The sequence below is a fragment of the Conexibacter stalactiti genome (assembly GCF_033542075.1).
GTDB lineage: Bacteria > Actinomycetota > Thermoleophilia > Solirubrobacterales > Solirubrobacteraceae > Conexibacter > Conexibacter stalactiti.
The window spans coordinates 56323-97400 of the sequence record NZ_JAWSTH010000010.1 but is presented as its reverse complement, the minus strand read 5'-3'; the positions used below and the strand labels follow the sequence as shown (position 1 = coordinate 97400).

Below are 41078 nucleotides of genomic sequence, written 5' to 3'. Positions count from 1 at the left end.
CGGGCGGCGCGGAGCCGCCCGGCAGCGGCGCGGCCGGGGCGGCCGGCGGCGCAAGCGGGGCGGCGACCTGCGCCGGTCCTTGCGCGAGTCCGCCGAGCGCGGCGCCGCAGTGGGCGCAGAAGCGGTCGCTGCTGCCGTAGATCGAGAAGCAGCGCGGACAGCTGCCGCCGATGCCGGGAAGGCGCACGTCGCGCACGTCGCGGCGCTCCTCCAGCGCCGTCTCCAGCGCGTGCAGCTCGTCGTCGCACGCGCGGATCTGGTCGACCTTCTGCGCGACCAGGTCGTCGCGCTTGCGCTCGAAGCGGCGCAGGTCGAAGGCGAGGCCGCCGAGGTCGCGCACCTGCAGCTCGCGCAGCCTGCGCAGGTAGCGCAGGCGACGGCGCATGCGGCCGCGCTCGCGGAAGCCCGGTCTGCGCTCGACCGGCTGTTCGGGCGCGCTCTCCGCGGTGGCGGGCGTGGCGCCCTCGGCCCCAGCGTCACCGGCTCTCGCGGCGTCGCCCGCGGCGCCGGCGGGCTGCTCGCTCGTCGTCGCGACGTCGGTGCCGGGCAGCTGCTGCTGGCCGGGGATCACGGCAACGCTCTGCGGCTCGGAGCCGGCCTCGGCGGCGCTCAGCGGCGTGGCGGCGTCGGGCGCCAGCGCCGGCTGGGCCTCGGTCGGCTGCTCGGCGAGTGGGAAGAGCGCGGTCGGCTGCTCGACGGGCGTGAAGGCGGTCGTCTCACCCGCGGTGGCCGCGGACGCGGCAGCGTCACCGGGCGCGGGCGCCGCGGCCGTCTCACCGGCCGCGGGCGCAGCGTCGACCGGCGGCAGCCCCGCCTGCTCGGCCGTCGCGCCGATGAAGCGCTTCGTCGGCGCGGTCGCCTCGGACGCGCCCGGCCCCTCGGCCGGGGTCGCGGCGCTCTCGCCGCCGGGCACGGCGGGTGCGGTCACGTCGGAGTCGCCGCCACGGCGGCGTGCGATGCGTTGGAACAGTCCACTCATCGGTCGGAGGGCGCCGCGTTCAGTACCTCAGCAGCGCCGCGGCGGCGAGTATACCCACGGCCCCGGGTCGCTCCCGCCGCCTCCTCCGCCAACGCCCGCCAGGCGACCGCGACGCGGCGCGCCATGCGGTCGGCGGAGAACAGCTCCGCCCGCGCCCGCCCGGCGATGCGCGGGGCGGCGGCGGCGAGGTGCGGTGCCAGCGCGGCGCGCCAGACGGCGGCGTCGTACGGCCCGCAGTGGGCGCCGTCGACCCCGTCGAGCGCCTGCGGCGCGATCCCGACGTCGGTCGCGAGGACCGGCACGTCGCAGGCGAGCGCCTCCAGCACGGCCAGCCCGAGCCCCTCCCGCTCGGAGGGGATCACGACGGCGTCGGCGGCGTTGACCCACAACGGCACCTCGTCGGGCGGCACGTCGACGAGCGTCAGCAGCGTCGCCTCGCCGGCAATCTCGCGGGCGCGGTCGACGCGCTTCTCCGGGCGCGCCGGGTCGGCGGGGAAGAGCAGGTAGCGGCCGTCCGGTTCGAGCCCCAGCGTCGCGCGCGCCTCGGCGCGCGGGAGCGGCCGGAAGCGGCCGGTGTCGACGCCGCACGGCAGCACGGCGACGCGCCGCCGCGCGCCGGCGCCGGGGATCAGCTCGGCGAGCGAGGCGGAGACGGTCGCGGCAAGCGTCACCAGCGGTACGACGGCGCGGCTGAGACGGCCGGAGCGCGGATGGGCGAGGTCGGTGCCGTGGAACGTGACGACGTGCGGGGCGCCGCGCAGCGCCAGCGCCGGCCAGGCGGTCAGGCCGAAATGGGCGTGGATGACGTCGAAGCGCTCGCCGCGGAAGCGGCGTCGCAGCTCCCGCGCCGCGCGCGGATAGGAGCGCAGCCCGGGCGGGAAGGCGAACAGCTCGACCTCGATCCCGTCGATCCGCCGCAGCGCCTCGACCTGGTCCTGCACGAAGCGGCCCAGCGCAGGGCGACCCGGCGACGGATACATGTTCGTCACGACAAGCGCACGCATTGGCTACGGCAGCGTAGAGGTGCGCGTCTTTTGTCGCAGACGCGTCTCGATCCTCCACAGCTCGGTCCGCAGACTCGACGGGCATCGTCGAGCGAACGGGAGGACACGGTGATCTACCGGCTGATGGGGCTGTTGCACGTGCGGGTGACGGTGGCGCTGCGGAGTGAGCGGCTGCTGCTCCTGCGCCGCGGCGAACAGGGGCAGGGGACGGTCGAGTACGTCGCGCTGATCCTGCTCGTCGCGGCGTTGCTGGCGGGTGTGGTGGCGGCGACGAAGGGGTCGAGATTCGGGGACGGCGGGATAGCGAGAGCGATCGTCGAGAAGATCAGAGGCGCGGTCAGCGGACTCAAATGAGCCGGCCGGGCGGCGGGCGCGCGGCGCGGCCGCCGCCGGGTGGTGTGGGTTGGGACGCCGCCCGCCTGCCGTCGGCAGCGCGGGCGCCGGCCGCCGCCTCTGGCACCATGGATCGATGGCTTCCGAACGCAGCTACGGGCGCGCGCCGGCGCAGCTGCGTCCCGTCACGATCGAACCGGACTTCGTCCGCAGCGCCACCGGCTCGGCGCTGATCTCGGCCGGCGAGACGCGCGTGATCTGCACCGCCTCGGTCGAGGAGAGCGTGCCGCGCTGGATGGTCGGCCGCGGTACCGGCTGGCTGACCGCCGAGTACGCGATGCTGCCCGCCTCGACCGGCCGGCGCAAGGCGCGCGACGTGACACAGGGGAAGGTCGATGGGCGCAGCGTCGAGATCCAGCGCCTGATCGGCCGCTCGCTGCGCGGTGTCGTCGACTTCGCAGGTCTCGGCGAGCGCACCGTGTATATCGACTGCGACGTCCTGCAGGCCGACGGTGGCACTCGCTGCGCGGCGATCACGGGCGGTTTCGTCGCGCTGCGGCGGGCGCTCGACCGGCTCGTCGCCGAGGGCGCGCTGGAGCGGCTGCCGCTGACCGGCTCGGTCGCCGCCGTCTCCGCCGGTGTCGTCGGCGGCGTGCCGCTGCTCGACCTCGACTATCCCGAGGACGCGGCGGCCGAGGTCGACGCCAACGTCGTGATGACCGGTGACGGCGGCCTCGTCGAGGTGCAGGCGACGGCGGAGCGGATGCCGCTCTCGCGCGCCCACCTGGACGAGCTGCTGGCGCTCGCGGAGCAGGGGATCGAACAGCTGCGCGCGGCGCAGCAGGAGGCGGTGGAGGCATGAGCGCAGACGAGCCCGAGCGCGTGGCGGCCGGCGAGCCGGCGGCAGCGGCCGGCGGCGCGCCGCTGCGGCTGATCCTCTCGACGCGCAACGACCACAAGCTGCGCGAGTTCGCACGGCTGACCGGCGGCCGCCTCGCGGTCGATCCGCTGCCCGACGAGGTCGTGCTGCCGCCCGAGGACGGCTCGACCTTCGCCGAGAACGCGCTCGGCAAGGCGCGCGCCGCCGCGGAGGCGACCGGGCGCGCCGCGATCGCCGACGACTCCGGGATCGAGGCCGAGGCGCTCGGCGGCCGGCCCGGGATCTACTCCGCGCGCTACGCCGGCCCCGATGCGAGCGACGGCGAGAACCTCGCGAAGCTGCTGCGCGAGGCGCCGGCCGGCAGTGCGCTCGCGTACGTCTGCGCGATCGCCTACGTCGATCCGGTCGGCGGGGGAGAGCACGTCGTCGAGGGGCGCTGCACCGGCACGCTCGCCGCGCAGCCCAGCGGCGCCGGCGGCTTCGGCTACGACCCCGCCTTCGTGCCCGACGACGAGCTGCCCGGCGGCGCGCCAGGGCGGACCATGGCGGAGCTGGGCGACGCCGAGAAGGACTCGATCAGCCACCGCGGCCGCGCGCTGCGGGCGCTGGTGGAGTGGCTCGACCGCTGAGGCGCTCGCGCGCGGCGCCGCGGCCGCGTGATGGCCGTCAGCGCAGGTTGATCGCGGCCGAGCAGGCGATCGCGAAGACGACCGCGGCGTAGCCGACGTAGCCGCTCAGCAATGTGATCAGCGCCGTCACGAGGCAGACCGCGACCGTGACGATCCACGCGATCCGCTCGAGCGGGACTGCCGTATCCTCGGGCTCTGGCATGCCCGCCATTCTGACGCCTGCGCTCGCGCTCCGCCACCTGCGCCAGCTTTCGACCGACGTGCGCGCCGCGGCGGTGCTTGCCGCGGACGGCCGCGTGCTCGCCGTCGACGGCGCTGCCGAGGCCGCGCTCGGCGAGCATGCGCGGGCGCTTGCCGGACTGGTCGAGCCCGGCGGCGAGCTGCTCGTCCGTCTCGATCGCAACGGCGACCACGCCGGCAGCGCGCTCGCCATCCGCGCGCCTGCGCCCGGCGACGACGCCGCGCCGGGCACGCTCGCCGTCTCGACGCTCGTCCTCGCTGTCGGCCCGCATGCACTCCTGGCGCTGCTGCGCCACGACGCTGCGGTCCTGCTGGGCGACCTCGGCGCGGAGCACGTGCACGACCTCTCGGAGCACCCGGAGGCGGCCCCGCCGGCCTCGCTCAGCAGCGCCGAACCACTCGCGCTGTGGGACGCGTCCAGGCGCGTCCAGCTGCTCGGCCGCACCGATTCCGCCGCCGCGACGGCGATTTTCGCGGGATTGGGGTTGCTCGGCGCGGGGAAGTCCTGAGGGAACGCCCCGCCGGGGAGAGAATTCCCGCAAACACGTGATTTTCAGGAATACGGTAAATCGACCCGAAGTCCCCTCGAAACGGGACGGATACGGTCAGATTTCCCGTTATCACGGGCGATTCGCGTTGTTCCCGTCCGCGAGGGTTGTTAGCTTCGGCCCTCCCCACGACCTCGAAGGAGGATCACTGTGACGAAATCAGAGTTCGTCGACCAGGTTGCCGCGAACAGCGGACTGAGCAAGAAGGACGCCGGAGACGCTGTCGATGCCGTCCTCACGACGATCGAGGACGCCCTCAAGCGTGGTAGCGAGGTGACGTTCTCCGGCTTCGGCAAGTTCCACGTCGCCGAGCGTGGCGCCCGCGAGGGTCGCAACCCCAGCACCGGCGAGAAGATCCAGATCGCCGCCTCCCGCGTCCCGCGCTTCACGCCGGGCTCGGGTCTCAAGAGAGCCGTCAAGGGCTGAATCACCCCGTCACAGGTCCGGCTCGACCGGACCTGACGGGCCACCACGGCCGAGACCCACTCGAATCCAGCGCCCGCTCCGTCCGCTGACTGCGGCGGGCGCTCTTCGGATCCGGCACGGCTTCGGCTGCAGAGAGGTACGACTGCGGCAGGGAGCCGTGCCGGTCGTCGGCCGCGCGAAAACGCACACTCGTTTGCGGATTCGCGCACTGCCGCCCGATCGCACGGGTATCATCGCCGCCGATGGGTCACCGGAATCCCGTGCGCTTCATTGCGCCAATCGCGCTGATCGCGGCCGTCGTAGGAATCTTCGCCGTCGTTCAGATCTCCCAGAGACAGACGTCTGACGCGGCCAGAACAACCGCGACCGTCAAGACGACGAGAGACAGACGCGCGGAGCGAAGAAGAGCCAGAGCGAAGACGTACGTCGTGAAGGCGGGCGACAACCTGACGATCATCGCCGAGCGCACCGGCGTGCCGCTCGAGACGATCCAGGAGCTGAACCCGACCGTCAACGCGCAGTCGCTCAGCGTCGGACAGAAGCTGAGACTGACACGGTGACGAGCCGTTCTGACCGCCGGACGCCGAGCGGGGGGCCGTTCGCGTCCGCACGGATCGCGCGCGCGATCGCGATCGCAATCGCGCTGGCGACGTTCGCGCTCGCCCCCGCGCAGGCCGCCGCGAAGCTGCCGGCGCCGCCGAAGCTGTCGGGCGCCTCGGGCGCCGTCTTCGAGGCTTCGACCGGCACGCCCCTCTACGGTGTCGACGCCGGCGAGCGGCGCCTGATCGCGAGCACGACGAAGATCATGACCGCGCTCGTCGCCGTCGACGAGCTGTCGCTCAGAGAGGTCTGCGCCGCCAGCGGCTACCGGCCGTCGCCGATCGAGACGCAGATCGGCCTGCAGCCCGGTGAGCGGATGCGCGTCTCCGACTTGCTGCGGGCGCTGCTGCTGCCGAGCGCCAACGACGCCGCCGAGGCGCTCGCCGTCTGCGCCTCCGGCTCGCGCGGCGCCTTCATCGACGCGATGAACGCGAAGGCGCGCGCGCTCGGGCTCACCGACACCCACTTCGCCACGCCGGTCGGGCTCGACTCGGCCGGCAACTACTCGACCGCGGCCGACCTCGCGCGCATGGGCATCGCGCTGCGCAGAAACAGGTTCCTCGCGCGCACGGTCGACCTCAGAGCGTTCAGCTTGACCAGCGGCGCGGTCCCGCGCACGGTCGTCAACCGCAACGGCCTCGTGCAGAGCGTCAGCTGGGTCGACGGCGTCAAGACCGGACACACCAACGCCGCCGGCTATCTGCTCGTCGCCTCCGCGACCAGACGGGGCGTGACCTACGTCGCAGCGGTCACCGGCACGCCGAGCGAGAGCGCGCGCGATGCCGACGCGCTCGCGCTGCTCAGATGGGCCTTCGCGACGCACGCCTTCGAGACGCCGGTCAGAAGCCAGCAGGTCTTCGCGCGCGCGAGACTCAAGTACCGCCCCGAGGACGAGATAGACCTGATCGCGACGAGAACGGTCAGAGAGCTCACGCGCCGCGACGCCAGAGTCGCCGTCGCCGTCAGAGCGCCCGAGGAGCTGCAGGGCCCGCTGCCGCAGAACGCCGTCGTCGGCACCTTGACGGTGCGGATCGCCGGCAGAGTCGTCGCGACCGTGCCATTGGTGACGGCCACGGCCGTGCCCGAGGTCGGTCTGTTCGAGCGGGCCGGAGACGCGATTGCCAGACCGGGTAGCCTGATAGCGATCGTGGTGGTGATCGGGGGTGCGGCTGCGCTGCTGCTCCTGCGGCGGCGCCACGGGACCCGGCGCAGTCGTCGCCGTGCGGACATGGAGGCAGCATGATCATCACCGTGACGCTCAACACCGCGATCGACAAGACGCTCGAGGTGCCGAACTTCCGTATCGGCCGGCGTCACCGGTCCGTCGACCAGACGACGATGCCGGGCGGCAAGGGCGTCAACGTCGCGCGCGCGATCAAGCGGCTCGGCCGTCCCGTGATCGCGACCGGCTTCGCCGGCGGCGCGACCGGAACGCGCATCGTCGAGGCGCTGACCGCCGAGTCGGTCCTGACCGACTTCATCCGCATCGGCGAGGAGTCGCGCACGAACACCGCCGTGCTCGATCCGACGACCGGCATCCAGACCGAGATCAACGAGCGCGGCCCGGCCGTCACCGACCGCGAGATGGAGCTGTTCCGCGACAAGCTGCTCTACCTCGCGCAGGGCGCTGACATCTGCGTCTTCGCCGGTTCGCTCCCGCGCCAGGTCGACACCGACATCTACGGCTCGATGATCAAGGAGCTGCGCAAGCTCGGCGTCACGACGATCGTCGACACCGACGGCGAGCCGCTGCGCCACGCCGTGCGCGCCGAGCCCGACGTCGTCTCGCCGAACGTGATCGAGGCCGAGGAGCTGGTCGGTCACGAGTTCAACGACGACGAGGACCGCATGCTGGCCGTCGCCGAGATCGTCGAGCAGGGCCCGCGCGAGGCGATCATGACCGTTCCCGACGGCGTCTTCGCGAAGGTCACGACCGACAACGGCCCGCAGCTCTATCGCGTCCGCGTCGAGCAGCAGGAGGCGCGTGCGGCGGTCGGCTCCGGCGACGCCTTCCTCGCCGGCTACGTCGCCGCCCGCTACACCGGCGGCACCCCTGAGGAGTGCCTGCGCTTCGGCGTCGCCTGCGGCGCCGAGTCGACCCAGCACTTCGGCGCGGGCGTGATCGATCCGCACAGCGTCGAGCGGCTGCTCGGCGACGTCGAGGCGATCCCCGTCTCGCTGCCGGCGGAAGTGCGCTGAAGCGTGCGGATCCCGGCGCGCGAGCGCGGGGCGGGATCCGAAACCGCGTTGCTACGATGGAACGTGTCGCTGGTTGCCGCCACGACGACGATTCGCTCCCCCTCCGGCCCCGCCATGCGCGGGGCTGTTTCGTCCGCCTCGACCCGTACGGTGCTTCCATGGAAATAGAGATCGGCCGCGGTAAGAAAGCACGTCGCGCCTACGGGTTCGACGATGTGGCCATCGTCCCCTCGCGGCGCACGCGGGACCCCGACGACGTCGACATCTCATGGACGCTGGGTCCCTACCGCTTCGAGCTCCCGCTGCTCGGCGCCGCGCTCGACGGCGTCGTCTCGCCGGAGACGGCCGGCATCATCGGCAGACTCGGTGGTCTCGCCGTCCTCAACCTCGAGGGCATCTTCTGTCGCTACGAAGACGTCGACTCCCAGCTGGAGCGCATCGCCGGGCTCTCGCAGGAGGAGGCGACCCGTGAGATGCAGGAGATCTACCGCGAGCCGGTCAAGCCTGAGCTGATCGCGCAGCGGATCCGCGAGATCAAGGAGCAGGGCGTCGTCGTCGCCGCCTCGCTGACGCCCCAGCGCGTGCGCTCGCACTACGAGCTGGCGCTCGAGGCCGGCCTCGACATCCTCGTGATCCAGGGCACGGTCGTCTCGGCCGAGCACGTCTCGACCGTCACCGAGCCGCTCAACCTGAAGGAGTTCATCGGCGAGGTGCCGGTGCCCGTCGTCGTCGGCGGCTGCGCCAGCTACCACACCGGCCTCCACCTGATGCGCACCGGCGCGGCCGGCGTGCTCGTCGGCGTCGGCCCCGGCGCGATCTGCACGACGCGCGGCGTGCTCGGCATCGGCGTCCCGCAGGCGACGGCGATCGCCGACGTCGCGGCCGCCCGCTCCCAGCACATGCTCGAGACCGGCGACTACGTCCGCGTGATCGCTGACGGCGGCATGAAGAACGGCGGCGACGTCTCGAAGGCGATCGCCTGCGGTGCCGACGCGGTCATGCTCGGCTCCGCGCTCGCGAAGGCCTATGAGGCGCCCGGCCGCGGCTACAACTGGGGCATGGCGACCTTCCACCCGACGCTGCCGCGCGGCACGCGCGTCAAGACGGCGCAGAACGGCTCGCTGGAGGAGATCCTCACCGGCCCCGCGCGCGAGAACGACGGCATGTTCAACCTGATGGGCGCGCTGCGCACGTCGATGGCGACCTGCGGCTACCGCGACATCGCGGAGTTCAACCGCGCGGAGCTGATGGTCGCTCCGTCGCTGCAGACCGAGGGCAAGTCGCTCCAGCGCGACCAGCAGGTCGGCATGGGTTCCAACGGCCGCGCTGTCGCCCTTGTCAACGACTGACGGGCTCACCACCCACCTCCCGACCGGCGCCACGGCGTCGGTCGCGGCAGGCGAGGTCGTCAGCGACCCGCATGTCGACGCCGAGCAGGTCGTCGTCCTCGACTACGGCGGCCAGTACTCCCAGCTGATCGCGCGCCGCGTGCGCGAGTGCGGCGTCTTCTCCGAGCTGCTGCCGCACCACGTCGGCGCCGCCGAGGTCGCGCGCCGCAGACCGAAGGGCCTGATCCTCTCCGGCGGCCCCGCCTCCGTCTACGCGCCGGACGCGCCGAGACTGGAGAAGGAGCTGCTGGAGCTCGGCATCCCCGTGCTCGGCATCTGTTACGGCATGCAGCTGCTGACGACGGAGCTTGGCGGTGAGGTGCAGGGCGCCGAGGTCGGCGAGTTCGGCCGCTCGAGGCTGACGGTCACCGAGCCGGGCCGCCTGCTGGCCGGGCTGCCGGCCGAGCAGACCTGCTGGATGTCGCATCGCGACACGGTCTTCGCGCCGCCGCCGGGCTTCACCGCGCTCGCCTCCTCGACCGAGTCGCCGGTCGCGGCGCTGGAGTCGACCGAGCAGCAGATCTACGGGATCCAGTTCCATCCCGAGGTCGTCCACACGCCGTACGGCCAGGACATCATCACGCGCTTCCTGGAAGAGATCTGCGGCTGCGCGCGCACATGGTCGGCCAGCTCGGTGATCGACGACCAGCTGGAGAAGATCCGCACCCAGGTCGGCGACGGCCGCGTCATCTGCGCCCTCTCGGGCGGGGTCGACTCGTCGGTCGCCGCGCTGCTCGTGCACCGCGCGATCGGCGACCAGCTGACGTGCGTCTTCGTCGACCACGGCCTGATGCGCAAGAACGAGGGCGAGCAGGTCATCTCGGCCTTCCGCGACCACTACAAGGTCCCGCTCGTCGCCGTCGACGCCGAGGAGCGCTTCCTCGGCCGCCTCAGAGGGGTCACCGACCCGGAGGCGAAGCGCAAGGCGATCGGCGAGGAGTTCATCCGCGTCTTCGAGGAGGAGTCGGCCAAGCTCGCTGAGGGCGGCGCCAGATTCCTCGTCCAGGGCACGCTCTACTCGGACGTGATCGAGTCGGGCGGCGGTACCGGCGCGGCGACGATCAAGTCGCACCACAACGTCGGCGGCCTCCCGGACGACCTCCAGTTCGAGCTGGTCGAGCCGCTGCGCGCGCTGTTCAAGGACGAGGTCCGCGCCGTCGGCGCCGAGCTCGGCCTGCCGGAGCGGCTTGTCTGGCGTCAGCCGTTCCCCGGCCCGGGTCTCGCGATCCGCGTCGTCGGCGGCGAGGCGACGAGAGCGCGTCTGGACACGCTCCGCGACGCTGACGCGATCCTCCAGGACGAGATCCGCAGAGCGGGCCTCTACCGCGAGCTGTGGCAGTCGTTCTGCGTCCTGCCCGACGTCAGAACCGTCGGCGTCCAGGGCGACGAGCGCACCTACGGCTACGTCGTCGTGATCCGCGCGGTCACCAGCGACGACGCGATGACGGCCGACTGGGCGCGGCTGCCGTACGACCTGCTGGAGCAGATCGCCTCGCGCATGATCAACGAGATCCGCGAGGTCAACCGGGTCGTGCTCGACATCACGAGCAAGCCGCCCGGCACCATCGAATGGGAGTAGCGCGCCCCGCGAGGGGCGCGCTGCGCGCTATCTGTTGAGGGGCTTGCCGCGCTCGTCGCGCGGCACGTCCTCGGGCTGCGGCGACTCGCCGTCGAGGTAGCCGCCCGGCCGCTTGCGACCTTCCGGGTGGAAGGTCGAGATCAGCAGCACGATCACGGCGAGCGCAACGACGGCCAGCCCCACCCAAGCGAGGATGCCCGTCGCGGTTCCGTCGAGGTCGGTCACAGGACCAGAGTAGAGCGTCCGGCGAACATCAGCCGGCTGCCGCCCACGTCTTCAGCGTCGCGAGCGGGTCGCTGGGGCTGCCGCCCGAGTACCAGCCCGGCGCGCTCCAGATCTCGAAGTGCAGGTGACACGCGGAGGCGCTGCCGGTGTCGCCGGCGTAGCCGAGCAGCTGGCCGGTCGCGACGCGCTGGCCTCTGCTGACGACCGCGGGCGCGCGGAAGTGGGCGTACATGTGGTCGTCGCCGGAGGCGGTCGAGCCGATCACGACGTAGTTGCCGGCGTTGCCGTGGTACGCCTTCTGCTTGATCACGCCGCCCTGCGCGGCGACGATCGGCGTGCCGCACTTGGCCATCACGTCCTGGCCCTCGTGCGAGTGGCCGCTGCGGCCGGCGCCGAAGCGCGCGGCGCTCTGGCCGAAGTTGTACGTCCCCTGCACGGGGAAGACGGCGCCGACGAAGGTGAAGCCGCCGATCCGCTGCGAGCCGGTGGGGGCGGGGGAGCCGCCCTGCGGCGCCGCGCCGCCGGCGACCGCGCCGCTGTCGGCGGAGAAGACGGTGCGGGCGCTGGCGTCGGTGCTGACCGAGACGCGCACGTCATATCTGCCGTCGAGCGCGAGCGCGCCGGCGCTGTTGCCGCGGCCCTCCCACGTCAGCGTCTGCTGCTGCTCGGGCGCGGCGGTGCGCGTGTCGCTGAAGACGGAGAGGCCGTCGTCGCTGCGCACCACGTCGATTCGGACGGCGACGGGCGCGCCCGCGTGCGAGATGTAGGCGACCTGCGCGGCGGAGACGCCCTTGCCGGCTCTGCTGGTCGAGATGCCCGCGTCGAGCTGAGCGATCCCGGCGACTGGCGCGAGCACCGGGGCGGGCAGCGTTGCCGAGACGCTGGAGGCGGCCTTGACGACGCGGATCGAGACGGTCTTCGACTGCGAGGCGACGCCGGCTGCGGTCGCGACGACGACCTGGCCGCTCTTGGCGGTGCTGGGGACCTTCACGTCCAGCTGCGTCGCGCTCTTCCCGCTGACGCGCACGCGCGCGTCGTCCTTGGAGCCGCGGCCGCCGAGGAAGACGACGGCGCTGGCGCCGTCGAGCTGCTGGCCGGAGAGCGAGACCGTCCCGCCGCGCTCGACGGTGCCGGGCGCGGGACAGCCGGCTCTGCACGCGATCGCGGCGATCGACGGCTGCGCGGCGGTGGCCGGCGCGCTCTCGGAGAGGGGAGCCGCGGCGGGCGCGGAGGGGACGGTGGCGGCGCCGCCGGCCTGCGCGAAGGCGGCGGGTGCGGCGGCGGTGGCGACGACGGCGGCCCCGAGGAGGGCGGCGGCGAAGGTCGTCTTCACGACAGGACGGGGTGTAGACGACCCCATTCCGGGCAGCATCGGGACGCGATGCCCCTTTCTTGACGGCCTACGGGGTTAGCTGACGGGCTCGCGCTGAAAGGGCCGCGCTACCGAGCGCCTGTGCTCGGATTCGCCCCAGCGGCGACGTCGGACGACGCCACCGCCATGGATCCCCCGCTCCCTCCGGCAAGAGGGATTCGGCAGGCTTATGGAACGCCGGCCAGTATACGGACGCCTCCGACGGACGCGACCCCGACCGAGCGCGCGTGCGCCCTCGGCAGACTCGCCCGACACGATCGCGTCGCGTTCTCTATAGTGCTCACCCCGCCGCGCCACGGTGCGCGGCCCTTTTCTTGCCATGAGAACTTACGTCGCCAATCCCACTGACCGCGAGCGCAATTGGCTCGTCGTGGACGCGAACGGGCAAACGCTCGGCCGCCTCGCGACGCAGATCGCCGATGCCCTCCGCGGCAAGCGCAAGCCCACCTACACCCCGCACGTCGACACTGGCGACTTCGTCGTCGTGATCAACGCCGAGAAGATCTCGGTGTCGGGCAACAAGCGGGCCGACAAGCGCTACTACCGGCACACCGGCTACCCCGGCGGCCTTCGCTCCCGCACGCTCGAGGAGATGCTCGAGCGGCGGCCGGAGGAAGTCATCCGCATCGCGGTCAAGGGCATGCTGCCTCGCAACCGCCTCGCGCGCAAGCAGCTGACGAAGCTGAAGGTGTACGCCGGTCCGGAGCACCCGCACGCAGCCCAGCAGCCGCAACCGATGGAGATCGAAGCCTAGTGTCCGACGTCGAGCAGCCTGAAGACGAGCAGCGCAACCCCGCGGGCGAGACGCCCGAGGAGCCCGTCGAGGCCGCCAGCGAGGCGCCTGAGCCCGCCGCCGAGGGCGAGCAGCCCGCTGCTGAGCAGCCCGCTGCTGAGCAGCCTGCTGCTGAGGAGCCCGCTGCCGACGAGGCTGCCGAGCAGCCCGTCGCCGAGTCCGGCGACGACGAGGCGGCCGAAGAGGAGATCCCGGAGACCCCGCGCGTCAAGCCGGAGATCCCCGGTGCCGACCTCGTGCCGGACATCGTGCTCGACGGCGAGGCGCGTGAGGAGGACGAGGACGAGGACGGCGAGACGACCGCTTCGGCCGATTCCGACTCTGACGAGGAGCAGGAGGCGCAGCCGATCGCCGACGCGGCGATCAGCCTCGCGTCCGGTGCTCGCTACACCGCCACCGGCAAGCGCAAGACGGCTGTCGCGCGCGTGATCCTGAAGCCGGGCACGGGCGAGTACACGATCAACGGCAAGCCGCTGAACGACTTCTTCCCGCGTCCGACGCTCCAGCGCAACATCCGCCAGCCGCTCGAAGCGGTCGGTTACGAGGAGCGCATGGACGTCATCGCCAAGATGCACGGCGGCGGTGTCTCGGCGCAGGCCGGCGCGCTGCGTCACGGCATCTCGCGCGCTCTGCTTCAGGCCGACCCGAACCTTCGTGGCGAACTGAAGAAGCGCGGCTTCCTCACGCGTGACCCGCGCGTGAAGGAGCGCAAGAAGGCTGGCCTCAAGAAGGCCCGCAAGCGCCCGCAGTTCTCGAAGCGCTAGTTTTCGCTTCATGGCTCGCCGGTTGTTCGGCACGGACGGTGTCCGGGGCGTCGCCGGCGAGTTCCTGTCGGCGGAGCTGACGTTGGGCCTCGCGCGCGCCGCCACGGCGCGCGCCGCCACGTCAGCTGCCGACGGTCGCCCGCGCGTGCTCGTGATCCGCGACACGCGCGAATCGGGCGAGATGCTCGAAGCGGCGGTCGCCGCGGGCGTCGCTGCCGCCGGCGGCGTCGCGCTGCTCGGCGGCGTGCTGCCGACGCCGGCCGCACCGCTGCTGATCGCCCGCTACGGCTTCGACCTCGGCGTCGTGCTGTCGGCGTCGCACAACCCCTTCGCCGACAACGGCGTGAAGTTCTTCGGCGCCGACGGCGACAAGCTCTCTGACGCCGTCGAGGAGGAGATCGAGGCGCTGCTCGACGGCGAGCCGGTGCAGCCCGATGAGCTCGGCGGCGTGCGCCAGCTGCACGGCACGCTCGACGATTACCTGCGCGAGCTGCACGTCCGCTTCGGCGGGCTTGACCTCGCCGGCAGACGGATCCTGCTCGACTGCGCCAACGGCGCCACGTACAAGGCCGCGCCGGAGATCTTCCGTCGCCTCGGCGCCCACGTCGACGTCCTCGCCGACACGCCTGACGGCCGCAACATCAACGCCGGCTGCGGCTCGACGCACCTCGACCAGCTCGCCGCGGCGATGCGCGCCGGCGACCACGACGCCGGCTTCGCCTTCGACGGCGACGGTGACCGCGTGCTGGCGGTCGACGGCGACGGCGCGGTCGTCGACGGAGACGAGCTGATCGCGCTCGCGGCGCTGCACCTGCGCGCGCAGGGGAGACTGCGCGGCGACGGCGTCGCCGTGACGGTGATGACCAACTACGGCTTCCACGCCGCGATGGAATCGGCTGGGATCGAAGTCGCGATCACCAACGTCGGCGACCGCTACGTGCTGGAGGCGCTGCGAGCACGCGGCTGGGCCTTCGGCGGCGAGCAGTCGGGCCACATCGTCGAGCTGGGCTTCGCACCCTCCGGCGACGGCATCGCGAGCGCCTTGCTGACGCTCGAGGCGCTCGCCGGCAGACCGCTGACCGAGCGCCGCGGCATGGACAAGCTGCCGCAGCGGCTCGTCAACGTGCGGCTGCCCGACCGTCCCTCGCTCGAGCGCGCCGCCAGCGATCCGCAGATGCTCGCCGCGATCGAGCGCGAGTCGGCCGGCCTGGAAGGGCGCGGGCGCGTGCTCGTGCGCGCCTCCGGCACCGAGCCGCTGCTGCGTGTGATGGTCGAGGCGCCCGCCGACGACGAGGCCGACGCCGTCTGCGGCCGGCTCGTCGAGCAGGCGGAGGCGGCAGCGTCTCAGCCCGCGGGCTGAGCGGGAAGCGGGCCGTCGCGCGGCCCGCGGAACCGAGCGACCGCCTGATCGCCAGCTAGAATCGGGCGACGCGCAGTTTCCGCAGCGCCGTCCCAGCCGCCGCACGCGCGGCTCTCGTCGTTCCACACGGAGGTTCCCCCATGTGCGGCATCGTCGGTTATGTCGGCGCCCGTCCCGTCCAGGCTCTGCTGCTCGCAGGCCTCGAGAAGCTCGAATACCGCGGCTATGACAGCGCCGGCATCTCGGTGCTCAACGGCGATCACGTCGATTCCGTGCGCGCGGTCGGCAACCTCCAGGCGCTGCGCGACGCCGTCGCCTCCCTGCCGGCCGGCGCGAGCGCCGGCGGCGGTGCGCCGGTCGCGGTCGCCGAGCCGACGACCGGGATCGGCCATACGCGCTGGGCGACCCATGGCCGCGTCAGCGAGCAGAACGCCCATCCGCACGAGGATGAGGCCGGCCGCATCCACATCGTGGTCAACGGCATCGTCGAGAACTACATGGCGCTCAAGCGCCAGCTCGCCGAGCAGGGGGTCTCGTTCACCTCGGAGACCGACGCCGAGGTCATCGCGCACGTGATCTCCCGCCACTACGACGGCGATCTGCCGGCGGCCGTGCAGGCCGCCTACGGCGAGCTTGTCGGCCACTTCGCCTTCGTCGCGATGGCGGCCGACGAGCCGGGCGTGCTCGTCGGCGTGCGGCGCGAGTGCCCGCTCGTCGTCGGCCGCGGCGACGGCGAGCAGTTCCTCGCCTCGGCCGTGCCGGCGTTCCTGGAGCACACCAGCGAGGTCCAGTTCATCGAGGACGGAGAGCTGGTCGTGCTGCGCCCCGGCGGCGTCGAGTTCATGTCGCCGGACGGCAGCGCGATCGAGCGCGAGGTGACGACGATCGACTGGGACGCGGAGACCGCCGAGAAGGGCGGCTACGAGACGTTCATGCTGAAGGAGATCCACGAGCAGGCTGACGCGGTCGCCGAGACGGTCGCCGACCGCACGGCGCGGGGCGACGGCGTCGACCTCGGGGACCTCGGCACGATCGACGACGCCTTCCTCACGAACGTCAGACGGATCGTGATCGTCGCCTGCGGCACCTCGTACCACGCCGGCCTGATCGGTCGCTACGCGATCGAGGGCTGGGCACGCGTCCCGGTCGAGATGGACGTCGCCTCCGAGTACCGCTACCGCGACCCGGTCGTCGGCCCCGGTGATCTCGTGATCGGGATCTCGCAGTCGGGCGAGACGGCCGACACGCTCGCCGCGATGCGGCTGGCAAGAGGCAAGGGCGCGACCGTGCTGGCGATCACGAACGTGATGGGCTCGCAGGCGACGCGCGACTCCGACGGCGTCCTCTTCACGCGCGCGGGCCTGGAGATCGGCGTCGCGGCGACGAAGACCTTCGTCAGCCAGGTGGCGGCGATGTACCTGCTCGCGTTGCGGCTGGGCGAGCTGCGCGGCACGCTGGAGCCGGCGCGCCTGACCGAGCTGGTCGGCGAGCTGAAGCACCTGCCGCACCACATCGCCGAGATGCTGGAGGCCGGCGACGCCGAGATCCGCGCGATCGCCGAGCGCCACTACCAGGCCGAGTTCTTCCTCTACCTCGGGCGCCACATCGGCCTGCCGGTGGCGCTGGAAGGCGCGCTGAAGCTGAAGGAGATCTCCTACATCGCGACCGACGCCTACGCCGCCGGCGAGATGAAGCACGGCCCGATCGCGCTGCTCGACGAGGCGACCCCGGTCGTCTGCGTCGCGACCGACTCGCCGGTGCTCGACAAGGTCGTCTCCAACATCCAGGAGGTGCGCGTGCGCGGCGCGCACGTGATCGCCGTCGCGACCGCCGGCAACGACGAGATCCTGCCGCACGCGGAAGAGGTGCTGACGGTCCCGCAGACCGACTGGATGCTCGCGCCGCTGCTGGCCGTCGTGCCGCTGCAGCTGCTCTCGTACCACGTCGCGCGCCTGCGCGGCCTCAACGTCGACCAGCCGCGCAACCTCGCAAAGACCGTCACGGTCGAGTAGCGCGACCACGGGCGGGGGTACGATGACGCCCGTGCACGGCGTCGGCATCGACCAGCTCGAGATCGAGCGCCTCGAACGGGCGCTGGAGCGGCGGCCGCGCCTGGCCGAGCGGCTCTTCACCGCCGCTGAGCGCGCCTACGCCGCCGAGCGCGCCCGCCCCGGCCAGCACCTCGCCGCGCGCTTCTGCGCCAAGGAGGCGGTCGCGAAGGCGCTCGGGCTGGAGGCGTGGTCGTTCACCGACGTCGAGGTCGTGCGCGGCGACGGGGCGCCGTCGATCGTCCTGCACGGCGACGCGGCGGCGACCGCGGCCGCGCTCGGCGTGACCGAGGTGAAGATCTCGCTGACGCACACCCGCACCGACGCCTCCGCGGTGGCGATCGCGACATGAGCGCGGGCGCGCAGCCGGCCGTGCCGGGGGAGAACGGCCCGCCCGCCCTGCCGGACTGGCTCGACCCGCTGCCGGAGGCCGCTGCCCAGCGCGCGCTCGACCGCTGGGCGATCGAGCAGCGCGGCATCGCCGGAATCGAGCTGATGGAGCGGGCCGGCCGCGGCCTCTTCGAGCTGACGCAGCGGACGATCCCCGGGGGCACGATCGCGGTCGTCTGCGGCAAGGGCAACAACGGCGGCGACGGGCTCGTCGTCGCGCGCCTGCTGCGCGAGGCGGGGCGCGAGGTCGACCTGCAGCTGCTGCCCGATCCGCACGAGCTGCACGGCGACGCGCTGCTGGCGCTCGGACGGCTGTGCGGCGCGCCGCCGCGGATCTTCAACCCGGGTGCGCTCGTCGAGGTCGCCGGGATCGTCGACGCGATCCTCGGCACGGGCGCGACCGGCGCCCCGCACGGCCTCGTCTGCGACGCGATCGAGGCGATCGCGCTCGCCGCCGAGCGCGGCGTCAAGGTCGTCGCCTGCGACGTGCCCAGCGGCGTCGACGGCTCGACCGGAGAGGTCGCCGGCGCGGCGGTGCGCGCCGACGCGACCGCGACCTTCCATGCCGCCAAGCCAGGCCTCTGGATCGCGCCCGGCAAGCAGCATGCCGGCACCGTCGAGGTCGTCGACATCGGGATCCCGGGCGGCGAGCGGCCGCCGGAGACGGTCGCCTCGATCGGGCTGATCGGCAACGTGCTCGACGCGCTCCCGCGCCGCGGCGCCGCCGCGACCAAGTTCGACGGCGGCAACGTCTTCGTCTGCGGCGGCTCGACCGGCCTGACCGGCGCGCCGTCGCTCGCCAGCGCCGCGGCCGCGCGCGCCGGGGCCGGCTACGTCACCGTCGCGGTGCCGGCCGCGCTCAACCTCGTCTTCGAGCTGCGCCAGGCGGAGGTGATGTCGGTGCCGCTGCCCGACGCCGACGGCGCGCTCGTGCCCGACGCGCTGGCGCCGCTGCTGAGCCGGCTGGAGCGGGCTGACGCGCTCGTGCTCGGCCCAGGTCTCGGCCGTGCCCCCGCGACGGGCGAGTTCGCGCGCGCGCTCGCCGCGCAGGCGCCGCTGCCGCTGCTGCTCGACGCCGACGGGCTCAACGCCCACGACGAGCGGCTGGAGCTGCTCGCGGAGCGCAACGCGCCGACGGTGCTGACGCCACACGGCGGCGAGCTGGCGCGGCTGCTCGGCGTCGACTCCGACGCCGTCCGCGCGCAGCGGCTGGCGCTGGCGCGCGAGGCCGCGAAGCGCTCCGGCGCGATCGTCGTGCTGAAGGGCGACGACACGCTCGTCGTCGAGCCGGAGGGTCGCGTCGCGGTCAGCCGCGGCGACGCGCCGGCGCTCGCGACCGCGGGCACCGGCGACGTGCTGAGCGGCACGATCGGCGCGCTGCTGGCGCGCGGGGTCGAGCCGTTCGCGGCGGCCTGCGCCGGCGTCGAGCTGCACCGCCGCGCCGGCCGCATCGTCGGCGCCGAGATCGGCGTCGAGGGCGCGATCGCGGGCGACGTCGTGGCGGCGCTGCCCACGGCCCGTCGCGACGGTGCCGTCGGATAGTCTGCCGCGCATGCCGAAGGTCGCGGAGATCATGGAGCGAGACCCCGTCACGGTCACGCCGGAGGACTCGGTCGAGACGGTGCTGCGGGCACTGCGCGACCACGAGCTGCCGGGGGTCCCGGTCGTGAACGAGGGCGGACGCCCGGTCGGGATCGTGACCGAGGCCGACCTCGTGATGGTCGACGAGGAGGAGGACCTGCGCCTCCCGCTGCACATCGATCTGTTCGGCGCCCAGATCTTCCTCGGCCCCGTCAAGCGCTTCGAGGAGCGCTTCCGCAAGGCGATCGCGGCGACCGCGGAGGAGATCATGACCGCGAACCCGATCACCGTTGACGCCGACGCGGACGTGCGCGAGGCGGCGCGACTGATCGCCGAGCGCAGACACAACCGCCTGCCGGTCGTCGAACACGGTCGCCTCGTCGGTGTCGTCACGCGGCTCGACGTGCTGGAAGCGCTCGTCTCCGAGGAGTGACTCCCTCGCGCGCACTGGCTCGGGTCAATCTCGCCGCGATCGAGCGCAACTGCGCGCTGCTGCGATCGCGGATCGGCGACTCGACCGAACTCTGCGCGGTCGTGAAGGCCAACGGCTACGGCCACGGCGCGGTGCAGACGGCGCGCGCGGCGCAGGCCGGCGGCGCCGGCTGGCTGGCGGTCGCCGCGGCGCGCGAGGCGGCTGAGCTGCGCGCGGCCGGGATCGGCGGCCCGCTGCTGGTGCTCGGAGCGCTCAGCGGCGGCGAGCTGGAGGTCGCGCTCGACGCCGACGCCGACGTCGTCGTTTGGAGCGCCGAGCTCGCCGAGCGCGCCAGCGCCGGCGCGCGAGCGCGCGGGATCGAGGTCGGCGTCCACCTGAAGCTCGACGTCGGCATGGGCCGGCTCGGCACGCGCGATCCCGACGAGCTGCTCGCCGTCGGCCGGCGGGTGCTGGAGCTGCCGGGGCTGCGGCTGGCCGGCGCGATGACGCACTTTCCCTGCGCCGACGAGGACCTCGCGCTGACGCGGCAGCAACTGGCCGCCTTCACCGCGTTCGGTGCGCGCCTGCGCGAGCTGGCACCCGACCTGCTGCTGCACGCCGCCAACAGCCCGGCGGCGCTGGGGCTGGCGGAGAGCCGGCTCGACATGGTCCGCTGCGGGATCGCGATCTACGGGCTCGACCCGTGGGGGCGCGACCCCGCCGAGCACGGGTTGGAGGCGGCGCTGGAGCTGCGCTCCCACGTCGCCGCGCTGAAGCCGATCGCGCCGGGCCAGACGGTCGGCTACGGCGCGACCTTCACCGCGACCGAGCCGGGCTGGATCGCGACGCTGCCGATCGGCTATGGGGACGGCTTCCGCCGCGCCTTCTCCAACAACGGCGTGGCGCTGCTCGGCGGCCGTCGGCGTCCGCTCGTCGGCCGCGTCAGCATGGACAACGTCTGCGTCGACGTCGGCCCCGACCCCGGCGCGCTGCGCGTCGGCGATCCTGTCGTGCTGATCGGCGCGATGGGGGAGGAGCGGATCACGGCCGAGGAGCTGGCGGCGCTGATCGGCACGATCAACTACGAGATCACGACGGCGCTGAGCGAGCGGGTCGTGTGGGAGTACCACGTCGATGGGGACCCGGTCGATGGCTGACCCGCTCCAGATCGCCCGGGACGCGCTCTCAGACGCGCAGGCGTGGCTCGTCGGCGGCGCCGTCCGCGACCGGCTGCTGGGCCGCACGACGAAGGACCTCGACCTCGCCGTCGGCGGCGACGTGGAGGCAGCGGCGCGGGCGCTCGGCCGTGCCGCCCGGGCGGCCGTCTTCCCGCTCTCGGAGGCGTTCGGCGCCTGGCGCGTGATCGGCCGCGACGGCGGCTGGCAGGCAGATTTGGCGCCGTTGGCCGGCACGACGATCGAGGACGACCTCGCGCAGCGCGACTTCACGCTCAACGCGATCGCCGAACCGCTCGCCGGCGGTGACCCGATCGACCCGACCGGCGGCCGCGCCGACCTCGCCGAGCGGCGGCTGCGAATGGTCTCGCCGCGCTCCTTCCGCGACGATCCGCTGCGCGTGATGCGGCTGGCGCGCTTCGCCTGCGAGCTGGAGCTGGAGGTCGACGCCGACACGCTGGCGGCGGCCGCGCTGCAGTCGCAGCGGCTGGCCGACGTGGCGCAGGAGCGCGTCTTCGCCGAGCTGCGCCGCGTCGTCGCCGCGCCCGATCCGCTCGCCGGCCTCGCGCTGATGGACGACGTCGGCGCGACGGCCGCCGTGCTGCCGGAGCTGGCGGCGCTGCGCGGCGTCGAGCAGAGCGCCTACCACCACCTCGACGTGCACGGTCACACGCTTGCGGTGCTCGCGGAGACGGTCGCGCTGCAGCGCGACCCCGCCGCCGTCTTCGGCGCGGAGCCGGGCGCGCGGCTCGCCGAGCTGCTGGAGCAGCCGTTCGCCGACGAGCTGACGCGCGGCACGGCGCTGCGCTTCGGCGCGCTGCTGCACGACATCGCCAAGCCGCAGACGCGCGGCGAGCTGGACAACGGCCGCGTCACCTTCTACGACCACGACCGGCAGGGCGCCGAGCTGTCGCGCGCGATCCTGACGCGGCTGCGGACGAGCGAGCGGCTGAAGGCGCACGTCGCCGCGCTCGCCCGCCACCACCTGCGGCTCGGCTTCCTCGTGCACGAGCGGCCGCTGCCGGCGCGGCGGGTGCACTGGTACGTGACGCGCTGCGCGCCGGTCGAGGTCGACGTCTCGCTGCTGTCGGTCGCGGACCGGCTGGCGACGCGCGGCCGCAAGGCCGATGAGGCGATCGCGAAGCACCTGGAGCTGGCGCGCGAGCTGATCGGTCCCGCGCTGGCGTGGGAGGCCGGCGAGCGGCCCGTGCCGCTGATCCGCGGCGACGAGCTTGCCGCCGCGCTGCAGATCAGACCGGGCCCGCGGCTCGGCGAGCTGCTGGCGGAGCTGGAGGCGGCGCAGTACGCCGGCGAGGTCGCCACGCGCGACGAAGCCGTCGCCCACGCGCGCGCCGTGCTCGCAGCCGGCGAGTGAACCGCTAGGCCGACGCCGCGCTCGGCGCGGCGTGCGGGTCGATCGTCGCCGCCAGCCGGCGCACGATCGCGGTGCAGAGCGTGACGGCGTCGTCGACGGTGCCGTGGTCGACGTTCTCCGCCGTGTCCGTCGGCCAGTGGTAGTTCGACGGCACCTTGTTCGGCGTCACCGACCCGATCATCGCGGTCGGGTAGCCGGCCTTCAGCGCGATCAAGCCGTCGGTCGCGTTGCGGAAGCGCAGGCCGCGGCGCAGGTGCACGCCGCTGTCGACGGCCGCCTCTGAGACGAGCTGCTTGAACGGCTCCGGGTACTCGCGCATCCGCAGCATCCCCTCGCCCTCGATCAGCGTCAGCTCGGGCGAGCCGACGGTGTCGACGCAGACGACGTGGGTGCGCTCCTGCGGCAGCGACGGGAAGTGGCGGCGGGCGAAGGCGTGCATGCCCTCCATGAAGCCCTCCTCCGAGCCGGTCGAGACGAGCAGCACGCGCAGCCCGTCGACCTGTCGCTCGCCCAGCTCGGTCGCGATTCCGAGCAGCGTCGCGACGCCGGTGAGGTTGTCGTTGGCGCCCGGGACGGCGTCGCGCGAGCCGATCTCGGCGAAGGTCGCGGCGGAGCCGAGCGACAGCGTCGTGCCGGCCGCCAGCAGCCGCCTGCTGCCGGTCAGCGCGCCGAGCGCGACGAGCGCCGGGCCGGCGAAGACGGGCGCCATCAGCGGTGGCGAGGTGTCGCTGCGCTCCAGCAGCCCGGGCGCGTATCTGGCGACGAGCGGCAGCACGCCAGGGTGGAAGAGCATGCCCCAGTGGGCGGCGTCGTGGTGGGCGACGAAGACGAGCGTGTGCTCGGCCTCGACGTCGCCGGTCTCCGCGACGACGTTCCAGGTCGGTCTGCTTGGCAGGAAGCGGCGCCGGAACCAGAGGCTGCCGCCGCTGACGTCGTCGTAGATCGCGGCGGCGGCAGCGGCGCCGACGGCACCGGCGGCGATGCGGCTGGCGCGGCCCGGGAACTGCTTCGCGGCGAGGCCGGCGACGCCCGCGAGCGCGGCGGGAACGCCGAGCGGGTACCAGTAACCGCCGTGCGCGCGCTCCTCCTCGACGCGCGCGCTGCAGCCGAACTCGCCCAGGCGCGCCGCGATCCACTGCGCCGCCTCGCGCTCGCCGGGCGAGGCGGAGGGGCGGTCGATCGCGGAGAGGTGGGCGATCGCGTCGCGGAGATGGCGGCGGTCAGGCACTGGATGCCCAGGCTACCGATATGCTCGGCGCGTGCCCACCACCTCGGACGATTGCATCTTCTGCAAGATCGTCGCCGGCGAGCTGCCGGCGCGGATCGTGCGCCAGGACGAGCGCACGATCGCCTTCATGGACATCGCACCGGCGACCTACGGTCACACGCTCGTGATCCCGCGCAACCACACGCGCGACCTGCTGGAGATCGAGCCGGAGGACCTGCAGGCCGTGGCCGTCGCCGCGCAGCAGGTCGCGGCGCGCGCGAGCGAGCGCTTCGGCGCCGCCGGGATCAACCTGATCAACTCGTGCGGCAGCGCGGCGTGGCAGACGGTCTTCCACTTTCACATGCACGTGATCCCGCGCTACAACGACGATCCGCTGAGATTGCCGTGGGTCCCGGCGCAGGGCGATCCGGACGAGATCGCCACCGCCGCGGCGCAGTTGATCGGCTGATCGGCTGGCGCCGATCAGCTTGCGGAAATCGCCTGGGGGCGATTTCCGCGGCCTAACCGACCGGCGAGTCGGAGCGGTCGCGACGAATGCCACTTGCAGTGCACCCCTTTGGTGCGGTTGACTTCTTCCCGACAGATCGGGCACCGGCTCGATGGAAACCCGCCGGCTTGTCCGGCATGCAGTCCTCGGGGGACGCAATGGCAACGGGTACGGTCAAGTGGTTCAGCGACGACAAGGGCTTCGGCTTCATCACGCCGGATGACGGCGGTCGCGACCTCTTCGTCCACTATTCGGGTATCACGGGCGACGGCTACCGCTCGCTCCCTGAGGGCTCGAAGGTGTCCTACGAGGAGGAGCAGGGCGACAAGGGGCCGAAGGCCGTCAACGTCGCGAGAATCTGACGCACGAGACGCCACAGGGGCCTCGCGCCGAGCGCGCGAGGTCATGTGGCGCGCTCGCGCGCGGGTGAAATGCCCGCTGCAAACGGAACTTTCGCGGCCTTTTCGTGTTGAATGGGCACATGAAGCGCATCCTCCTCGGCCTCGCCGCGTCCGCGTGTGCGCTCGGCGTCGCCGCTCCCATCGCCTCCGCGAAGATCTATGAGATCGGCGAGAGCACCGTCCCGGCGACGACAAGCTGCCCGGACGACTGCTTCGTGGTCACGCGCACGACCGCCCTGCAGGTCGCCACGGCCGGCAGAAACTACCCCACGACCGTGCCGGCAGACGGTCGCGTCGTGGGCCTCACGCTGCAGCTCGGGTCGCTCACCACCAAGCAGATAAGATTCTTCAATCGCACCTACGGCGGCACGCCGCGGGTGCAGCTGACCGTCTTGAGCCAGGACGCCAGACAGAAGCCGAAGCGCTTCTTCACGGCGAAGGCGCAGAGCGAGATCTTCCGCATCACGGACTATCTCGGCACGACGGCCCAGTTCCCGCTCGAGACGAGCCTCGAAGTCAGAAAGGGCGACTTCATCGCCCTGACGGTGCCGACGTGGGCGCCGGTGCTCGCCGTCAACCTCGACAGAGACAACGGCTGGCGTGCCTCGCGCGCCGGCGGCAGAAACGTCTGCGACGACCTGCTGACGCAGACCGCGCAGCAGATCCTCGACAGAGAGGCGCAGTACAAGTGCCTCTACCAGACCGCGAAGCTGACCTACACGGCGACGATGATCTCGACGCCGAGAACGAACAGAACCACCGAAGACAGCAGAAGAACGACCGACGACACGAGAAGAACGACGACGAGAAGAACCACGACGGAGGATTGACCGTCGTGGGGCGCGCGGTCGGATGGCCGACCGCGCTCCTCGTCGCATCAGCGAACGCGAGTTAGCATCGGTTCGTGAGCACCGCAGGCTGGATCTTCCTCGTCGGGATGCGTGTGTTCGACCTCGGCGGCCTGATCGTCTGGCTCGTCTGGTTCTTTCGCCAGAGAGAGGACGACGACTGGCAGGGCTGGGACGACCCCGGCGACGATCCGCCGCCCGACCAGCCGCCCTCGCCCGATCCGGGCGGCTCGGGCCTGAGACTGCCGCTGCCGGACGCCGACCCGTGGCCGTCGCGGGTGCGAGACCACACCGCCGCCCGCCCGCGGCGCGCTGAGCGCCGCCGTGATCCGGTCGCGGTGCCACACGAGCAGCCCGTGCGCGAACGGCTGTGACGCCATGGCGGCAGCGGCGCGAGCCGCTTGCGGGCGGACTCGTCAACGCGGGCGCGGTCGTGCGGACCGGCGACCTGGTCGAGCGGCCCGCAGGCCCGTACACCGACAGCGTCCATGCGCTGCTGCGGGGATTGCGCGCGGCCGGCTTCGATGGCGCGCCGCTGCCGGTCGGCCGCGGCCCTGGACCGTCGGAGACGCTCTCCTTCATCCGCGGCGATGTCCCGCTCCCGCCGTTGCCGCGGTGGGCGCGCGGGGAGGCGGCGCTGCGCTCGGTCGCGGCGTTGCTGCGCCGCTGCCATGAGGCCGCCGCCGGGTTCCGGCCGCCACTTGGCGCAAGCTGGTCGACGGAGCTGGCCGATCCCCACGGCGGGCCGCTGACCTGCCACGGCGACGTCTGCCCGCAGAACGTCGTCTTCCGCGATGGCCGCGCGGTCGCGCTGCTCGACTTCGACCACGCCGCGCCGGGGCGGGCCGTCTTCGACCTTGCTCAGACGGCGAAACTGTGGCTGGCGCTCGGGATGCCCGACGATAGGACGCGTGCAGCGGTCGAGCCGCTCGACGGGCTGCGGGTGCTGGCAGAGGGCTACGGACTGCCGGCGGAGGAGCGTTTGCAGCTCGTGGCGGCGCTCGGCGACGCGATCGCGGTCGGCGACCGCTTCGTCACCCGGCGCGTCGAACGTGAGGAGCCCGCGTTCGTGGCGATGTGGCGCGACGGCGGGCGCGAGCGGATGCTCCGCCGTCGCGAGTGGTTCGAGCGCGAGCGCAGGGCGCTAGAAGACGCGCTGGGCTCAGCTCCGCGTTAGCCGGCGAGACGACGCTCCCCGAACGCGCTGAGGCGGAAGAATCGTCGTGCGTGCCGCGCAGGGAGCGACGTGTGCGTCCAGCACACGAGCGAGCGAGGACAAAGGCCAGGGGCGGCGAGACGACGGCTAGCAGGCGCCGGGGTTCTGCTCGCAGAACGCATCCGTCCCGGCCCCGCCGGTCGCTCCACCGGTATCTCCACCGCCGGTGTCACCACCGCCGTCGGTCGTGCCGCCGCCGGGGGAGGCGCCGCCGCCGGTCGCACCGCCGGTGTCGCCGCCCGTGTCGCCGGTGTCACCCGTGTCGCCGGTCGTTCCGCCACCGGTGTCACCGGTGTCGCCCGTGTCGGTCGCGCCCGTGTCACCGGTGTCGGAGCTGCCGTCGTCGACGGTGCCGCCGGTGTCGGAGGAGCTGCTGTCGACGCCGGTGTCCGCGGCGGTGTCGTCGGCGGTCGAGCCGGGCACGGTCGCGGTCGTCGACGTTCTCGACGTGGTCGTGGCCGGCGTCGTCGAGGCGCCGGAGGGGATCGTGGCGCTCGTGCCGACCGTGAGCGGGGGCGTTTCGAGCGTCGCGGCGCTGTTGCTGCCGCCTCCGCCGCAGGCGGCGAGGCCGGCGGCGGCCAGCACGCCCGTTACGAGGGCGAGGAGCGGCTTGAGCGGTCGCGTGCTACGAGGCACGAGCAGAAAGGGCCCGCCTCAGCGGCCGATGGGAGCCATCCGACGGCCGCACGTGGGGCAGTCGTTCAGATCCTTCTGAGCGAACTGGTCGCACCAGTTGCAGATGCGCAGGTTCGCCACCGTCCATGGCAGGTTCGACGGCGATGGCGCGAGCGGAAGCAGCTGCGCGACGACCTCGAGGTCCTCGCCGGTCTCGCGATCGACGTAGCTGCGGTCGGGATCGGCCTCGATGATCACCTCGCGGCCAGTCGAGGGGGTCCGCATGCGATAACGCTGTTGAATGCTCACGGCCGGGGATGCTACCAACGCGACCGGTGGGAAGGCCCCGTCGTGCATGGGGTTCGGAGATGTGGCAGGGCGGTTAGGCTCCCCCGCGGAATGCGCCTGCTGATCTTCCACGGCTACCTGCTGGGCGGGACGGGCTCCAACGTCTACAACGCCAACCTCGCCGCCGCGCTGGTGCGGCTCGGTCACGAGGTCCACCTCCTGAGCCAGGAGCGGGCGCCGGAGCGGCTGCCGTTCGTCGACGCCGTCGGCGACTGGGACGGCGGCGAGCTGCGCCTGACGACGCTGCGCGAGCCGGTCCGCTGCACCGTCTACCGGCCGGCGCTGGCGGGCGTGCTGCCAGTCTACGTCGCCGACCGCTACGAGGGGATCGAGGCGCGCACCTACCGCGAGCTGAGCAATGTCGAGGTCGAGGCGTACGTCGCCGCCAACGTGCGCGCGGTGCGCGACGTCGTCGAGCGGGCCGACCCGGAGCTGGCGCTCGCGAACCACCTCGTGATGGGGCCGCTGATCCTCTCGCGCGCGCTCGGGCCGATCCCGTACGCGGTCAAGATCCACGGCAGCGCGCTGGAGTACACGGTCGCGCCGCAGCCGGAGCGGTTCCTCGACGCCGCCCGCCGCGGGATCGCCGGCGCGCGCGGCGTGCTGGTCGGCTCGCGCCACACCGCCGAGCGGCTGTGGGACACGCTGCAGGAGCCTGATCTGCCGGCGCGCACCCGCCTCGGGCCGCCCGGCGTCGACGTCGGCCGCTTCGCGCCGCGCGAGCCGGCCGCGGCGCAGGCCGGCATGCGCGAGCTGGCCGACGCGCTGCGGCGGCGTGTCGCGGAGGCCGCGACGGCCGAGGCGGCGATCGCGGAGATCCCGGTCGCGCCCTCCTCCTTCTCGCCCGACGACGCCGCCGCCGCGGCCGCATTGGAGCGGCTGCTGGAGGCGCCGGAGGATCCGCTCGTCGCCTTCGTGGGGAAGCTGATCGTCTCCAAGGGCGTCGACCTGATGGTCGCCGCCTGGCCGCTGGTGCTTGCGCAGGAGCCGCGCGCGCGGCTGGTCGTCGTCGGCTTCGGCGCCTACCGCGCCGGCGTCGAGCGGCTGATCGGCGCGCTCGCCGACGGTGACCTGGCCGCGGTCGCCGCGATGGTCGAGCAGGGCCGCGCGGCCGAGGGCGGGCCGGCCGGCACGCCGCTGCGCCACCTGCGCGCCTTCCTCGACGGCCTCGACGCCGACCCGGCCGCGCGCGAGCGTTACCTCGCCGCCGCGCGCACGCTGCGCGAGCGCGTCGTGCTGACGGGCCGGCTGGAGCACGACGAGCTGCGCGACCTGCTGCCGGCCTGCGCGGCGCAGATCGTCCCGAGCACCTTCCCGGAGGCGTTCGGGATGGTCGCGGCGGAGGCGGCGGCCTGCGGAGCCCTGCCGATCTGCGCCGACCACTCCGGCCTCGCCGAGGTCGCCGGTGCGCTCGCCGATGCCGTGCCCCCGGAGGCGGCTGGGCTGCTCGCCTTCCCGCTGGAGGGCGACGTCGTCGGGGAGATCGCCGCGCGGGTGCTGGGCTGGTTGGAGGCCGGCGAGGAGCTGCGCGCGCAGACGCGCGCGGCGCTTGTGGAGACCGTCCGCGCGCGCTGGTCCTGGGAGGGCGTCGCGCGCGGCGTGATCGCCGCCGCGCAGGGCCAGCTCGACGAGCTGGCGCCGCCAGCCAGACGTTCCGAGCGGTAGACACTGGATTCTCGGCCGGCGCCTCGGATAGAGTCGCGCATGGAGATGATGCAGAGCCCACGGAGACGAGCAGCGCTCGTCGCCACGGTCGCGGTCTCGGCGCTCGCCGGACTGGCCGGCTGCGGCGGTGACGACATCAAGGGGTCGCGCGCAGACCTGGTCCACGGCAAGCAATTGTTCGTGGAGAGATGCGGCGCGTGCCACACGCTGACGCGCGCCGGCACGAGAGGGACCGTCGGTCCCGACCTCGACGCCGCCTTCGCGCAGTCGATCGAGGACGGCTTCGGCCGCGACACCGTGCAAGGCGTCGTCTACGAGCAGATCCTCTATCCGAACTCCGAGATGCCGGCGAAGCTGGTCGAGGGGCAGAGCGCCCACGACGTCGCCGCCTACGTCGCCAACGCCGCCGCGAAGGGCGGCGACGACCAGGGCGCGCTCGCGACCGCCGTCAGAAGAGCGGAGCAGAGAGAGGCGACGGCCGAGAACGGCAGACTCGAGATCGACGCCGATCCGACCGGCCAGCTCGCCTACGTCGTCAGCGCGGCCACCGCGACCGCGGGCGCGCTCCAGATCGACTCCAGAAACGCGTCGACGGTGCCGCACGACATCGCGCTCGAGAGCTCCGACGGCACCGAGCTGGGCAAGGGCGAGACCGTCTCCGGCGGCGGCGTCTCGACCGTCAACACGGACGTCAGACCGGGCAGATACACCTTCTTCTGCTCGCTTCCAGGTCACCGCGAGGGTGGCATGGAAGGCACGCTGACCGTCAGATAGGCGACGCCGCGCCGCGCCGGGCCGCGGCCGCTTGGTCGCGGTCCTCCTGCTGGGAAGCCTGGTAGAAGAACCACGCCAGCGCGGCGAGGATGACGACTATGTCGAGCGTCATCATCAGGCCGCCGGCGGTGCCCTGGTCGGCGCGCGGGGTGAAGCCGAGCGGCCGTTCGCCGGTCCCGTAGGCGCCGGCGTACAGCACGCCCTTCGTGAAGACGAAGATCATGCCGAGGAACATCGTCGACATGCGCGCGGCGAAGATGTAGCCGATCTTCCACAGGTCGCCGGGCATCCGCCGCTTCTGCGGCTCCAGCACCGGCCACCACAGCAGCAGGTTGGCGACGAGGAAGAACTCGTGCTGGAGCGCGTGCAGGAAGGGATTGCTGAGCGCCCCTTCGAACAGCACGCTCGCGTGCCATGCGTAGATCGTCAGCACGTACAGCGGCAGCGCGACCAGCGGCCGCCGCAGCTGGCGGAAGATCCGCCGCAGCCAGCGCCGTCTGGCGAGCAGCACGAGCGCCGGGCGGGGGAGGTAGAAGAGCAGCAGCGGGGCCCGCAGCCCGGCCAGCAGGAACGGCGCGGCGAGATCGCCGAGCAGCAGGTGCTGGGCCATGTGGGCGCTCATCAGCTCGCCGTCGTAGGCGTCGAGCGGGCCGTTGAGCGCGACCGTCAGCAGCGCGATCCCGATCCACCAGCAGGCCTGCTGGCCGCGGCCTATCCGCAGGCCGCGGCGGCGCACGATCGCGACGGCGCGCAGGTAGAGCCAGCAGGCCAGCGCGACCAGCAGCAGGACGACGGGGTCGAAGGCGAATCTCACACCGGTGAGTCTTCCCGGCGGGTGCGCCGGCCGTTCACGTCAGCGCTCGCGCCAGCAGCACGAGCGCGACGATCACGACGGTGGCGATCAGCACGTAGAGGAGGAGACGGAACGCCTCCTCCTCAGAACGCAGCGGGTTCAGCATCGCGGCGCCACCTAGAGCAGGTAGACCGTGCTGTACACGATCACCCACATCACATCGACGAAGTGCCAGTAGATCCCGGGGATCTCGACGCCGCGATGCTCCTGCGGCGAGAAGTGGCCGCGGAAGGCGCGCGTCGTCACGATGATCAGGATCAGCAGGCCGAGCGCGACGTGCGCCCCGTGCAGCCCCGTCAGTCCGTAGAAGACCGACGCCTGCGCGCTGTCGTACGGCGCGAAGCCGATGTGGACGTACTCGTTGATCTGGATGAAGAGGAAGGTCGCGCCGAGCAGGGCGGTCGTCGCCATGCCGGCCTTGAACGCCGAGCGGTTGCCGCGCTTGATCGCCTCGAGCGCCCAGTGCAGCGTGATCGACGACGACAAGAGGATCGCGGTGTTGACGCCGGCGATCGCCTTCGGCAGCTCCGTACCCTCCGCCGGCCACGGATTCCCGTCCACGACCCGGATGAAGAAGTAGGCCGTGAAGAAGGCCCCGAAGACCATGATCTCGGAGATGATGAACAGCAGCATCCCGAGCATCTGCGGGTCCACGCGGGAGCTTCGATGCGCCTCCGGCGGGCCGTGGTGGTGCTCGGCCTCGCCGGCGTGGTGCAGCGAAGAGGTGGCGGAGGCGGCTTCCATCAGGCGGCCTTCGCTCCCGACTGCGCCGGGGCCGACTCGGCTTCGCTGACGTCGATCTCGATGTGCTCGACGGGCGCGGCGGTGATCTTCTGCACGCGGCCGATCAGGTCGCTGCGCAGCCAGCGCGAGCGCATCTGCGGCAGCGTCGCGATCACGACCTCGTCGACGCGGTGGAACTGCAGCGCGTTGGCGACCGCGGCGTACGGATCGGGGTCGCCGATCCCGCCCATCGCCGGTATGCCCTCTCTCGCCAGTCTGTCGAGCAGGGTCTGAAGGCGGGCCTTCGCCTGCTCGATGTGGTGGCCGTGGCCGCCTTCCTGCGGCACGACGACGAGGAAGCGGTGCGGCGACTCGCTCGCGCGCCGTCTCAGGTCCTCGAACAGCGCCTCACATCTGGCCGTCTTGTTGGTGACGATCAGCGTGTGCTTCTCGGGGTTCTTCTCGCGCTCCGCCTCGACGTCGACGACGACGTGCTGGATCGGCAGCCCGGTCGCGTGCTCGAGGCGCTCGATCAGGTCGTGGCGCAGCCAGCCCGAGCGCGTCTCGGGGTGGGTCGAGAGGATGATCTCGTCGATCCGGTACTCGCGCACGGCGTCGAGCGTCGCGGTGTACGGATCGGGGTCCATCACGTCGCCGATCGCGCTGATGCCGTGCTCTCTGATCGCGTCGAGCGTCTCGTTGATCCGCATCTGAGCCGCGTCGCGCACGGCGTCGTCGTAGATGACGTAGCCGCTGTGCGGGCGGTTCTGCGGGGCGATCACGACGAAGTCGGCGTCGCCGGCCTCATGTCGAGCGCGAATCGCGTCGACGAGGCTGCGGCCGCCATGGGTTTCGTTCGCGACCACGAGGACTCTTCTGGCCATGGTGCGCTTCACCTCACTCTCTGGTCGGTGACGTCGCGACGGAGCCGGCATGCGTCGGCTTCGCCTCTGTGGGCGATTGGAAGATGCCGTGGACGGCGCCGGGCACCCCGTACTCGTACGGGCCGCCGACGACCGTCGGGACGGCGTCGAAGTTGAAGATCGGCGGGGGAGAGGAGACCTGCCATTCGAGCGTCAGCGACCGCCACGGGTTGGCGGCGGCGCGCGGGCCGCCGCGCCAGCTCGCGACCATGTTGTAGAGGAAGACGAGCATGCTGAGGCCGAGCGCGAAGCTGGCGATCGTGACGAACAGGTTCAGCGTCGCGTACTGCTCGGCGTAGTCGGCGACGCGACGGGGCATGCCGTCGAGGCCGAGCAGGTGCATCGGGCCGAACGTGACGTTGAAGAAGACGAAGGTCATCCAGAAGTGGACCTTCCCCAGCGTCTCGTCGTACATCCGCCCTGTCATCTTCGGGAACCAGTAGTAGATCCCGGCGAAGATCGTGAAGAGCGAGCCGCCGAACAGCACGTAGTGGATGTGCGCGACGATGAAGTACGTGTCCGAGACGTAGATGTCGAACGGGATCATCGACAGCATCACGCCGCTGATGCCGCCGAGCGTGAAGGTCGTCAGGAAGCCGAGCGCGAACAGCATCGGCGTGTCGAGGTGGAGCACGCCCTTCCACAGCGTCGCCAGCCACGAGAAGATCTTGATCCCGGTCGGCACGGCGATGATCGCGGTCGTGATCATCATCGGCACGCGGATCCACGACTGCATGCCCGAGACGAACATGTGGTGGGCCCAGACGGTGAAGCCGAGCGCGACGATCGCGAGCAGCGAGAACGCCATCATGCGGTAGCCGAAGATCGGCTTGCGCGCCTTCACCGACAGGATCTCGGAGACGATCCCGAAGCCCGGCAGCATCATGATGTAGACCGCTGGGTGCGAGTAGAACCAGAAGACGTGCTGGTACATCAGCACGCTGCCGTTCTTGCCGCTGCCGACGAAGGCGTCGAAGTATTGGAAGCCGAGTGCTCGGTCGAGCAGGACGAAGAACTGCGAGGCGGCGATGAACGGCGTCGCGATCACGACCAGCAGCGAGGTCGAGAAGTTCGCCCACACGAGCAGCGGCATGCGGAAGAAGCTCATCCCCGGCGCGCGCATCGTGATGATCGTGACGAGGAAGTTCAGCGCCGTCGCGATCGACGAGGCGCCGGCGAACTGCACGCCGACGGTGAAGAAGACCTGCCCCAATGGCATGTCCGTCGAGAGCGGGGCATAGGCCGTCCAGCCGCTGGCGAAGGCGCCGCCGGGAGCGAAGAAGCTCGCCGTCAGCAGCACGCCGGCCGCCGGCAGCATCCAGAACGAGAGCGCGTTGAGGCGCGGGAAGGCCATGTCCGGCGCGCCGATCATCAGCGGCAGGACGTAGTTGGCGATGCCGGCGAAGACCGGGATCACGAACAGGAAGATCAGCAGCGCCGCGTGGACCGAGAAGAGGCCGTTGAACGTGGAGCTGTCGACGAACTGCATGCCCGGCTTGGCCAGCTCCGCGCGCATCAGCATCGCGATCAGGCCGCCGAGGAACATGAAGAAGAACGAGGTGCAGATGTACTGGATCCCGATCACCTTGTGATCGGTGTTGACGCGGAAGTAGTCCTTCCAGCTCGACGCGCCGTGCGAGGAGTGGTCCTCCGCGCGCGTCGGGCGGCCCGAGGCGTAGTAGAACCAGTAGTCGAAGCAGCCGAGCCCGACGAGGAAGAACAGCGGCGTCGCGATCAGCGCGACGGTCGTGATCGCGTCCCCGTCGGCCCACGCGTCGGGGTAGTGCATCAGCGTGCGCACGACCCCCACGAGTGCGTAGGAGAAGGCGATGCCGAGCAGGACGAACAGCCCTGCGCGATACCAGCCGGGGGCGCGGAGCTTTGCGGTCATCTGCGGGTCTCCTCCGTCATCTCGACACGCTCACGAGGTACGTCACCAGGCCGTCGATCTGCTCTGCTGACAGTGTCTCCGAGAAGTTGCCGGGCATCACACCGGCTTGAAAGCCCTCGGCGATTCTCGCGTCGGGGTCGACGATGTCCTCTCTGATCTGCTCCTCCGACTGGCCTCTCAGCGCGGTCGTGAGGTCCGGCCCCGCGGCGCCGCTGGTGCCCGCGTCCGCGAGCGTGTGGCAGCTGCCGCAGTTCTGCACGAAGGTCTCTCTTCCGAGCGCGGCCGCGTCGCCGCCGCTCGCGTCGCCGCCCGCGGCGTCGTCGCCGCCGGCCGCGTCGTCGCCGCCCGCGGCGCCACCGCCGCCGGCCGCACCGCCTCTGACCTGCTCGGCGATCCAGCTGTCGTAGGCGGCCGGCGTCACGACTCTGGCGGTCGAGCGCATCACCGCGTGGCCGAGGCCGCACAGCTCAGCGCAGACGACCTCGAATCTGCCGATCTTCGTCGGCGTCGCGCGGACCTCGGTCTCTATGCCGGGGACGGCGTCGATCTTGACGCGGAAGGCCGGGACCCAGAAGTCGTGGATCACGTCGAGCGCTCTGACCTTGAAGAGGATCGGACGGTCCTTCGGCAGCACCAGCTGCGTCGTCTCGATCGCTCTGCCGCCCTCTTGCGGATACGAGTATCTCCAGGCGAACTGCTGGCCGACGACGTTGACGACGAGCGTGTTCGCCTCCTTCTCCTCGATGTCGGTCAGGACCGTGTAGGCGTAGCTGCAAAGCGACACGAGGAGGATGGCGGGGACGGCGGTCCAGACGATCTCCAGGCGGGTGTTGCCGTGGATCGGCGGACCGTCCATCTTCTCCTGCCCGGGCCGCATGCGGAACTGCCAGACGGCGAACAGGGTCACGATGACGACGAGCACGAAGACCGGCACCGACACGATCATCAGCACGTCGTAGAGCGTGTCGATCGGCTCCGCCTGCTTGGCGGCGTCAGTCGGGAACCAGTCGATGACGAGCGCCAGCGCGATGCCGATCGCCGAAGCGACCAAGCCGACGATCACCATCAATGCGACCGGATGTCTACGCACGCGTGAAGCTCCTCGCTGCCGCCGTGGACCAGCTCTCCTGTGCCGATCCTAAGCGAGTCGTGGGACGGTGCGCAAACCTGGTCGGTAGCCGGACCATCAAGTGGTCGGTCATGTCCACTTGGCGCGTGCCAACGGGGCCCGTCGCGCATGCGCGCGACGCGGGCGGAGACGCGCGCACGCGCGCGAGGCGGAGGACCGCGGCTGAGGCGGCGGGCGTCTGGGGTGAGGCGGCCGGCCGCGCGGGCGCAGGCGAGGCGGCGCGCGGCTCAGACGAGCCGCGCGCGCACTCCTCGGGCGTCTTCTAGGCGGCGCGCTGCGCCTGCGAAGCGCCCTCGCGGGCGCGTGCGCGGTACGCGGACGGCACGCTGCCGAGATGGCGGCGGAAGGTCTTGGCGAACTGCGCCGGCTGGCGGTAGCCGACGCGTCGAGCTACCTCGCGGACGGTCAGCGACCCGTTCGCCAGCAGCTCGGCGGCCCGCTCCATGCGGACCTTCGTGAGATGCTCGCGGAACGTCGTGTCGCCGATCTCGGCGTAGGCGCGTTGGAGCTGCCGGCGCGAGGACGCCACCCGGCGGGCGATGTCATCGAGCTCGAGGTCGGAGGCGTACTCGGCCTCGACGATCCGCACGGCCTCGTTGTAGAGCTGCGTGCGGTGGCGAACTGTTCCTGGTCGTTGAGTTGGCACCGTACAGAGATACGGAGCGAGGACCACTTTTGGATGGTCTGAAAGCGCGATTGCGACAAGCTGGCGCGGTCGAGCCCTTTGGGTACGACACTGGTGATAGCAGGGATGTTGCCGACCGATTTGGTGGATAGCAGGCAGTTTGTGCGCGTCTGCGGGCGTGCGTGCTGACGTGGGCGCGGGCAATGGGCGTGTCGTCGCCCGGAAGGGGGGTATGCTTGCTGCAATCGTTGCAAGCGACCACGGAGGCGGCGATGCAGGTACGCGAGGGAATGTCCGCCACATCGCTGACCGTCGGTCCGGGGCACACGCTTCGGGAGGCGGCTCAGCTGATGCATCAGAGGTCGATCGGATCCGCGATCGTGCTCGACGGCGACCAACCCGGACCAGGGCTCCTCACGGAGCGCGACGTACTGGCCGCGATCGGCCGCGGGCTCGACCCGGATCGTGAGCTGGTGGGCGACCACCTCACCAGCGACCTCGTCTTCGCCGCCCCCGACTGGTCGCTCGAACAGGCGGCCTGCGAGATGGTGCGCGGTGGCTTCCGCCACCTGATCGTCGTCGAAGGCGGAGAGCTGGTGGGCGTGCTCTCGATGCGTGACGTCGTGCGCTGCTGGACGGAGGACGGCGCCGTCTGCGCCGTTCCGATGAGCGGCAGCGGGGTCGCGGCGCGTTAGCCCACCACGCGGCGGCCCTTAAACACAACCGGCCGCGCATGGCGGCCGGCAACAGTTGCGATCGAGCGGCGCCTGTGGGGGCGCCGCTCGTCTGTGTGGAACGGCAGCGGCTGCACGAGCACGCCACCGATCCGGCTGGGCGCCTGTGCGGCGCCCGTGCGTCAGTGGTACTTCTCGCCCGCGCCGTGGTCGAGCGGCAGGTGCGCGATGTCCCGGCGCGTGTCGGCGATCCAGCGGATCGTCGTGCCGAGGAACAGCGCCAGGCCGATGAACAGGATGATCAGACTCGTCGTGATTCCGACGACCGCGATCGTGATGCCGGCGGCGTTGAGGATCGGCAGAAGGCTCGGACCGGGGAGGTGGATCTCCTCACCGACGGGCGGGGGCGTCTGCTCAGGCTGGATCTGGCTCATGGTCCTAGGAGATGTAGATCGCGGCGGCCAGGAACGACGCGCCGAACATGAAGACGCAGACGGCCGTGGCGATCAGCGCGGAGCGGATGTTCTTGCGAGCGAGTCGGCGGTCCATGGGAGTTCCTCGAGTCTACGTTCAGGTCGGGTTTCAGGGGGTTCAGAGCTTCACGTCGGCCACCATCGCGCCGAACAGCAGCGCGAGGTAGAGCATCGAGAAGAGGTAGAGCTTGAGTGCGGAAGCGGGGGAGGGACGGCGCTGGAGTCTGATCGCGAGATACAGGAACCAGCCGCCGAGCAGCGCGGCGCAGACGGCGTAGATGCCGTCGAACAGCTGGCCGGCGAACGGCAGGAAGGTCACGGCCACGAGCAGGAAGCTGTAGAGCGTGATCTGACGCCGCGTCTCTTCCTCGCCGCGCACGACCGGCAGCATCGGCACGCCGACCTCGGCGTACTCGTCCTTCATCCGCAGCGACAGCGCCCAGAAGTGGGGCGGGGTCCAGTAGAAGACGATCGCGAACAGGTAGAGCGCGGCCGGGTCGAACGACTTCGTCACCGCGACCCAGCCGACGAGCGGCGGGATGGCGCCGGCGGCGCCGCCGATCACGATGTTCTGCGGCGTCGTGCGCTTCAGCCACAGCGTGTAGACGAAGACGTAGCCGAGGAAGCCGACCAGCGCGAAGACGGCCGCCAGGATGTCGACGGTCAGCGAAAGCAGCACGAACGAAGCGATCTGCAGGCTGAAGCCGTAGATCAGCGCCGCGCGCGGGCTGACGCGCCCTGACGGGATCGGCCGGTTGGCCGTGCGCGCCATGCGGGCGTCGATGTCGCGGTCGTACCAGTGGTTGACCGCGCCGGCGCCGCCGGCGGAGAGATAGCCGCCGATCAGCGTCAGCAGGATCAGGCCGACGGACGGGCTGCCGGCGATCTCCATCGTCGCGACCGTCGTCAGCAGCAGCAGCAGCTGGACGCGCGGCTTCGTGAGGGTGATGTAGTCCGCAACGACCTGACGCACGCCGCTGTGGGCGTGCGTCGGCTTGACGGGCGTTGTGAAGCGTGAAGCTTCCACGGGGGAGAGGCTACGCGCTCGCGGTCGTCTCGTGCTCGATACCGGACTGACGCTCCACCTGGCGGCGGATGTCCTTCATCGGCTCGACGGAGCGGACACGGGGCACCTCGTCGAAGTTGTTGACCGGCGGAGGCGAGGTCGTGAACCACTCGAGGGTGTTGCCCTTCCACGGGTCCGGACCGGCGATCGCGCCGTTCTTGTAGCTGCGGAGGAAGTTCCAGACCGACAGCAGGATGCCGATGCCGAGCACGAACGAGCCGACCGTCGAGATCTGGTTGTAGAGCGTCCAGCCGGCATCGCCCGAGTACTGGTAGATGCGGCGCGGCATGCCGGAGAGGCCGGCCGCGTGCTGCACCAGGAAGGTCAGGTTGAAGCCGACGAACATGACCCAGAAGGAGGCCTTCGCGAGCGGCTCGTTGCAGAGCCGGCCGGTCATCTTCGGGTACCAGTAGTAGAGCCCGCAGAAGATCGTGAAGACCGCGCCGCCCATCAGCACGTAGTGGAAGTGAGCGACGACGAAGTACGTGTCGGTCAGCTGCCAGTCGACGGGGAAGACGGCGAGGAAGATGCCGGTGATGCCGCCGATCACGAAGATCGCGATGAAGCCGACCGCGAAGTACAGCGGCGAGGCCATCACGATCGAGCCGCGCCACAGCGTCGCGATCCAGTTGAAGATCTTGACGCCCGTCGGGACGGCGATCAGGAAGGACGACAACATGAAGAAGCCGAGCACGACGGTCGGGACCGGCACCGAGAACATGTGGTGGGCCCACACGAGCGCCGCCAGGAAGGCGATCACGGCGGTCGAGGCGGCGATCGCCTTGTAACCGAAGATCGGCTTGCGGGCGAAGACCGGCAGGACCTCCGAGATGATCCCGAAGCCCGGCAGGATCATGATGTAGACCTCGGGGTGACCGAAGAACCAGAAGAGGTGCTGCCAGAGGACTGGCGAGCCGCCTTCCGTCGGGTCGAAGAAGTGCGTTCCGAAGTGGCGGTCGGTCAGGAGCATCGTGACCGCGCCCGCGATCACCGGCAGCGCCAGGATCAGCAGCAGGGCGTAGATCAGGATCGTCCACGCGAACAGCGGCAGACGGCCCCAGCCCATGCCGGGGGCGCGCATGTTCACGATCGTCGCGTAGAAGTTGACCGCGCCGACCAGCGAGGAGATGCCGGTGATGTGGATCAGGAAGATCCAGGCGTCCTGGCCGCCGGATGGCGTGTATATCTCGTTCGACAGCGGCGCGTAGGAGAACCAGCCGGCCTCCGGCGGCTGCCACAGCAGCGACGCGTAGAAGACGATGCCGCCGAAGGCGAGGAGCCAGAACGACAGCGCGTTGAGGCGCGGGAACGCCATGTCGCGCGCGCCGAGCATCAATGGCAGGAAGTAGTTCGCAAAGCCCGCCATCATCGGGACGACGAAGAGGAAGATCATCGTCGTGCCGTGGAGCGTGAACAGCTCGTTGTAATGCTCGGGCGTGAGGAAGTTGTTGTTCGGCGTCGCGAGCTGGACGCGGATCAGCAGCGCCTCGATTCCGCCGACCAGGAAGAAGGCGAAGGTGAAGACGATGTACAGGATCCCGATCTTCTTGTGATCGGTCGTGGTGACCCAGTCGATCCACCGAGCGCGCTGGCGCTCCTTGTGGACCTCGTGGGCGAGCACCTGCGGCACGGGCTGCGTCGCGAAGTCGGTGGTTGCCATGATCGGTCGGGTTCCTTTGTCCTAGTTGAGGTCGCCGTCGCGCGTGAGCTGCTCGCGCAACTGCAGGACTTCTCTGTCCGCAGCGGCGATGTCTCTTCTCTGCTGCTCCAGCCAAGCCGTGTACTCCGCCGGCGTCACGACGCGAACGCGAGCGGTCATGTCGGCGTGGTTGCGCCCGCAGAGCTCGGCGCACTGACCGACGTAGGTCTCGCCGGCCTTCGGGGCCTTGAACCAGGTGGAGTTCGAGTAGCCGGGCACGGCGTCGAACTTGCCGCCGAGCTTCGGGATCCACCACGAGTGGATGACGTCGGTCGCCTGGATGTCCAGGACGACGGTCGTGTTCGCGGGGACCACCATCTCCTCGTAGGAGTAGACGAGGCCGAAGCCGTTTCTCGTGCAGTCGGCGCCGTACGTGTAGCGCCAGATGTACTGGCGGCCGGTCACGCAGATGACGAGCGCTCTGCCGTTGGGCGGCTTGGGCAGGTCTGAAGATGCGGTCAGGACGCCCTCGGCCAGCTGCAGCCCGTTCGGGTCGCTGTTGGGCGGGTCCTGGATGGAGCTGAGCTTCGAGAAGGTGACGGCGGCGAGCGCGACGAGGATCAGCGCGGCGCCGACCGTCCAAGAGATCTCGAGCCGGGTGTTGCCGTGAATCTGTGCGGCGACCGCGCCCTTCTTGGCGCGGAATCTCCAGAGCGAGTAGAAGAGCGCGCCTTCCACCACGATGAACACGACGATCGCGATGTAGAGAACGATCTTGTACAGCGAGTCGATCTGGTCGGCGTTCGGCGAACCACCCGATTCCGGGGTGAGGAAGTCGGCGAACGCGCCGCTGGCGAAGACGAGCGATCCGATCGTCGCGAGCAGCAGGGCCGCGACAGCGCGGCGGCGAATGGAAGCAGTTTCAGGTCGCAAGGCGGCGCGGATTCTACCCACCGAGCGGTCACATGCTGCGTCACGTCCCCCGCTCTGCTTCCCGGGGTCAGCCGAACCCCCGTGGCTACGGGCTTTTCCCTGCACTCTGACCACCTCAGACACCTCTGAACTCGGGCGCTCGCTTCTGCAGGAACGCGAGCGCTCCCTCGGCGAAGTCGCTGCTTGCCGCCTGCTGCTGCTGGATCTCGGCCTCGAGCTCCAGCTGTTCGGCCACGCCGCTGTAGACCCATGCGTTGAGCTGTTGCT

The 41078-nt window shown here is 71.5% G+C and carries 44 protein-coding genes, 2 pseudogenes and 1 riboswitch (1 of these 47 running past the window's edge); of the genes and pseudogenes, 27 read left to right on the top strand and 19 right to left on the bottom strand.

What is annotated here, in order from left to right; translation table 11 throughout:
* Together R7226_RS06500 and R7226_RS06495 are read right to left on the bottom strand one after the other, a co-directional pair.
* A pseudogene (locus tag R7226_RS06500) lies at positions 1 to 928 on the bottom strand (hypothetical protein); the annotation flags it as partial.
* Between the two features lie 47 nt (positions 929 to 975).
* Complete coding sequence (locus R7226_RS06495) at positions 976 to 1983, bottom strand: glycosyltransferase (RefSeq protein WP_318596229.1); 1008 nt, start codon at positions 1981 to 1983, stop codon at positions 976 to 978.
* A 108-nt stretch (positions 1984 to 2091) separates the two neighbouring features.
* On the opposite strand from R7226_RS06495, the gene R7226_RS06490 reads away from it, so the two are divergent.
* From R7226_RS06490 to R7226_RS06480, 3 genes are all read left to right on the top strand, one after another.
* The gene (locus R7226_RS06490) at positions 2092 to 2337 is read left to right on the top strand and encodes a hypothetical protein (protein WP_318596228.1); all 246 of its coding nucleotides are present in this window, start codon (positions 2092 to 2094) and stop codon (positions 2335 to 2337) included.
* A 115-nt stretch (positions 2338 to 2452) separates the two neighbouring features.
* Positions 2453 to 3178, top strand: coding sequence for a ribonuclease PH (gene rph / locus R7226_RS06485; RefSeq protein ID WP_318596227.1), 726 nt, complete (start codon positions 2453 to 2455; stop codon positions 3176 to 3178).
* The gene (locus R7226_RS06480) at positions 3175 to 3825 is read left to right on the top strand and encodes a non-canonical purine NTP pyrophosphatase (RefSeq protein ID WP_318596226.1); all 651 of its coding nucleotides are present in this window, start codon (positions 3175 to 3177) and stop codon (positions 3823 to 3825) included. The genes rph and R7226_RS06480 overlap by 4 nt, the downstream gene beginning before the upstream one ends.
* A 37-nt stretch (positions 3826 to 3862) precedes the next feature.
* Here the strand turns inward: R7226_RS06480 and R7226_RS06475 are convergent, their stop codons facing one another.
* Positions 3863 to 4027: a hypothetical protein gene (locus tag R7226_RS06475; protein ID WP_318596225.1), complete on the bottom strand. Its 165-nt coding sequence runs from the start codon at positions 4025 to 4027 to the stop codon at positions 3863 to 3865.
* Between R7226_RS06475 and R7226_RS06470 the strand changes: the two genes are divergently transcribed.
* The 7 genes and pseudogenes from R7226_RS06470 (at position 4026) to guaA (ending at position 10805) form a co-directional block, all read left to right on the top strand.
* Positions 4026 to 4574, top strand: coding sequence for a hypothetical protein (locus R7226_RS06470; protein ID WP_318596224.1), 549 nt, complete (start codon positions 4026 to 4028; stop codon positions 4572 to 4574). The two genes, R7226_RS06475 and R7226_RS06470, sit on opposite strands and share 2 nt — an antisense overlap.
* 180 nt (positions 4575 to 4754) lie before the next feature.
* Positions 4755 to 5039, top strand: a pseudogene (locus R7226_RS06465) (HU family DNA-binding protein); the annotation flags it as partial.
* Positions 5040 to 5281: 242 nt separating this feature from the next.
* A complete protein-coding gene (locus R7226_RS06460; protein ID WP_318596223.1) occupies positions 5282 to 5599 on the top strand; it encodes a LysM peptidoglycan-binding domain-containing protein in 318 nt (105 codons plus the stop codon).
* Entirely contained in the window at positions 5596 to 6882 is a 1287-nt protein-coding gene (locus tag R7226_RS06455; protein ID WP_318596222.1) for a D-alanyl-D-alanine carboxypeptidase family protein, read from the top strand. Before R7226_RS06460 ends, R7226_RS06455 begins: the two co-directional genes overlap by 4 nt.
* Positions 6879 to 7838 carry a 1-phosphofructokinase family hexose kinase gene (locus R7226_RS06450; RefSeq protein WP_318596221.1) on the top strand — a complete coding sequence of 320 codons (960 nt, stop codon included), beginning with the start codon at positions 6879 to 6881 and terminating at the stop codon, positions 7836 to 7838. The genes R7226_RS06455 and R7226_RS06450 overlap by 4 nt, the downstream gene beginning before the upstream one ends.
* A 158-nt stretch (positions 7839 to 7996) precedes the next feature.
* The gene (locus R7226_RS06445; RefSeq protein ID WP_318596220.1) at positions 7997 to 9187 is read left to right on the top strand and encodes a GuaB3 family IMP dehydrogenase-related protein; all 1191 of its coding nucleotides are present in this window, start codon (positions 7997 to 7999) and stop codon (positions 9185 to 9187) included.
* Positions 9174 to 10805 carry a glutamine-hydrolyzing GMP synthase gene (gene guaA / locus R7226_RS06440; protein ID WP_318596219.1) on the top strand — a complete coding sequence of 544 codons (1632 nt, stop codon included), beginning with the start codon at positions 9174 to 9176 and terminating at the stop codon, positions 10803 to 10805. The genes R7226_RS06445 and guaA overlap by 14 nt, the downstream gene beginning before the upstream one ends.
* 27 nt (positions 10806 to 10832) lie before the next feature.
* Here the strand turns inward: guaA and R7226_RS06435 are convergent, their stop codons facing one another.
* Together R7226_RS06435 and R7226_RS06430 are read right to left on the bottom strand one after the other, a co-directional pair.
* Positions 10833 to 11030, bottom strand: a complete 198-nt coding sequence (locus tag R7226_RS06435; protein WP_318596218.1) for a hypothetical protein — start codon at positions 11028 to 11030, stop codon at positions 10833 to 10835.
* A gap of 28 nt (positions 11031 to 11058) precedes the next feature.
* Complete coding sequence (locus R7226_RS06430) at positions 11059 to 12363, bottom strand: M23 family metallopeptidase (RefSeq protein ID WP_318596217.1); 1305 nt, start codon at positions 12361 to 12363, stop codon at positions 11059 to 11061.
* A 49-nt stretch (positions 12364 to 12412) separates the two neighbouring features.
* A riboswitch (cyclic di-AMP (ydaO/yuaA leader) is annotated at positions 12413 to 12576 on the bottom strand.
* Between the two features lie 145 nt (positions 12577 to 12721).
* Between R7226_RS06430 and rplM the strand changes: the two genes are divergently transcribed.
* The 9 genes from rplM (at position 12722) to R7226_RS06385 (ending at position 22300) form a co-directional block, all read left to right on the top strand.
* The gene (gene rplM, locus R7226_RS06425; RefSeq protein WP_318596216.1) at positions 12722 to 13156 is read left to right on the top strand and encodes a 50S ribosomal protein L13; all 435 of its coding nucleotides are present in this window, start codon (positions 12722 to 12724) and stop codon (positions 13154 to 13156) included.
* Positions 13156 to 13959, top strand: a complete 804-nt coding sequence (gene rpsI / locus R7226_RS31690) for a 30S ribosomal protein S9 (protein ID WP_404827787.1) — start codon at positions 13156 to 13158, stop codon at positions 13957 to 13959. Before rplM ends, rpsI begins: the two co-directional genes overlap by 1 nt.
* 10 nt (positions 13960 to 13969) lie before the next feature.
* Complete coding sequence (glmM, locus tag R7226_RS06415; protein ID WP_318596215.1) at positions 13970 to 15319, top strand: phosphoglucosamine mutase; 1350 nt, start codon at positions 13970 to 13972, stop codon at positions 15317 to 15319.
* 140 nt (positions 15320 to 15459) lie between these two features.
* Positions 15460 to 17331, top strand: a complete 1872-nt coding sequence (gene glmS / locus R7226_RS06410) for a glutamine--fructose-6-phosphate transaminase (isomerizing) (protein ID WP_318596214.1) — start codon at positions 15460 to 15462, stop codon at positions 17329 to 17331.
* Between the two features lie 31 nt (positions 17332 to 17362).
* Complete coding sequence (gene acpS, locus R7226_RS06405; RefSeq protein WP_318596213.1) at positions 17363 to 17719, top strand: holo-ACP synthase; 357 nt, start codon at positions 17363 to 17365, stop codon at positions 17717 to 17719.
* Positions 17716 to 19299, top strand: coding sequence for an NAD(P)H-hydrate dehydratase (locus tag R7226_RS06400; protein WP_318596212.1), 1584 nt, complete (start codon positions 17716 to 17718; stop codon positions 19297 to 19299). The genes acpS and R7226_RS06400 overlap by 4 nt, the downstream gene beginning before the upstream one ends.
* Before the next feature lie 10 nt (positions 19300 to 19309).
* Positions 19310 to 19771: a CBS domain-containing protein gene (locus tag R7226_RS06395; RefSeq protein ID WP_318596211.1), complete on the top strand. Its 462-nt coding sequence runs from the start codon at positions 19310 to 19312 to the stop codon at positions 19769 to 19771.
* Positions 19768 to 20907, top strand: coding sequence for an alanine racemase (gene alr, locus R7226_RS06390; protein WP_318596210.1), 1140 nt, complete (start codon positions 19768 to 19770; stop codon positions 20905 to 20907). Before R7226_RS06395 ends, alr begins: the two co-directional genes overlap by 4 nt.
* Complete coding sequence (locus R7226_RS06385; protein ID WP_318596209.1) at positions 20900 to 22300, top strand: HD domain-containing protein; 1401 nt, start codon at positions 20900 to 20902, stop codon at positions 22298 to 22300. The genes alr and R7226_RS06385 overlap by 8 nt, the downstream gene beginning before the upstream one ends.
* A 4-nt stretch (positions 22301 to 22304) precedes the next feature.
* On the opposite strand, the gene R7226_RS06380 is transcribed toward R7226_RS06385, so the two are convergent.
* A complete protein-coding gene (locus R7226_RS06380) occupies positions 22305 to 23528 on the bottom strand; it encodes a M28 family metallopeptidase (protein ID WP_318596208.1) in 1224 nt (407 codons plus the stop codon).
* Between the two features lie 31 nt (positions 23529 to 23559).
* On the opposite strand from R7226_RS06380, the gene R7226_RS06375 reads away from it, so the two are divergent.
* The 5 genes from R7226_RS06375 (at position 23560) to R7226_RS06355 (ending at position 26441) form a co-directional block, all read left to right on the top strand.
* Positions 23560 to 23976 carry an HIT family protein gene (locus tag R7226_RS06375; protein ID WP_318596207.1) on the top strand — a complete coding sequence of 139 codons (417 nt, stop codon included), beginning with the start codon at positions 23560 to 23562 and terminating at the stop codon, positions 23974 to 23976.
* A gap of 197 nt (positions 23977 to 24173) precedes the next feature.
* Positions 24174 to 24377, top strand: a complete 204-nt coding sequence (locus R7226_RS06370; protein WP_318596206.1) for a cold-shock protein — start codon at positions 24174 to 24176, stop codon at positions 24375 to 24377.
* Between the two features lie 119 nt (positions 24378 to 24496).
* Positions 24497 to 25246, top strand: a complete 750-nt coding sequence (locus R7226_RS06365; RefSeq protein WP_318596205.1) for a hypothetical protein — start codon at positions 24497 to 24499, stop codon at positions 25244 to 25246.
* Between the two features lie 74 nt (positions 25247 to 25320).
* The gene (locus tag R7226_RS06360) at positions 25321 to 25638 is read left to right on the top strand and encodes a hypothetical protein (protein ID WP_318596204.1); all 318 of its coding nucleotides are present in this window, start codon (positions 25321 to 25323) and stop codon (positions 25636 to 25638) included.
* Positions 25635 to 26441: a phosphotransferase gene (locus R7226_RS06355; protein WP_318596203.1), complete on the top strand. Its 807-nt coding sequence runs from the start codon at positions 25635 to 25637 to the stop codon at positions 26439 to 26441. The genes R7226_RS06360 and R7226_RS06355 overlap by 4 nt, the downstream gene beginning before the upstream one ends.
* 126 nt (positions 26442 to 26567) lie before the next feature.
* On the opposite strand, the gene R7226_RS06350 is transcribed toward R7226_RS06355, so the two are convergent.
* Both R7226_RS06350 and R7226_RS06345 read right to left on the bottom strand, forming a co-directional pair.
* The gene (locus tag R7226_RS06350; protein ID WP_318596202.1) at positions 26568 to 27065 is read right to left on the bottom strand and encodes a hypothetical protein; all 498 of its coding nucleotides are present in this window, start codon (positions 27063 to 27065) and stop codon (positions 26568 to 26570) included.
* A gap of 69 nt (positions 27066 to 27134) precedes the next feature.
* Positions 27135 to 27353, bottom strand: coding sequence for a hypothetical protein (locus tag R7226_RS06345; RefSeq protein WP_318596201.1), 219 nt, complete (start codon positions 27351 to 27353; stop codon positions 27135 to 27137).
* A gap of 141 nt (positions 27354 to 27494) precedes the next feature.
* On the opposite strand from R7226_RS06345, the gene R7226_RS06340 reads away from it, so the two are divergent.
* Complete coding sequence (locus R7226_RS06340; protein WP_318596200.1) at positions 27495 to 29108, top strand: glycosyltransferase; 1614 nt, start codon at positions 27495 to 27497, stop codon at positions 29106 to 29108.
* A 48-nt stretch (positions 29109 to 29156) separates the two neighbouring features.
* Positions 29157 to 29882 carry a plastocyanin/azurin family copper-binding protein gene (locus tag R7226_RS06335; RefSeq protein WP_318596199.1) on the top strand — a complete coding sequence of 242 codons (726 nt, stop codon included), beginning with the start codon at positions 29157 to 29159 and terminating at the stop codon, positions 29880 to 29882.
* Here the strand turns inward: R7226_RS06335 and R7226_RS06330 are convergent.
* From R7226_RS06330 to R7226_RS06305, 6 genes are all read right to left on the bottom strand, one after another.
* Positions 29875 to 30696 (bottom strand): cytochrome c oxidase assembly protein, encoded by an 822-nt coding sequence (locus R7226_RS06330; protein WP_318596198.1) that lies wholly within the window; start codon positions 30694 to 30696, stop codon positions 29875 to 29877. The genes R7226_RS06335 and R7226_RS06330 overlap by 8 nt on opposite strands.
* 156 nt (positions 30697 to 30852) lie before the next feature.
* The gene (locus R7226_RS06325; protein WP_318596197.1) at positions 30853 to 31479 is read right to left on the bottom strand and encodes a cytochrome c oxidase subunit 3; all 627 of its coding nucleotides are present in this window, start codon (positions 31477 to 31479) and stop codon (positions 30853 to 30855) included.
* A complete protein-coding gene (locus R7226_RS06320; RefSeq protein WP_318596196.1) occupies positions 31479 to 32342 on the bottom strand; it encodes a hypothetical protein in 864 nt (287 codons plus the stop codon). The genes R7226_RS06325 and R7226_RS06320 overlap by 1 nt, the downstream gene beginning before the upstream one ends.
* 13 nt (positions 32343 to 32355) lie before the next feature.
* On the bottom strand, positions 32356 to 34272 hold the full coding sequence (locus R7226_RS06315; RefSeq protein WP_318596195.1) for a cytochrome c oxidase subunit I: 1917 nt from the start codon (positions 34270 to 34272) through the stop codon (positions 32356 to 32358).
* A gap of 16 nt (positions 34273 to 34288) precedes the next feature.
* On the bottom strand, positions 34289 to 35362 hold the full coding sequence (coxB, locus tag R7226_RS06310; protein ID WP_318596194.1) for a cytochrome c oxidase subunit II: 1074 nt from the start codon (positions 35360 to 35362) through the stop codon (positions 34289 to 34291).
* Between the two features lie 301 nt (positions 35363 to 35663).
* The gene (locus tag R7226_RS06305; protein ID WP_318596193.1) at positions 35664 to 36047 is read right to left on the bottom strand and encodes a helix-turn-helix transcriptional regulator; all 384 of its coding nucleotides are present in this window, start codon (positions 36045 to 36047) and stop codon (positions 35664 to 35666) included.
* 251 nt (positions 36048 to 36298) lie between these two features.
* On the opposite strand from R7226_RS06305, the gene R7226_RS06300 reads away from it, so the two are divergent.
* Positions 36299 to 36721 carry a CBS domain-containing protein gene (locus R7226_RS06300; RefSeq protein WP_318596230.1) on the top strand — a complete coding sequence of 141 codons (423 nt, stop codon included), beginning with the start codon at positions 36299 to 36301 and terminating at the stop codon, positions 36719 to 36721.
* 161 nt (positions 36722 to 36882) lie between these two features.
* Here R7226_RS06300 and R7226_RS06295 read toward each other — a convergent pair whose 3' ends face one another.
* The 5 genes from R7226_RS06295 to R7226_RS06275 form a co-directional block, all read right to left on the bottom strand.
* Positions 36883 to 37134, bottom strand: coding sequence for a hypothetical protein (locus R7226_RS06295; protein ID WP_318596192.1), 252 nt, complete (start codon positions 37132 to 37134; stop codon positions 36883 to 36885).
* 157 nt (positions 37135 to 37291) lie between these two features.
* Positions 37292 to 38200 carry a heme o synthase gene (locus tag R7226_RS06290; RefSeq protein ID WP_318596191.1) on the bottom strand — a complete coding sequence of 303 codons (909 nt, stop codon included), beginning with the start codon at positions 38198 to 38200 and terminating at the stop codon, positions 37292 to 37294.
* Between the two features lie 10 nt (positions 38201 to 38210).
* Positions 38211 to 39899: a cytochrome c oxidase subunit I gene (gene ctaD / locus R7226_RS06285; RefSeq protein ID WP_318596190.1), complete on the bottom strand. Its 1689-nt coding sequence runs from the start codon at positions 39897 to 39899 to the stop codon at positions 38211 to 38213.
* A gap of 21 nt (positions 39900 to 39920) precedes the next feature.
* Positions 39921 to 40811 (bottom strand): cytochrome c oxidase subunit II, encoded by an 891-nt coding sequence (gene coxB, locus R7226_RS06280; RefSeq protein WP_318596189.1) that lies wholly within the window; start codon positions 40809 to 40811, stop codon positions 39921 to 39923.
* A gap of 115 nt (positions 40812 to 40926) precedes the next feature.
* Positions 40927 to 41078, bottom strand: partial view of an enoyl-CoA hydratase gene (locus tag R7226_RS06275; RefSeq protein ID WP_318596188.1) — the final stretch only. The gene runs 661 nt beyond the window's last position; only the last 152 of its 813 coding nucleotides appear in the window; its start codon lies beyond the right edge, outside the window; it ends in the stop codon at positions 40927 to 40929.

Excerpts from the sequence above, each read along its gene's own strand:
- R7226_RS06495 (WP_318596229.1), bottom strand. The coding sequence starts at position 1,983 with ATGCGTGCGCTTGTCGTGACGAACATGTATCCGTCGCCGGGTCGCCCT.
- rph (WP_318596227.1), top strand. The coding sequence starts at position 2,453 with ATGGCTTCCGAACGCAGCTACGGGCGCGCGCCGGCGCAGCTGCGTCCC.
- R7226_RS06480 (WP_318596226.1), top strand. The coding sequence starts at position 3,175 with ATGAGCGCAGACGAGCCCGAGCGCGTGGCGGCCGGCGAGCCGGCGGCA.
- R7226_RS06470 (WP_318596224.1), top strand. The coding sequence starts at position 4,026 with ATGCCCGCCATTCTGACGCCTGCGCTCGCGCTCCGCCACCTGCGCCAG.
- R7226_RS06475 (WP_318596225.1), bottom strand. The coding sequence starts at position 4,027 with ATGCCAGAGCCCGAGGATACGGCAGTCCCGCTCGAGCGGATCGCGTGG.
- R7226_RS06460 (WP_318596223.1), top strand. The coding sequence starts at position 5,282 with ATGGGTCACCGGAATCCCGTGCGCTTCATTGCGCCAATCGCGCTGATC.
- R7226_RS06450 (WP_318596221.1), top strand. The coding sequence starts at position 6,879 with ATGATCATCACCGTGACGCTCAACACCGCGATCGACAAGACGCTCGAG.
- R7226_RS06445 (WP_318596220.1), top strand. The coding sequence starts at position 7,997 with ATGGAAATAGAGATCGGCCGCGGTAAGAAAGCACGTCGCGCCTACGGG.
- rplM (WP_318596216.1), top strand. The coding sequence starts at position 12,722 with ATGAGAACTTACGTCGCCAATCCCACTGACCGCGAGCGCAATTGGCTC.
- glmM (WP_318596215.1), top strand. The coding sequence starts at position 13,970 with ATGGCTCGCCGGTTGTTCGGCACGGACGGTGTCCGGGGCGTCGCCGGC.
- glmS (WP_318596214.1), top strand. The coding sequence starts at position 15,460 with ATGTGCGGCATCGTCGGTTATGTCGGCGCCCGTCCCGTCCAGGCTCTG.
- R7226_RS06400 (WP_318596212.1), top strand. The coding sequence starts at position 17,716 with ATGAGCGCGGGCGCGCAGCCGGCCGTGCCGGGGGAGAACGGCCCGCCC.
- R7226_RS06395 (WP_318596211.1), top strand. The coding sequence starts at position 19,310 with ATGCCGAAGGTCGCGGAGATCATGGAGCGAGACCCCGTCACGGTCACG.
- R7226_RS06385 (WP_318596209.1), top strand. The coding sequence starts at position 20,900 with ATGGCTGACCCGCTCCAGATCGCCCGGGACGCGCTCTCAGACGCGCAG.
- R7226_RS06370 (WP_318596206.1), top strand. The coding sequence starts at position 24,174 with ATGGCAACGGGTACGGTCAAGTGGTTCAGCGACGACAAGGGCTTCGGC.
- R7226_RS06365 (WP_318596205.1), top strand. The coding sequence starts at position 24,497 with ATGAAGCGCATCCTCCTCGGCCTCGCCGCGTCCGCGTGTGCGCTCGGC.
- R7226_RS06340 (WP_318596200.1), top strand. The coding sequence starts at position 27,495 with ATGCGCCTGCTGATCTTCCACGGCTACCTGCTGGGCGGGACGGGCTCC.
- R7226_RS06335 (WP_318596199.1), top strand. The coding sequence starts at position 29,157 with ATGCAGAGCCCACGGAGACGAGCAGCGCTCGTCGCCACGGTCGCGGTC.
- R7226_RS06325 (WP_318596197.1), bottom strand. The coding sequence starts at position 31,479 with ATGGAAGCCGCCTCCGCCACCTCTTCGCTGCACCACGCCGGCGAGGCC.
- R7226_RS06320 (WP_318596196.1), bottom strand. The coding sequence starts at position 32,342 with ATGGCCAGAAGAGTCCTCGTGGTCGCGAACGAAACCCATGGCGGCCGC.
- R7226_RS06315 (WP_318596195.1), bottom strand. The coding sequence starts at position 34,272 with ATGACCGCAAAGCTCCGCGCCCCCGGCTGGTATCGCGCAGGGCTGTTC.
- R7226_RS06300 (WP_318596230.1), top strand. The coding sequence starts at position 36,299 with ATGCAGGTACGCGAGGGAATGTCCGCCACATCGCTGACCGTCGGTCCG.
- R7226_RS06295 (WP_318596192.1), bottom strand. The coding sequence starts at position 37,134 with ATGAGCCAGATCCAGCCTGAGCAGACGCCCCCGCCCGTCGGTGAGGAG.
- ctaD (WP_318596190.1), bottom strand. The coding sequence starts at position 39,899 with ATGGCAACCACCGACTTCGCGACGCAGCCCGTGCCGCAGGTGCTCGCC.